This window comes from Desulfatiglans anilini DSM 4660 (assembly GCF_000422285.1).
In the GTDB taxonomy this organism is placed as follows: Bacteria; Desulfobacterota; DSM-4660; order Desulfatiglandales; family Desulfatiglandaceae; genus Desulfatiglans; species Desulfatiglans anilini.
The window spans coordinates 173,015-230,685 of record NZ_AULM01000004.1; the positions used below are offsets into that span (position 1 = coordinate 173,015).

The window sequence follows — 57,671 nt, forward strand, 5'->3', positions numbered from 1 at the left end:
CAGCAAGATCTTCGCCGATACCATCAAAAACTTTTCGGCATACGATATACGCCGCCTTGATATGGTCTTTGGCATCGGTTATGGATCCTCCATTGAAAAGGCCATCGAGGTGCTCCAAGACCTCCTCAAGAAGGATCCCCGAATCCTGGCGGAGCCCGAGCTGCAAATCGTAGTCGCGGAACTGGCCGATTCCAGCGTGAACCTCTTTGTACGTCCATGGGTCAAAAAGACCGACTATTGGGATGTGAAATTCGATTTCACCCATGCCGTCAAGAAGGCATTCGATCAAAACGACATCGAAATTCCCTTTCCTCAGCGCACCATCCACATGGTCAACCCATAGGCCGGCATCGTTCCAGGGTGCTATAATCAAAGAGCCGCGCGGTTCAAAAACCGCGCGGCTCTTCTCTGCGAGTCGAAAGCCCCGATTATTGCGGAACAGGGGCTGCCGGACTATGTTTCCGGACGGGGGATCACTGATCAGTACATGTCATCATCCGGGGGCATGGGCGGGGCCGCCGACTTTTTCTTGGCCGGTTTTTCAGCAACCATGGCCTCCGTGGTCATGAGCAATCCTGCCACTGAAGCAGCATTCTGCAGTGCAAAACGAGTCACTTTGGTGGGATCGATGACACCAGCCTCAATCAGATCCTCGTAAACGCCCGTATCGGCATTGAACCCATAGGCGCCGCTTCCTTCGAGCACCTTCTGAATCACGACCGATCCCTCGAAGCCCGCGTTGTTTGCGATCTGCCGCACCGGCTCTTCGAGCGCACGCTTGACAAGATCCAAGCCCAGCTCTTCATCGCCTTCAAAATGCGCATCTCCCAGCGATTTGATCACCCGAGCAAAGGCCACGCCGCCCCCGGGAACAATGCCTTCTTCGACCGCCGCGCGGGTGGCGTTCAAGGCGTCTTCGACACGATCCTTGCGCTCTTTCATCTCAGTCTCGGTCGCAGCCCCCACACTGATGACCGCCACGCCGCCGATCAGCTTGGCAAGGCGCTCCTGAAGCTTTTCCCGGTCATAATCGCTTGTGGTCTCCTCGATCTGAGCCCGAATCTGCTTGACCCGGCCATCCAGCGCCTCACGGCTCCCGCCGCCGTCAACGATGGTGGTATTGTCTTTGTTCACCGAGATCCGCTTGGCCGTGCCCAGATCCTGGACCGTGATGTTCTCGAGTTTGATCCCGAGGTCCTCGCTGATGACCTGACCACCGGTCAGAATCGCGATATCCTGCAGCATGGCTTTGCGCCGGTCGCCGAAGCCGGGGGCCTTTACGGCTGCGCACTGCAGCGTTCCGCGCAGCTTGTTGACCACCAGAGTCGCAAGGGCCTCACCCTCCACATCCTCCGCGAGGATCAAGAGGGGTTTGTTCATCCGGGCGATCTGCTCCAGAATCGGAACCAGATCCTTCATGCTGCTGATCTTTTTCTCGCTGAGCAGGATGAAGGGCTCCTCGAGATGGACCTCCATCTTCTCAGGGTCAGTCACAAAATAGGGGCTGACATATCCACGGTCGAACTGCATCCCCTCGACGATCTCCAGGGTGGTCTCCATGCTTTTGGCCTCTTCGACCGTAATCACCCCTTCTTTACCGACCTTCTCCATGGCCTCGGAAATGATGTTTCCGATGGTCTTGTCATTATTGGCGGAGATCGTTCCGACCTGCGCGATTTCCCTTTTCTCTTTAGTGGGTTTGGAGATCTTTTTCAACTCCGCCACCACCAGCTCCACAGCCTTGTCGATCCCGCGCTTGACCGCCATAGGGTTGGCGCCTGCCGCCACCAGTTTGGACCCTTCACGAAAAACCGCCTGGGCGAGGATCGTGGCCGTGGTCGTTCCGTCCCCGGCAACGTCCGAGGTCTTCGAAGCGACCTCCCTGACCATCTGAGCGCCCATGTTTTCGAACTTGTCTTCGAGATCGATCTCCTTTGCAACCGTCACACCGTCCTTGGTGATCTTCGGAGCGCCCCAGGACTTCTCGATCAGCACATTCCTCCCCTTCGGACCCAATGTAACCTTTACCGCATTGGCAAGGGTGTCGACGCCCTTCAGGATCTTCTCCCTGGCAGCTGCACTGTATTTGATATCTTTACCAGCCATTGCCCCATTCCTCCTCAAGCTTCCACAATCGCCAAAATGTCATCCTCACGCATGATCAAATGTTCCACACCATCGATCTTGATCTCATTGCCCGCATACTTACTGAACAAGACACGGTCGTTTTCCTTGACCTCCATCGGGATCCTTTCGGCTTTGTCATTCAGTTTCCCGACGCCAACCGCGATCACCCGGCCCTCCTGCGGCTTCTCTTTGGCCGTGTCCGGGATAATGAGGCCGCCCGGTGTCTTCTCCTCTTCTTCGATGCGAAGCACCACCACGCGATCATTCAACGGTCTGATATTCATGCGCAAAAAACCTCCTCAGGTAAAAAGTTCTGAAGGCTGAGCCGCCTTCCTGCTGGATTAAACCCCCTGCAACACCTGGGTCCTTTTAAACGGAAAAGGGATTCGCCGCCTCCTGCAAAATTCCCGCGAGAAAGCTAAGCAGTTTCCATCCGGAAATGTCTTCTTGGCCAATCCCAGCGTCAATCCGCACGCTTGCTTGTGCGGCGACCTAGAGTCCGCCTCCGCGCAAACGCTTGATCTCCTTGATCTTGGCCAAACCGGGACCCGCCCCGCAGGGGTGGGACTGAGCACCCGAAGGGTGTGAAGAAAAATCCTCTTTTCCGGATTGGAAACCGGGTTTTACCGGGAAATCATTTTCGGATGGAAGCTAAGCACCATTTATGCCTTGTCAAGCGCCGCGTTGTGCTCTGAGATGCATTTCCATCCGGAAATGGTCTTTTTGGCCAATCCCGGCCTCAATCTGCATATTTGCTTGTGCGGCACCCACCAGGTCGGCTCCGCGCAAACGATTGCTTTCCTTGATCTTGGCCGAACCGGAACCCGCCCCGCAGGGGTGGGACGAAGCACGCGAAGCGTGTGAGGCAACCCGGACCCTCCGCGAAGCGGTGGAACTGAGCACCCGAAGGGCCCATGGATGGCCCAGATTCGACCCACTCAAGCGGCGAAAACCCTGAAGATCGCCTCCAACACACCGCCGCCGACAGCCAGGGCCTTTTCGGATATGGTGAAGCAGTGTTCCACATGACCTCGAGGGTCGATGTCGCCGATCTTCATCCCGTTCTTCACAAGGACTCCATCATGGATCATCCCCCGCAAGACACCCTTGACAAGGGCGGGAACGGCTACACCACCAACCTCACCGATGCGCTCCCCCGAGTCGACCATGCGGCCGATCTCGCTTTCAGCCTTCCACACCCCGTCTTTCGGCGCCCGCAGGACCCGGTCCCGCGTCACCCCCTCGACCGCCCCCGGAACGCCTGTATCAGCCTGAGCCGCCCCGGCGATGATGACACGGCCCAGAAAATGTCCACGGTTCGTCTCGATGACGCAATGGGCATCCTTCCCTGCCTCGAATCCAGGGCCCAGGGCGATGCAGAGGGGTGCCATCGACAGGCTGCTCCCCGTGTTCTTTTTAGCCAGAATGGCATCCACCATGACATCGGGCTTCAAGCGGCCGCCGATCTCGAAAGCGGGGTCCACGTACACAGGCAGCCTGCGCTCCCGCCAAAGGCCTTGCGCCGCATCGGGGTCCTCGACCCGGACGGCCTCGATCCCTTCGACCACCGTCCTGCCGTCGTATACAGCCTCGGAAAAGGAAACCGTACGCCTGACCGTCAACGGCTGCGCAATCTCCGTCACGAAAATTTTGAAGCCGGACTGGTGAAGACGGTACGCTACGCCGGAGGCAATGTCTCCCCCTCCTCTGACACCCACGATCACCTGAGACACATCTATTCGTTTCCGCATGATTCAAACCCTCTCGACATTTGCATCCCAAAAAGGAAACACCGGCCCGCTCCGCTCAAATCGGCAGACCGGCCGAACACAAACCCCTTCGGCAGAGATTCCTCGGAAAGGTCCGGGGAAATTCCCCTCTCCCTTCGTCCGCTTCCTTTCCGCTCGAGCGCGGTTGTCGAACTCGAGCCGCAGCCAGTAAATGGCCACCCGGAACCAGGATTCCCTGCGGCCGCTCAGGGAGATTTCACATCCTTCGTCTTTTGTCAATCACATTCCCGCCAGGAAAGAATGCCGCGAAGCTCAGCAGGCCTTGCCTCAAGATGTTTTTCCCAGACCTCTGAACAGCGGCTTATTCAAGGCACTGTTCAGCGCCCCCGGGAAAAGCCGCGGCCAGGATCTTCCTTTCCAATTTCGAGACCGGCAGTTCCGCCAGCCCGGCCCCTGCCGCCCAACGCCACTCGATCCCGTCACCCGGCATTCCCTGGGACGGATCCCACATCCACCTGAAGAGGCGGACCTTCAATCTGAAATGGGTATAGGCATGGGAGACCTCCCCGATGAATTCCGCCTCCGGCACGGCCAGGCCAAGATCCGCCTTCATCCCCCGCCGGAGCGCCTCCCTGTCGGATTCGCCCGGCGCAACCTCCCCGCCCGGGAAGCGCCACAAACCACCCAACAACCCTTTTCCGGGGCGCTTCAACATCAGGAGGGCACCCTCGGCATTGCTGACCACCCCCAAGGCCATCTTGCGGACCGGGGTCCTGCGAACCCTCGCCGCAGCCGGCAGCTCCGCCTCGAGACCCTCTCGCCGTGCAAGACAATGCTCTTCGACGGGGCAGGAAGCGCATTCCGGGCGCCTGGGGATGCAGACGGCCGCGCCGAGATCCATCAGGGCCTGATTGAAGGCACCAGGGTCCTCCGTTGGCACCAAGGCAGCCGCCGCCGATTCGATGGCCTGCAGCGCCTCTCGTTGTCCCGGTGGCTGTCTGATGCACGCAAGCCGGCACAGGATGCGCCGCACATTGCCGTCGATCGCCGGAACGGGCTGCCCGAAAGCGATGCTCAGGATCGCACCGGCCGTATAGGGGCCGATGCCCGGAAGGGCCATCAGGGCCGCCCTGTCCTCAGGCAAGCTCCCGTCGTACATCCGGCAGACGCGATTCGCCGCCTCGTGCAGTGCGCGGGCGCGGGAGTAGTAGCCCAGGTTTTCCCACGCCTTGAGGACCGCATCCAGGGGGGCCTTCGCCAAGGCCCGGCAATCGGGAAACCGCTCGATGAATTGTTGGTAATAGGGGATCACGGTGTGGACCTGAGTCTGCTGCAGCATGATCTCCGAGAGCCAGATGCGGTAGGGATCCTTCGTGTGCCTCCACGGCAGGTCGCGCCCGTTGGCCCGGTACCACGCCAGCAGGCTTCGTCTCAGACCCGGCAGCCCCCCGGCAGAAGGGAACCCCGCCCCCCCTGGCGACAGGCACGGCCTCACGCCTCCTCCTTTTTCTTGAGGAGTCTTTTGAAGGAAGCGAGGCGCCGATCGATCTCCCGTTCGAACCCCCGCTGCGCCGGGGTGTAAAAGACCGCTTCCATGAGCTTGTCCGGCAGATAGGTTTGGGCGACCAGGGCACCGGGGTGGTCGTGGGGATACAGGTAGCCTTTTCCGTAGCCGAGTTCCTTCATCAGGCGGGTCGGGGCGTTGCGGATGTGCAGGGGAACCGAAAGCGCTCCATGCTGCTCGATCGCAGCACGGACCCGCTTCTCGGCCATATAGAGGGCATTGCTCTTCGGCGCGGCAGCCAGGTAGACGGCGGCCTGCATCAGCGCCAGCCGCGCCTCGGGCGGGCCGACCTTCTCCCACGCCTCGAAAGCAGCCAATGCGGCCGGCAGAGCCTGAGGGTCAGCGAGCCCGACGTCCTCCGATGCGAAACGGATCATGCGGCGGGCGATGAACAGGGCGTCCTCCCCCGCTTCAAGCATCCGGTACAGCCAATAGACCGCCGCCTGGGCATCCCCTCCCCTCAGACTCTTATGAAAAGCGGAGATCAGGTTGTAGTGCTCCTCCCCGGCCTTGTCGTATGCCAATGCCTTCCGGCTGAGGGCCTGTTCCAATTCCCCGGTCTCTAGCGGCTTTTCAGGTTCAGGACCGGCCAGGTGGTAATCGGCGGCCGCTTCGAGATCGTTCAGGGCCACACGGGCGTCGCCCTGCGAAAGACTCACCAGGAAATCCAGCGCCTCCGGGGTCAATCGCAACCCCATTTCCCCGAGACCCTTTTCTTTATCTGCCAGCGCGCGTTCCAGGAGTCTCCGGATATCCTGATCCGACAAGGGCTTCAGCGTCATCACCCGCGCCCTGGAAAGAAGCGGGGCAATCACCTCGAAGGAAGGATTCTCGGTCGTCGCCCCGACCAGGACGATCAGGCCGTTTTCCAAGTGGGGAAGAAAGGCGTCCTGCTGAGCCTTGTTCAAGCGATGGATCTCGTCCACAAAGAGAAGCGTAGCCCTGCCGCTGCGCTCCTTTTCCTTCTGAGCCGCCTCGACGACCTCACGCAGGTCCTTGACGCCGGAGGTGACCGCCGAAAAAGAACGGAACGGCAATCGGCTGTACCGCTCCATGAGTCTCGCGAGCGTCGTCTTGCCGCTGCCGGGAGGCCCCCAGAGGATGACCGAACTCATGCGCCCGGATTCCAGGGCCCTTGCCAGAGGCCTGTCCGAGCCCAGGAGATGCCCCTGCCCCACCATCTCCTCCAAAGCGGCGGGGCGCATTCTCTCAGCGAGCGGGGCACCCTTTCGATCTGCAGACATGCCGCTCAAAGCTGCTTGTCCTCCCGGCCCAGCGACGTGCTGATGGCACGCATCAGCCCATCCAGATGCAGCGGTTTGAAGGCAATCAAATCCGCTCCCAACTCCTTCATACGTGCCTGTCCCGGCTGACGGCCCTTCGTCTTGAGCACCACCAGCAACGTCCCGAGATTCTTTTTACGAAGCCTGGGCAGAAGGATCGCAGGGTCCCATTCCTTATTGTCTGCGTCCATCACCAGCATGTCGTAGCGACCCCTGCGGGGAGCCCTCAGCACCTGTTGGAGACGGGAGGCCTCCGTCACCCGGCATCCCTTGTCATTCAAAACTTCACAGAGAAGGCGTCTGATCATCGCGTCGTCCGAGCACACCAGCACCTCTTGCCCTTTCAGCCTGCTGGAGCACGCGCGGGCCCCCATCGTCCTGGGTGCGGCCACTGCGGGCAGTTGCATCACGACCTGGGTTCCCCCGCCGGGCGGGCTGACCAGTTCAATGGCCCCCCCGTGTCGATTGAACACGCAGGAGGCCAACGGGAGGCCCATACCGAGACGGCCGCCATCCCTCGTCGTAAAAAAGGGCTCGAAAACCCTCTGCCGCACCGTTTCGCTGATCCCCGGTCCGTTGTCCAGTACATAGACCCAGGCATGACCAAGATTCTCCTCCATAGACACATGAACTTCTCCACTTTTACCCACCGCTTCGAGGGCGTTTTCGATGACCGCAGCGAAGGCCTCTTTCAGATGCGCCCCATTCCCCTGCACATGGACATCCGTCCGCAGATGCGTTTGGATCTTCGGCCCCCCGTTTTCGGAGCCGGTGCGCCGGCGCCAGTCGATGCACGCCTCTTCAAGCGCCTCCTGGACCAGATTCTTCAAGGCCCGAGGATGCTTCTCTCTGCCGACCGCTGCAGCGCGACAAAGCTTCTCGACCTGTCGCAGGACCTGCACTCCCCGCCTCAGGGACTCCGGGGCCGAACCCTGTGAGCGGTCGGACTGTGCGCCGCCCCCGGAAGCTACGACTATTTCATCGAGAAGCATCTCCACGAGCGGACCCGCTTCAGACGTCACCACCCTGGCGAGATCCAGGGCCCCTCTCATCCTCTCAGCGCGCAGCAGCTCGGCTTCACTCAAGGCCCGCTCCCCGCACTCGATGACGCCCAGAAGGAAGGCGCGCCGCCCCATGTGAAGGATCTTCCGCACGAAGACCTCGCACAAGATGCGCCGGCCATTCTTGTCGACCAGATCGGCACGATAGCGGTCCGGCGCCACCTTGCCTATCGATCGCTTGTGGTGGATGGCGCTGACTTCCTTCGCGCAGTCCGGATGCACGAAGTCCATGAAGGACCGGCCCTGAAGCTGCCCAGAGTCCACGCCGAGACCCTCCTCCGCCGCCATGTTGTTTAAAACGATCTTCCCGTCTTGCACCACTGCAACGGCGACAGGGACAGCCTCCAGAAGACCGTTTGCCGCATCGAGGGATTTTCTGAGCTGCCTGATCTCGCTGTTGGCCTGAACGAGTTTTTCCTTCAAACGGACTATGTCCTTCTGAAGTCGCTCATGATGCTTCATTACATGCCCCTCTAAAATCCGGTTGTAAATAGGCATATCAGCCGACGGGCGGGCTTGCCCGGCCACCTTTGCACAAATGCCTGTCTCCTCGAACACGACCGAATCGCGGCCACACCCAAGAATGCCGCCTGAGCGGGCTCAGGCGGCCAAGGAAGCGAAGCCCGCCCTGGAATCGTAGGGACCGATCGGGTGCAGCCTGTCACGCATCCGGGGCCCGCCCGCGGGGATTCAATCGAACAAGCACCTGAGAGGAGTAAAAGCCATCCTTTCCGGAGCCGAAACCCCGGGCATCCAGGCAGCCAACCCGAGATGGACAACGAACCGGGACCGGGCATCGGCGGCACCGGAAGACACCAAAACAGGGCACGATGCGCAGCATCTGCGGACGTAGAAAGGACTGCAGGGCCCGGCGGCAGCCGGCTTCACCTGCGGAGTCGTCATTTCAAAGGAAGCGGATCGATTTGAAAAGGGCCTTGCTGAAGGCACGGCTATACCGTATCATAAAACGGCCGCGAAGACCATAAAAGCCGCTCTTGAACCCGGACCGTACGAACTTTCTGCCAAGGGGCGGAGGCCTGGACATGGCCCGCAGACCCCGCTCCCCGGCTGCCGCCGGACGGCGAAAGCGGCAGCCCCGGGCGCGGACGGATCCGCACGAACCATCGCATCGCGGTCATTGTGGCATCCAATCGGAGGAATCGTGACAGCCCCAAACCCCTTCGTCCATCTCCATGTACACACCGAATTCAGCCTCCTCGACGGGGCCATCCGGATCGGACAGATGCTGGACAAGGCTTCGACGCTCGGGATGAACGCCGTAGCGGTGACCGATCACGGGAACATGTTCGGAACCGTCCAGTTCTCACAGCAGGCAGCCAAAGCCGGCATCAAGCCCATTATCGGATGCGAAGTCTACCTCGCCCCGGGCGACCGGCGCGACCGCTCTCCGGCCCCGGATGGCAGCCCCAACGCCTATCACCTGATCCTGCTCGTTACGAACCTGGAAGGGTACCGCAACCTGTGCCGCCTGGTGACGCTCGGCCACCTGGAAGGCTTTTACTACCACCCCCGCGTGGATATGGCGCTCCTGAGGGAGCATCATCAGGGCCTCATCGCCCTGTCGGCCTGCCTCAAGGGCGTCGTTCCCCATCTGATCCAGCAGGGGAGGATAGAAGCGGCCCGTGAAAAGGCATTGGAATTGGCGGCGATCTTCGATCACGACCGGTTTTTCCTCGAGGTCCAGGCGAATCGGATGCCCGAACAGATCGCCTTGAACCGCGCCCTCAGAGAGCTCTCCGGCGATCTGTCCCTGCCTCTGGCGGCGACCAACGATTGCCACTACCTCAACCGGGCCGATGCCGAGGCCCATGACGTGCTCCTGTGCATCCAGACCGGCAAAACCCTCGAAGATGAAAAGCGCATGCGCTTCCCCTCGGACGAGTTCTACTTCAAATCCCAGGAGGAAATGGCCGCGGATCTCCCGGGGTTCGAGGACGCCCTGGCCCATACCGCCGGGATCGCCGAGCGCTGCGACTTCGAGTTGGAGATCGGCCGGTACAAGTACCCTGTCTTTCATCTGCCCGAAGGACAAAGCCTCGAAGAGCGATTGACCGAAGACGCCGAAAAGGGTCTGGGGGCCCGCTTCGAGGAGTTCGAAGCCGAAGGCCGCGCCCCTTCCGCCGACCTGATCGGAACCTACCGCGAAAGGCTTGATTATGAACTCGGCGTCATCAAGAAGATGGGCTTTTCCGGCTATTTCCTGATCGTCGCCGACTTCATCGAATATGCCCGCAGGAAGCAGATCCCGGTCGGTCCCGGCCGCGGATCGGCCGCCGGGTCTCTGGCCGCCTACTGCCTGCGGATCACGAATATCGACCCGATCCGCTACGGCCTGCTCTTCGAGCGCTTTCTCAATCCGCAGCGCATCAGCATGCCTGATATCGACATCGACTTCTGCATCAACGGCCGTGAAGAGGTCATCCAGTATGTCACCGAAAAGTACGGCCGGGACAGCGTCGGACAGATCATCACCTTCGGGACCATGAAGGCCCGCGCGGCTATCCGCGACGTCGGGCGCAGCCTCAACATCCCCCTCAAAGACGTCGACCGGATCGCCAAGCTCGTGCCCGAAGGCCCGCGCGTAACGCTCGAACAGGCCCTCGCGGAAGAGCCCGAGCTTCGCAAACTGGAGCAGAGCGACCCTGCTGTCCGCAAGCTCCTGACCATCTCCCGTTCGCTCGAAGGGCTCTCCCGCCACGCCTCGACGCATGCCTCCGGCGTCGTAATCTCCGACCGGCCCCTCGTCGAGTACCTGCCGCTTTTCAAAGGGGCACGGGACGAAATCATGACCCAGTTCACCATGGACCGGATCGAGCAGCTCGGGCTGATCAAATTCGATTTTCTGGGTCTGAAGACCTTGACCGTGATCCGGCAGGCCCTGGATCTGATCCAGCAGACCACCGGCAGAGAGCTGGATCTGGAGAAGATCCCCCTGGACGACCCGGCGACTTATCAACTCTGCTGCGAGGGGAAGACGACGGGGGTCTTCCAGCTGGAAAGCTCCGGTATGAAGGAGCTGCTGAGACGCCTCAAACCCGGCGTTTTCGAGGACATGGTGGCCCTGGTGGCCCTCTATCGCCCGGGGCCCCTGGGAAGCAACATGGTCGAGGATTTCATCAACGGGAAGCACGGCCACACCAGGATCCGATACCCGCTTCCTCAGCTCGAGCCGATCCTGAAGGAGACCTACGGGGTGATCCTGTATCAGGAACAGGTGATGAAGATCGCCCAGGTGCTCGCCGACTACAGCCTGGCCGAGGCGGACGAACTGCGCAAGGCCATCGGCAAGAAAAAGGTCGAGGTCATGGCGCAGCACCAGAACCGCTTTACCGAAGGCGCCGCCAAGAGTGGGGTGGATCCGGCCAAGGCGGAAAACCTCTTCAATCTGATCGAGAAGTTCGGCGGCTACGGCTTCAACAAATCCCATTCAGCCGCCTACGCCCTGATCGCTTACCAGACAGCCTACCTGAAGGCGCATTTTCCGGTGGAGTTTATGGCCGCCCTTCTGACCCAGGACATGGGGAACCAGGACAAGACCATCAAGAACATCGCCGAGTGCCGCGAGATGGGGATCCGGATCCTGCCCCCCGACATCAACGAAAGCCAGGCGGATTTTTCGGTGATCGACGGCAAAATCCGCTTCGGTCTCGCAGCAGTCAAGAATGTGGGCCTCAAGGCGATCGAGGTCGTCATCGAAGAAAGGGGGGACAGCGGCCCCTTCACCGATCTTTTCGACTTCTGCCGCCGCGTGGAAAGCAGCAAAGTCTCGAAGCGGGTGATCGAATGCCTGATTCAATGCGGGGCGTTCGACTTTACCGGCCAGTTCCGCTCGAGGCTCTTCGCGGGGCTCGAGGATGTCCTCAAGCGCTGCGGCAAACACAACGATCCGAACCAGCTCAGCATCTTCGCGGCCATCGAGACACAGAACGGCGGCCCGTCGCACCTCGTGGAGCTTCCCGAGATCGACGAATGGCCCGAAAAAGAGAGACTGGCCCGCGAAAAAGAAGCCCTCGGATTCTACATCACCGGCCATCCCCTGGACCGCTTTCAACAGGTGGCGGACAGGGTCGCCGACTGCACCGTGCAGGCGCTTTCAACGAAGGAAGATAAATCCCTGGTCAAAATCGCCGGCGTCGTCGGAGAGCTCAAGTTGAAACGCACCAAGAAAGGCGACAGGATGGCAGTCTTCCAGCTCGAAGACCTGACCGGCTCAATGGAGGTCGTGCTCTTCCCGGAGGCCTTCGCCCGCTGCAGCGCCCTCTTGAAAGGGGACGACCCTATCCTGGTCTGCGGACCGGTGGAGATCGGCGAAAGCTCCACAAAGATCATCGCTCAGGAGATCGAGGCCCTCAGCGCCGCCCGGCAGCGGTGCGTCAAGGCCATGGCCATCCGTCTGGCCGAAAAGGAGATCAGCCGTCCGTTGATCGAGGACCTGCGCAACATCGTTTTCCGCTACCCAGGGAGTTGCCGCCTGCTCTTCGCGGTCACCTCGCCGGAGGGCGGCGAGATACGGATCGCCGCCCACGAGCGCTTCCGGGTCCAGCCCTGTCCCGAACTCCTGGGGGAGATTCAAACGCTCGTGGGAGCCGGCCGCCACGAATTTTTTTTCGACCAACCGGCGGCCGATCAGCACCTTGCTCCCTCCGCCTGAATACGAAACACCGTGATGTGCCGATGGCAGCCGGCGCCGCCGCTCACCGTCCGCCCATTTCCTCCTCCAGATCGCGTACGTACTGCCCGATCAACACACCGAGGTAGATGCAGACGTTTCCCTCCATGCACGAATCGGCATCCTTCCGGTTCAGGAAGGCATGCCGCTGATGAGGCCCCTTCTGAAAAGTCACCACCCAGGCGTCTTTGCCCTCGTCCATTACGAGATCCATAGACAGGCCGTATTTGGCGATCTCGGGATATATCTGCGAAAGCTTTTGTTTGAGATCCTCTTTCGTGTAGCTCATGATGACCCTCCTTGGTTTGAGTGGAATTTAAGCGTCATGATAACATCAGTGTCATTGATGATAGCATAGATCCAGCTGTACTGCATCACCGAAGCTCGACAGGAGATTTCCTGGTCCGAGTGGAAAAACCCGGCCATATGGGATCACCCTTTCCGGATGGAAGCGAGCCGGATTCTCCGCCCCGGGGCTTGCAGGCCCAGGCGTCGACAGGTAATATGCCGGAGGGGATCGGCAAAAGCCCTCCGAACACCGTAAACCCGCCGGCTGACCTCCGGTATCGAGGAAGACCCATGCCCACTGTCATGATGGAAATTCGCGCTCAGACCGCGATCCTCACCTTGAACCGTCCGGACAAACGCAACGCCCTGAACGCGGAACTGCGCGCCGAACTTCGGGAGCACCTGGAGCGTGTCGAGGCTTCGCGGCATATCCGTGGAGTCATCGTCACCGGCGCCGGCGAAGCGTTTGCGGCAGGCGGCGAAACCGACGCCCTCGCCGCCTCCCTGTACGCCGATCTTTACCGATCCGAAGATCTGCACGAGGACCTGAGCGCCTTCCTCGAGAAGCGCAAACCGCAGTTCAAGGGACGGTGATCGGAAGGCCGGCGTGTCCATAAGTCGACAAGCTCCCGGCCCGCCGCTCCGCAAAGCGTCTTTCGAGCTCATGAACTCTCCGTCGGCGATCCGGATCGCCAAGGTAAAGGTACGGATCCGCCTCCATCGAGGGCGCCCGGCCGGCAGCCCACTTCTCGACCCTAAAAAGGGCCTCGATCGACTTGTCCCAGACCGGATACCCTTGGTCATCCAGGGGCACCACCCCCTCAGGGGGGCGCCTTGAGATGTTGTTGATATCCACCAGGCGGATCGCGCCTGACCTGTCGACGAGCAGATTGCCCACACCCGACAGATCGGGGAACAGGGCGGCCTCGGCGACAAGCCGCCTGGTCCTTGCGACGAATATCCGTGCCTTTTCTTTTACAGCCTCGACCTGGATGCCTTCGACCGGGACCCCATCCATCCGTTCGGTCTCACGGGCGATCAGCCCCAGAAGGGTCTGCAACCGTTGATCGGAGAGTTCGGCCCAGGGGTCGAACACCGCTCCTTCCACATACTCCTGCAGGCCGCAAAGCAGAATCTCCGGAGGTCCTTCAAAGCTGCAACTGACCAGGAATTCTTCCGAAAGGGCCAGGCACTCCGGACCCAGGAACCGGATCACCTGCCTCACGCCCGAAATCTCTTCTTCAGCCTCCCGGAGGCCGGGAAACCGGATCCTGAATATCCGCAGGATCTTCAGGGGCTTCGCCTTAGGAAAAACCCTCACGCCGTCCTGCACAAGACCCTCCCTCTCGCGCCGGACAGCCACCGGATCGAGCACCGCCAGAATATGGGAGCGCAGCCCGGCCCTGGGGTACCGTCTGAAAACGTAGACCGGCGGGTTTCGGATGAAGCCGAGCGACAGGACGTCTTCCGGATCCAGATACGGCTTGGTGCGAATGTCCTCCATGAAGCTGCCCTCAAACAGGCGCTCGTTCGCGCCCCGGTGAAAAAGCCCGCGCTATTCCCTTCCAAAACGCCGGCTTTTGTGGCAGGGTGGCTTCCAAAAGCGGCGCGGCGCAGTCCGGCCCCTTTTTCCGGCCGCCGCTTGTTTACGTGAATCGAGGAGATCGAACCCGGTCGATGCCTGCAACCCTTCGCACGCTTTTCAGCGGACGCATGCTCGTGGCCCTGATCATGGGCTTTTCGAGCGGCCTGCCCCTGCTCCTCACCATCACCGTCCTTCAGGCATGGATGAAAGAGGAAGGGGTCGATCTCTCGGTCATCGGCCTCATGGCCCTGGTCGGCATCCCTTACACGGTCAAATTCCTGTGGGCGCCGATCCTGGATCGCTTCACGCTTCCGTTTTTGGGCCGCCGGCGCGGCTGGCTCCTGATCGCGCAGTTCGCCCTGGCCGCCGCCATTGCGGGGCTCGGCTTTACCGATCCAGTTGAAATGCCCTGGATGGTCGCCTTCGCCGCATTCCTGGTGACGTTTTTCAGCGCCTCCCAGGATATCGTGATCGATGCCTACCGGCGCGAGGACCTCTCCGACGAGGAGCTCGGGCTCGGGTCTTCTCTTTACATCAACGGGTACCGGGTCGGCATGCTCCTCGCCTCCGGCGGCGGCCTGATCCTCGCGGACCACCTGTCTTTTACCGCCGTTTACCTGATCATGGCCGGATGCATGCTGCCGGGGATCCTGACGACGCTCTGCGCCCGTGAACCGCGGGTCCTGGAGGGCGCGCCGCGCACGCTGCGTGACGCGGTCGTGGAACCGCTGACAGATTACTTCAGACGCCCGCAGGCCTTGTGGATACTGGCCTTCATCCTTCTTTACAAGATCGGCGACACGATGGCCAGCGCCATGACAACCCCTTTCTACCTGGACCTGGGCTTCACCAAGACCGAGATCGGCGCCGTCGTAAAGCTTTTCGGCTTCTGGGCAACGATCGGTGGGGCCCTTCTTGGGGGCATCGCCATGCTCCGCCTCGGGATAAACCGCGCCCTTTGGGTTTTCGGGGTCCTCCAGGCCGTTTCGACCGCCGGATTTGCGGCCCTCGCGCGCATCGGCCCCAGCATTCCGGCCCTTTCAGGCGTCATCGCCTTCGAGAATCTCTCAGGCGGAATGGGAACCGCCGCCTATGCCGCCTTCATGGCCAGCATCACCAACCGCCGGTTTACAGCCACCCAATACGCCCTCCTGAGCAGCCTCATGGGCATTCCCCGCGTCATGGCATCGGCCCCCACGGGCTTTATGGCCGAGGCTTTCGGCTGGGAGAGCTTTTTCATCGTCTGCACGCTCCTTGCCATCCCCGGAATGCTGCTGCTGGTGAAATTCGCCCCGTGGGGGAAGGCGCTCTCCCATTTCGGCTGATCCGCCGGACCGGCATGCTTTACGGCGGCGCATCCTACGGATCCCGGGTGTCTGCTGACTGCCCTGGCAAAGTCAACCCGCACATCCGCCGCACAGCCCCGCATCCGTGCAACCGCTCCCGATCCCTCAAACCGGCGTTGATTTCAACACGTTCATCTGCTATGGTGGCATGATTGCGCAGCCACGGATCTGTCCGGGCTCGGAGGTCTGAATAGAAAGATGCGATTCTTTGCGATGCAATATTTTTTGCGGTTGTTGACCGCATGGATACCGGTTTTTCTCCTCTCCCAGGCTGTGTGGGCGGAGGATCCCCAAGACCCCTCGGACCCCTGTGCAGCGCTGCGGCAGGAGATCCAAACTCTTCGAAAAACCGTCGCCGTCTTGGAGGACGCCAACAACCTCTTCATGGAAAATCTGGCAAACTGCACCGAGGAAAACCAGTCTCTGACAGAGCGCCTCGAGGGCTCCCCAAACCCGGTACCCGCCGTTGAAGAAGCGGAAAAGCAGCGTCTTATCGACCTCCTGCACCAGCGGCTTTCGGTCGATGACCCCCTCATCTATCTCCATAAACTGAATCCCGGCGAATTGGAAGCCCTGATTGCAGCGGTCGAAAAAGGGTGCAACCCTGCGGCGCAGCGTGCGCCTTGAGGCCGCTTTTCGCGGCGCGGTCAAGGCTGAGAGGACTTCACCTGGACGGCCTCGCTGTGCCGCAGCATCCGGCGCCGCCTCCGTTCGGACGCTTCTCGCACCAGCCGATCGATGAAGTCCCCGTCCTGTCAAGGCGAAGAGCGGTTCTTGGATATCGGACATCCGGACCCATTTTAACGACAAGGGTTTTTCCGGTGAGATACACCACCAGCCGGCATCTCCGGAAAAACCAGGCAGGTTTGAATTTGAAAAGAAATCGAGACACGGCATGAAAAACAAGATCGTCAAGGTCGGCCGCAACGACCCTTGCCCCTGCGGCAGCGGCCTCAAGTACAAGAAATGCTGCCTACCGCGCGAACAAGCCGGGCAGCGTGGGCAAAAGGACCTCTATTGGAGGCGCCATCGCATCCGGATCAAGGAACCGATCGACATCGAGGGGATCCGGCGCGCCGGCAAGGTGGCGATCGCCACTCTGGACCTGGTGGAATCCCAGCTCAAGATCGGCATGACCACCGATGAGATCAACACCATCGTACACGAATTTACGATTGCACAGGGCGCCGTACCCGCCCCTCTCCATTACCGCGGGTTCCCGAAAAGCGTCTGCACATCGGTCAACGAGGTCATCTGCCACGGCATCCCCGGCAGTCAGGCGCTGGAGGACGGCGACATCGTCAACGTCGACGTGACGCCGATTTTGAACGGCTATTATGCGGACACCAGCAAGACCTTCTACATCGGGACCCCCGGCCCCGATGCCCGGAAGATCGTTGAAACCGCAAGACAGTGCCTGAAGCTCGGGCTGGACACGGTAGCTCCCGGAAACACGGTCGGTGACATCGGCTGGGCGATTCAGCAATATGCCGAGTCGCAGGGATGCTCCGTGGTCCGGGAATTCGTCGGGCACGGGGTGGGCTTCGAATTCCACGAACCCCCGCAAATCCCCCATTACGGACGCAAAGGCGAGGGGATCGTGTTGATCCCGGGCATGGTCTTCACCGTGGAGCCGATGATCAATCTCGGGAGGAAGGAACTCGAGGTGCTGGACGACAATTGGACTGCGGTCACACGCGACCATTCGCTCTCGGCCCAGTTCGAGCAGACGGTCGTCGTCACGGAAGACGGCTTCGAAAGCCTGACGCCCTATGATTTGTGAGGCGCAGTCTTCGAACGGACGATGGGTCGCAGGCCTGCAGCCGGACCTGCTACCTCGTCGATCCATGTCCCGCAGGTTTTTCAATACGCTGAGATCGTTTAAATCCGCATGATGCGAGAAGACTCGCCGAGCAGGAATCCACCCGACAGGGCCGTTTTCGAACGGAAAGCGAAGGAACTCGGCTTTTTGCGCGTGGGGTTCTCGCCGGCGGAAGCGCCTCCCCATCTCGATGCCTTTCTGGAGTGGATCGCTGCAGGCCGCCATGCCGGCATGCATTGGATGGCGAGCCACGCCGATCTGCGCCGTCACCCTGCTGCGCTGCTCGAAGGATGCCGGACCGTCATCTCGCTGGCCTATCCCTACTCACCCCGCAAACCGGTGACAACGGACCGGTTCGAGGCGGCTCGTTTCACCGAACCGCGCCTCCCCGATTATCATGACCGCCTCAGAAAACACGCCCGTCCCCTGTTGGATCTCCTTCGCAGCTGGGATCCTCGGAGCAGGAACAGGATCTGCGTAGATTCCGCGCCCATTCTGGAACGGAGCTTCGCTTTGCGGGCGGGCGTCGGCTTCATCGGCAAGAACAACCTCCTGATCGTCCCCGGATACGGCTCCTACGTCTTTCTGCTCGAAATCCTGACCACTATCCCTTTGAAACCGACGCTCAGCACCCCGCCGAAGGACCATTGCGGACCGTGCAACCGGTGCATAGAGGCGTGCCCATCCGGCGCCCTCTCGGGGCCCCGCCTCTTCGATGCGAGCCTCTGCCTTTCCTATCGCACCATCGAGTGCCGCGACCCCCTGGGAGCTGATGCCGCTGAGGCGGCCAGCGGCTGTTTTTTCGGCTGCGATGTGTGCCAGGAGGTCTGTCCGTTCAATCCGATCGCGGTAACCGAGGATCCGTGCCTCCCCGACGCAGCGGACATCCTGGCCATGGACGCAGAGGCCTTCGCGACCCGATTCGGGACGAGCGCCTTCGCACGCGCCGGCCTCGAAAAAATCAAAGGCAATCTCCTGGCCGTCATGCCATCGGAATCAGCCCGCCGCCGCGGGTGATCCGCCCGTCCGCTCCGCCTCGACCGCTTCGCGGCCGAACCGGAATGCGTCTTCGAGCAGCTCGGGGTGTTTTTCCAAATCCGACCGTTTTTCGAGGCCCCTGGCGAAAAAGCCCTCCCCGCAATGCATGTCCAAGGCGTCGAAGAAGTAGCGCGCCTCCATCCGGGCCCCGTCAAAAAGCGTTTTTCCTTTGGTTGCGCCTGCAGCGACCAGGTACCCCGTGCCGCCGTCGTAGCGTTTCCGCTCCTCGCGCGTCTTGAGCAGCATGCGGCGCGCCCACATCGCCTGCGAACGGTCCACCAGGGCCTTGGCCTGGGCCGTAATACCGTAGAAAAAGATCGGCGAGGCCAGAAAGATCACCGAGGCCTCGGCCAGCATCGGGTAGACCTCCTGCATGTCGTCCTTGACGACGCATTCGCCGGTCTTGTCGCACCCTCCGCACTCGATGCACCCGGACATCTTCAATTTGCGGACATAAATGCGCTTCACCTCGGCACCGGCCGCCTGCGCCCCCTCGAGGACGCTGTCCAGAAGGCGGTCGGTGTTCCCGCCCTTGCGGGGGCTGCCGTAGATACCCAATACGTTCATCGGTCATCCTTTCATTCGGGGTGTCGTGCTTGTCGGAATAACCCTCTATCGGGTCGAGGGTCCCTTCAGGGAGCGTGGATGGTCCTCTTGCGGCAGATGATCTCGGCCATTGCGCGATCAGGATCCGGTCTGATGCCCTCCCAGGAATGGATCACCTCCCAGTCCTCGAACCATCCAAGCAACTCACCGGGGTTCAGGAGGTGGTCCGGATTGCGCGGACGCCCAAGCAGCCGCTGCGCCGTGGTGAACGTGGAATAGATCAGAATCCCACCTTCCAGAAGCGATTTGCGGAGGCAGGGAATCAACGGCCTGTGCAGATAGCGGAACACGACCATCCCGCCGTAATGCTGCCCATCCAAAGGGTTTTCCCCGGCCTTCTCGAGATCGACCTCCCAGAACGCCACGTCGACCCCGGCCTCCGCAGCCGATCGGCGCGCCTTCTCGAGCATCCCCTTCGAGACGTCGCAGAGGGTCACCTGCACCCCGAGTCCTGCAAGGAAGATCCCGTTCCGTCCGTCACCGCAGGCCACATCCAGGACCCGGCCGTGGAACCGCTCGGAGGTGAAAAGGTCCGCATGCGCGATCAGAAGCGGATGCGGGCTGCCCGGATCACGCGGCATCACGGGATCCCCCGCCGCCGCCCGTGGCGGCCCAGAGGTGGCGTTCAACGAAGGCCTTGATGGCTTCGGGGTACCCCGGATCCAGGCTGGCGCTGCTGTGATCGCTGCCATGCGCCACAAAAAGCTCGGCCTTTCCCGCCGGAAAAGCGTCCCTCAGCTTCCACGCGTGCTGGAGTGGAAAATGCTGATCCTTTTCGCCGTGAATCAAGAGGACAGGGCAGTGGAGGGAAGGGGCGATCCGCACGGGGCTGACCCTATCCATGCGGAAACGGTAGAAGAGGTCCATCCATGCCACCACGGCAGGCGCAAACACGAGACCGAAGAACCAGTTGAAATTCCGGTAGAGGCGCAGCAGGGCCTCCCGCGTCCGGGCATAGCACCCTTCCAGAAAGAGAAGTCGTACCCTCTCCGAATTGCGCCCTGCCGCGATGATGGCCCCGGCGGCCCCGGCTGAGTGCCCGTACAGGAGAAGCGGCCGGCCGATCCAGCGCATGACCGTTTCGATGTCCTCAGCGAACCGGAAGGCGTTCATGAAGGGATACGGGCTGGAGCCGCCGTGATCCCGCGCGCTGTGCAGGACCGTCGTGAACCCCAGTTTGCCAAAGACTCGGGCCCGCCCGACCATCCGATCGCGATTGCGGCTCCATCCATGGGCCAGGAGGACGATCCCGCGCGAGGCCGCCGGCCCTCCCTCGGGCTCGACCCGCCAGACCTCCAGGTACCCCCCGTCGGCCGCCGGGATGCGCACATCCTCGACCTTTCCCCAGTCGGGCAGATCGCGGACTGGATGACGGGGGACGCGGTGGACCACATAGGTCAGGAGAAGACTGATGCAGAGATAGAGAACGAAAACCGTCAGGATCCCGTAGAGAACCGCCAAGGCATCCTACCTTTCAATCGCCGGCGCCGCAGGGAAGGCGCAACACCTTTCCAACCGGATGCAAATCTACTTTTTACTTGATTATTCCAGATACTTGAGTTATTATGCCTCTGTTTTGCGGTTGTTCATCCCGATCCCAAACCTCCATACAGGTGCAGGTGTTATGGATAGGGTCCTGCTGCTGAACATCACCTATGAACCTCTCAAGATCATCAACTGGCGAAAGGCGGTGACGCTGCTTTCGCTCGGGAAGGTGGAGGTCCTGGAGGAGTACGGCCGTGAGATCCGCTCGGTCAGCTTCCAGATCAAGCTCCCTGCCGTCGTGAGGCTCCTGAGGCTTGTCAGACGCCCTCCGAAACCGGTCAAATTCTCCCGCCAGAACATCTATGCCCGGGACAAATACACGTGTCAATACTGTGGTGAACCCTTTGCGCCCGAAGAGTTGACCTATGACCATGTCGTTCCGCGCTCACGGGGCGGCAGGACGGAATGGGGCAACATCGTCAGTTGCTGCGTCGAGTGCAACCGCAGAAAAGGCGGACGTACGCCGCAGGAGGCCGGCATGCGGCTGATCCAGAAACCCTCTCGCCCCAAGTGGCTCCCCGTCCTGAAGATCACTGTCGGCATCAATGACGTTCCGACCTCCTGGCGCGATTATCTCTATTGGAATATGGAACTGATGGAGTAGCCCCCGTCGGGTTCATCCGACAGCGGCCGCGATGCGCTCACTGAGCCGGCCGATGGCCCCCATGTCCCCCGTCTTGAGCTCCCAGCTCGATACCGGCAACGGTGGCTCCTGCCCCGAGCGCGGAATCAGGTGCAGGTGGTAGTGCATCACCACCTGGTTCACGCCGCGTCCGTTCAACTGCAGGCACGCGATCCCGACCGGCGCGAGCACCTTCTTCAAGGCATCGGCGATCCGCTTCCCCGCCAACTGGACCGCGGAGAAATCTTCGGGGGGGATTTCCCACAGGTTTTCAGCGTGTTTTTTCGGGATGACCAGGGTGTGTCCGGCCGTGATCGGGTTGATGTCGGCGAAAGCCAGAACCCTCTCGTCTTCAAAGATCTTGAAACAGGGAATCTCCCCGCGGACGATCTTACAGAAGATGCATTCTTCCACCTTAAACCTCCTCCTCTTCTACAGGATCCTCGTCACCTCGCAACGCCCCGATGCGGCTCAGGATATCCAGCACCTCCCGCTTCTGCACGGGGTCCGGTTGCGCCCCCCGGCGCAGGTTCAACGAGCGGAGAACATCGTAGGTTCCATCCGGGAAAACCACCGGGATCCGGCTGATGTAATCGGGATCGGCGCAGCATCCGGGGGCGAAATACCTTCCAGGGCGCTTCCCCTCCTGCAGGAAGTGCACAGCCGCACGATACCCCTCCGGACCCAAGATCCTTCCGGGCTCGCCTCGGAAAGTCGCGACCCATTCACCCGGGGCAAAGGCCCGTTTGCCAAGCATATCATCCTCCCTCGAGCGGGGGGCGGAGACACGGTTGCAACGCGGAGGAAGCAGGCCGTCCCCGCCACCTTGAACGCTCCTATCCTAATAGCGGGAGCGTGAGATGTCGAGCCCCCTTTTTGTGTCCCCCTGTCAAAACCATCCAGGCACGCGTCTCCAGGCGCTCTGCAAGGCGGCGTCCCTCGCTTTGCATTCCGGATCATGCCTTTCCAGTAAATTCCAGAACTCCCTCGAATGGTTCATGTGGATCGTATGACAGAGTTCGTGCAGCATCACATAGTCGACACACTCGCGGGGCAGAAACAGGAGCTTGCAGTTAAGGCTGATGGTCTTCCGGCAGGAGCAGCTCCCCCAGCGGGTTTTCTGGCACCTGACCGCCGCCTGCCCAAACCGGAACCCTCTCTGGCGGGCAAGCGCGTTCAGCCACTGGGGCAGAACCCCCTTGGCCTTCTGGGTGACCCATGCACGCAGCGCGGCCTGGGCGGCAGCCGTCTCGCCCGTCCCTCCGCAAACCATGAGTTCGCGCTCATCCACTTCGACGATCCGGATCCCCGCTGAACGGGAAGGCAGAAATCCGACCCTGAATTCGGCGTCGATCGCCTGCAGGACGATTCGATCCGGCACTGCAGCCGTGGCGCCCGCCGCCCCGACGGCACCCTGCCGAGCGAGGCGCGACTGAGCCCGCACGAGCCAGCCCTCCTTCTCCTCGAGGATGGCAGGAATCCCTGCCCGATCGAAGCCCCTGGGCACAACCACCACAAGCCCTTCGCGCAGGGACAGCTCGAGCCTCACGCATCTTGCCCGCGGGCTCTCCCTGACGCTGTAAGCCTTTCGGTCCGCCACAACCCGCCTCCAGGGTTTCAAATCAGGTTCATGCGGATAAAATCCAGATTCAGCTTCTTGAGGATCCTGACCATGTTGTTGAGCTGGACCTCCACCGTTCCCTCGTAGATCTCCACGATCCGGTTGTCGCGATACCTCCGCTCGACCTCCTGCTCCAGAAAATAGCCGTACCCCCCGAAAACGGTGATCGTCTCGTCGATCACCTGTTTGGCCGTCTCAGGGACGTGATGCTTCACCATCGATGTGAACAGCGGAATGGCGGCGGCGGTCTGCTCCGTTCGGTTGTCGCACAGCCAGGCCGCATAGTAGGTCATCCATTTCATGGACTGGATCTGACTCCACAATCTCCCCAGTTTGTGCCCGATCGCCTGGAAGTCGATGATGGGCTTTTCGAACTGCCGCCTTTCCCTCGCGTGCTTGAGCGCCTTCAGAAACGCGCCCTCCGCGTTGCCCAGGGCCTGGGCCCCGATCTCGATGCGGCTTTCATCCAGGAAATCGAGGATATTCAAGAGGCCGCGGCCCCTTTCCCCCAGGATGTTTTCCTTGGGGACCTTCAGGTTGTGAAAGACCACCTCGCCGCTCGAGGTCGTCCGCAGCCCCATCTTGTGGGGGATCTCGTTGATCTCCATCCGGCCCTCGAGCCATGTGGCGGGCTCGCGTTGGACGAGGATCGTCGACATCCCTTTTCCGGGAGGCGCCTCGGCGTCTTCCTGTGCCAGCACGATGAAAAAATCGGCATAGGCCGCATTGGTCGTAAAGACTTTCACACCGTTCAAGACAAACCCGTCGGCGGTTTCGGTCAGGGTGGTCTCCATGCTCCTCAAGTCGCTTCCGTGGTTCGGCTCGGTGAACGATACGGCGGACACCCACCTCCCCTCGGTCAAAGGCGTCAGGAATTTCTGCTTCTGCTGCGGCGTCCCGAAGATCCGCACGATCTTGGCCGGAAGATACGCCAGATGGATGGCCATCCCGAGACTTGAATCCGCCTTGCAGAACTCCTCGATGACGAGGACGTTTTCCATGACCCCCATTCCGCCGCCGCCCATCTCTTCGGAATAATCGATCCCGATGAAGCCGAGCCCCCCCGCCTTCTCATACAACTCCCTCGGAAAACGGTGATTGAGCTCGCACGCTTCCGCAAGCTCCGGTTTGAATTCACCTCGTGCAAACTCCGCCGCCGCCCGCTTGATATCCTTCTGTTCCCTGCTCAAAGAAAAATCCATTGCGTGGCACCTCCCTCGATCATTTTCGGACCCCGCTCCATGGAAAGGATAGGGAATCCTTCAAACACAAACAAGCTACCAGCCGCGGCCGCCCCCGAGGGTCGGGATAAAAGAGGTTCGGACGCTCAACTCCACCATTTCGCAACGAGTCCCGGTTCAGCCCGTACCAAGAAAATCCATCAGGAGCACAAAGATGCCCTGCAGGTCACCGCACAAGCAATCGCGCGGATTGACGCCAAGATCGGGCAAAAAGGCCATTTCCGGATGGAGACTATTTCAGGACCGGCGTCACAGCCCGGGGGATGCCTTTTTCATGATCTCCCGTCCGATGATCATCCTCTGGATCTGGTTGGACCCCTCGAAGATCTGGGTCAACTTGGCATCCCGGAACATCCGCTCGACGGGGTAATCCTTGATGTACCCGTATCCCCCCAGGACCTGCACCATGTCCTCGGTAATCTTCATAGCCGCGTCGCTGCAAAAATACTTGGCCATAGAAGCCAAACTCGTATTCTGCCGGCCCTCGTCGAAGTTGAGGGCCGCCTTTTCCATCAAGCCTCTTCCCGCCTCGATGAGAGTGAGGGAATCCGCAAGGATGAACTGGATCGCCTGATGCTGGATCAGGGGTTGGCCGAAGGTGAACCGTTTCGTCGCGTATTCCGTTGCAAACGCGAGGGCGCCCCGGGCCAGGCCCAGTGCGAGGGCCGCTACGGTGGGGCGCGACATGTCGAAATCGGCCATGGCGATTTTGAACCCGTCGCCTGGTTTGCCCAGGAGGTTATCCTCGGAAACCCGGACTTCCTCGAGGATCACCTCGGCCGTGTTGCTTCCCCTGAAGCCGCACTTGTCCTCGAATTTTCCAATGACGACACCCGCCGTTTCCCTTTCGACAATGAAAAACGAGAGCCCTCCAGCCCCCGTCTGTGCCAGCACGGAGTAAAGTCCGGCAACCCCGCCGTTGGTGGCGAAAGTCTTGCGCCCGGAAACCACGTAAACGCCGTCCGCCTTTTGAGCTTTCGTGGAAATGGCCGCCACATCCGAACCCGCCCCCGGCTCCGTCACCAGATATCCCATCAGCCGCCTGTCCTTCGAGATCATTGGAAAATATCGGTCTTTCTGCTCCTTGCTGCCGGCGCGGATGAGGGGAAAACTCCCAACGGCCTGAATGATCAGATTCAGGGCCGATGAAGCGCATACCTTGGCGATCTCTTCGACGCTCAGACAGAGCGTGTGGCAGGGGTTGAGGGGCCAGCCGCCGTATTCCTCGGGCAGCATGATCTGGAGCAACCCTAGATCCCAGAGCAAGGAAGCGACCTCCCGGTTGAACTCCCCCTTCCGGTCGATCTCGGCCGCCAGGGGGGCGATCTTCTCCTCCGCCATCCTCTTGACGCTCCCGACCAGGATCCTCTGTTCTTCCATGATGCGGCTCATCTCTGACTCACCTCCCTGCTCAACTCCTCGGCGCGGTGGCGTGGAAATAGGGGCAGGTGCTCCCGATCCGAGAAAAAAGCCGCACGGCCTGGGGGCTCTCATCCTGATCAAGCAGCACGAGCTCATCCTTGACGCGGCCCGAAAACTCCGCCGTTTCCCCGGTCAGATCCACGAGCTTTCTGAGATAGTGCCTCGCTTCGGAACGGAAACCCATCCGGTCCAGAAGCAGATTCCCCATATAAAGAAACTTGTAGCCCAGACGGTAGGTGTGATTCTTTGGATCGTAGAGGGCATACCCCGTATCGCGCAGGACATGCAGCAGTCGCCACAAGGAAGGTCCGGGGATCTGAGAGGTCTCTTTCAGAGACGAGAAGCTGAGGTCTCCATCCACGGCCGCCAGGACCTCGAGGATCTTCAAACCCCTTGAAAGCGCCGGGTTCCTCTCTGATTTTCCCCCATGAAACGCACTTTCGCGGCGGATGGACGTTCCTCAACGGTCCGTCGAAATTATCGGGGCATCGCGGCGGAGACTAGGATCGCACAATCCTGGTCTCCGGTGTTCTTCAGGCTGTGCGGGACGCCGTAAGGTAGCCATATTGCATCGCCCGTCTTGACCGCTCTCCCTTCGTCTCCAACCGTCATGTACCCCTCCCCTTCAAGGATATAATAGATCTCCTCATAGGGGTCCACATGGGCCTCGATCTCTTTACCCGGTTTCAGCACGGCATGCGCAAAAAAAAGCATTCCCTCGAGAACCTGGCTGGTCAGCAGCATCACGGCGCTCGCGCCTCCATGCGCCCTGTACAGGCTGCGCACGACTTCTTCGTGTTCCAGATTTCTGACGATCATAGACATAAAACCCCACTCGCATTCATTCACAAAAAACCGTTCAGAAGCAACACGTAAAAACCGGACCATACCGGCCGGGGCCCGTCATCGTAGATTCGTTTCCATCCGGAAATAATCTTTTTGGCCAATCTCGGCGTCGATCTGCACATTTGGTTATGCGGCGATCTCCAGGTCGCCTCCGCTCAAGTGCTTGATTTCCCTGATATTTGTCAAACCGGAACCAGCCCCGGCGGGGCGGTACTGCGCACCCGACGGGTATGAAGAAAGATCCTCATTGTCCGGATGGAAACCAGATTTGGTCTTAACCGGCTTCGGTGCATGCCGGTTCATCTTTATCAAAGTGTGTAGCTCCCTTCGTATTGTCCCGGCAACGATCGATCCCTGATGTACGGAGGCGGCGCACGATCTCCGATATAATCGGAAACATCCGCTTTGAAACACCAAGGACCTTTGCGCCGCCGTCATTCAGACGAGGGCTTTTTTTTCGACGGACAGCATGGTGTTTTGCATGGAATCGCGCTAGCCCGCATCCTGATCGCGCCCCGGAAGCGGCCCTTTTTTATCCCGCCCTGCGCATAACAGATGAGGAATTTTGCGGCGACGGCTACCGGTTCACCTTTCGCTCGTAAAACCCCTTTTCGAAGGCCGTGATGGTTGTCAGGCCATCGTTCACATCGATAGCAATCACCACCGGCCGACCGGTATCGTCGTCTTTACCCTCCAAATGATCGAGGTCCCCTTTAGGATCCAGAAGTGTAAAACCAGCCTCCCTCAGCAGCCTCGCCGACTGATCCTTGAGATCCCCATGGAAAACGAAGGCGTGCCCACCAAGCATCGCTTCATCTTCATAAATATAGCCGGCGCTCATCAAGGGACTTGCGCCGGTGACATGGTACAGCTCGATCTTCAGTTCCCCCATCTGCGAGATTTCATCGGGTTCCCCCAGGATGGAACACACCTCGCTTCTGGACATCGACACACTGACCCGATCGATATCCGAAATATCTACGGCGGCCTTCGCCGCCACTGAGGCAAAGAACAGGACGCCCCACAATACCATCCATGCACCCTTTTTCATCCGAAGCTCCTTTTCACCCTCTCCGCATGATGCGGATTCGCACCGCCGCAATTGATAAACCGTGTTCTATTTCCTTCTGGAGGGGGCTTGAAAAATCGCGCTCGTCTTCGATCGACCCCTGTGGAAAAGCACCGCCGAAATGCCCCCGCAGAATGGCTATTTGAACAGGGCATCGATGGCGTTGACCAGTCCAGCCGGGTTGACGCCCACACCGACCGACGTGCTCGATTCTTTCTTGACCCTGGTTCCATCTGCGGTGACATACTCCTTCGATGACGAAGAGGTCTTCACCTTTTTTTCGAGTGGATTTGCCTGGCTCAACGCCGCATCAGCACCAATTTTGACCACTTCGCGCACCATCTCATTATGGCTCATCTGGGCCGCTTCGCCGGTGCTGGCCGCCTGCTCCGCGGGGACGCCGTTTGCCGGGGAGTCAACCGCCTGTTCCAGAGGGGCCGCCCCACCCGCGCTTCCTAGAGGTGTCAAGGTCACCTTGACAGCGGACGGTGTCAATACATAGGCCTCACCTGTCTTCTCCTGCGCATCGAGGGAACTCATACTGCTCCCGACCCCCATGGCGGGATCCTTGAAAAAGAGCCCGGAATGAACGCCTGATTGAATCGCTTTCAGGTAGGCCCTGTCTTTCTGGTACAATCTCTGGATCACCACATCCTCCTGGTGGTAGTTCTCTTTTTGCAGGGTAAGGATATGGCTGCGGGTCCGCTCGAGCGAAACCGTGCCCGGGGTTGTTCCGACGTATTGCCCATCGGCATACATCTTCGCCCCCATGGGGTTGGTCGAAACCGGGATGTCCTGCTTCAGGACCGGTGTGCTGCATCCGCCTGCAAACAAGGTGATCAGTCCTATGATGATACAGAGCCGCTTACAGATCTTCATCGATATCCCGCTCCCTTTCTAAAAACCCGCCAGGCCGCCGACTGGAATCGCGGCCGCCCAAGGCTTGATGATTACAGCCTGTTGATGTGGATCGGTTTGACCGGACACCGGTTTCAAGACAGGCAGTCTAAAAAGACAGGCCTTTTATGTCAAGCCCCTCCAAACCGCTGACCGCCTTGGGCTGTGCCTTCGTCCAGCCCCGGATCATCCCCTTTTCCTTCCTGCACCTTCATTTCCTGCGCCTGTGCGACCGTGATGGCGATGACATGGACGACATTTTCCATGTCGCTGCTGCGCTGAAGGACGTTGAAGGGCTTGCTGAGCCCCATCAGCAGCGGGCCCACGGCCTTCGCGCCGCCGGCGTATTCGAGCAGCTTGAAGGCGGCGTTCCCCGCGTCCAGATTGGGAAAAATGAGCACGTTCGCCGGCCCCCCGAGCCGGCAGAAGGGGTAGAGCCGTTTGACGATCTCCTCCGAAAGGGCGGTATCCACCTGCATCTCTCCGTCTATCACCATATCCGGCTTCTTTTGCCGGCAGAGCTTCACCGCCTCTTCGGCAACCCTGGCATCTGGATGCCGGGTACTGCCGAAGTTGGAAAAGGAGACCATGGCGATCCGGGGATTGATGTCAAAGAAGGCCGCCTGCTCCGAAGCGAGCAGCGCAATCTCCGCGAGGTCCTCCGCCGAGGGGTGAAAATTCACCGTCGTATCGGCAAGAAGCAGCGTCCGCCCCTTAAGAATGAGGAGGTAGCTGCCCGAAACCTTGGATATATTCGACCGCCTCGGAATCACCTGCAGAACCGGGCGGATCGCATCCGGATAGGAGCGGCTGATGCCGTGGACCTGTCCGTCCACATATCCTTCGAGCACCATCGCCGCCCCGAAAACGAAACGGCTCCTCAACTGACGGCGGGTCTCCTCCAAGGACCACCCCTTGCGGGCCCGCTTCTCGAAAAGCACATCGACGAACCGGTCGTAAAGCGGGCTCTTGAAGTTGTCCAAGATCTCCACACCCTCCAGCGAGACCTGCAGTTCGCGGGCCAATGACCGGATCTTCTCCTCGTTCCCGAGGAGCAGCGGCCTCGCAATGCCCTCGCGGGCGACCTCGTGCGCGGCCCGCAGGATGACCGGGTTATCCCCCTCCGGAAGGACGATCCGCCGGGGGTCCTGCTGGGCCTGGACCGCCACCTTGTGGAGGATCTCCCGCTCGGCGCCCAGGCGCGATTCGAGGATCTGGACATAATCAGGCTCTGCGGGCAGGCTGATCCGGGCTGCGCCGCTTTCGACGGCGGCCTTCGCCACGGCCGGAGCCACCGTGAGAAGCACGCGCAGATCCAGGGGCTTCGGAATGAGGTAATCCGGTCCGAAGCGAATCGGGCGCCCTCCGTAAGCTCGAATGACGGAATCCGGCACGTCTTCACGGGCCAGCCCAGCCAGGGCGCGAACAGCCGCGACCTTCATCGACGCGTTGATCGTAGTCGCGCGCACATCGAGGGCGCCGCGGAACAGAAAGGGGAAACACAGCACATTGTTGACCTGATTCGGATAGTCGGACCTGCCCGTCGCGACGATCGCATCCGCACGGGCAGCCTTCGCCTCATAGTAGCCGATCTCCGGCTCCGGGTTCGCCAGGGCGAAGATGATCGGATCTTTCGCCATCCCGGCCAGGAGGTCTGCGTCGAAGGCCCCTTCCGTCGAGACCCCGACCAGGGCGTGAGCCCCTATGACGGCTTGCTGCAGGGTCCGAATCGGCGTCTCGCCTGCAAAGGCTTCTTTGTAAGGGTTCATCCCCTCCTCCCGGCCCTTGTAGATAACGCCTTTCGAATCGACCAGCAGGATATTTTCTCTCCTGGCACCGAGTTCCACATACATCCTGGCGCAGGCGATCCCCGCGGCGCCGGCGCCGTTGACGACGATCCGGCTCTCTTCCAGCGGACGCCCTGCGAGCTCGCACGCATTGAGCAAGGCCGCCCCCGAAATGATGGCCGTTCCGTGCTGGTCGTCATGGAACACCGGGATGGACATCATCTCGGTGAGCCGCTCCTCGATGTAAAAGCAATCGGGGGCCCGGATGTCTTCGAGGTTGATCCCCCCAAAGGTCGGCTCGAGGAGCTTGACGGTCCGGATGAACTCGTCGGGGTCGCGCGTGTCGAGTTCGATATCGAAGACATCGATGTCGGCAAACCGCTTGAACAGGACCGCTTTCCCTTCCATCACCGGCTTGCCGGCCAGCGGGCCGATATTCCCCAGGCCCAGAACCGCCGTCCCGTTGGTAATGACCGCCACCAGATTGCCGCGGGTGGTGTAGTTGAAAGAGGCGTCCGGGTCCTGCTCGATGCGCAGGCAGGGCGCGGCGACCCCGGGCGTATAGGCCAGGCTCAGATCCGTCTGGGTCAGACACGGTTTGCTCGGGATGACCTCGATCTTCCCCGGCCTTGGTTCCTCATGATAACGCAGTGCCTCCGCGTCGTAAGTCATATTCCCTCCAAAATGCATCGATGATTACCATATTCTTTTCTCGACAGACCTCTGCGCGAAGCTCTTAAAAAGTTTCCATCCGGCAATAGTCCTTTTTGCGAATCTCAGCGTCAATCGGCACGTTTGCTTGTGCGGCGACCACCAGGTCGCATCCGGACAAACGCTTGACTTCCTTGATATCGGCAAGAACTCCTCATTCCCGGGGTGGAAACTTGGTCGCGCAGGATGCTTTTCTCCCAATGGACACCAAATATTATATTTTACGCCTTAGCGACCAGAAAATACAGATATCCAATTTCTAACAGCAATGTCAGGTCCGTTTCTTTTCCCCGAAAAAGTATCCATCCGGTAATGATTACCCAGCACCACCAGATTTCCAATCCGAAAATGTGGATTTTTTTCACCGGCTGCATGGCGCATCCCAGTTCAGCCAATATCGAGGGAATACAATGTTTGCACAGAACCCCCCCGTAAATCCCCGCACAAGCCAACGCGCAGGTCGACGCCGAGGCTGCCCAAATAAACAAATTAAATCAACGAAATAGCATCCTTAATAAAGTTCCAGACCACCGAGAATCGTTTTTCCGATGGGACCACAGACATAATGTTCAAGTAAAACACCCCTCCGGGTCGTCAATCCCTCGCCTTCCGCAAAAACGCCATGATAGCAGGCTTGGTTACCCAAACGTACACTGGATCGTCGAAATTCATCCGGTTAGTTCCAGCATCAACAGCATTGGAAAACCCTTTATCGGCGCGCACAATTTTGAAGGGTAAATGGGTCTGTTCGGGTTTTTGCTTGACAGTTAAGACCTCCTGTGGTCTACTGCCGCAAAGGAAGTTACGCTTAAAATCCTATTCTGAACCAGAGATACCAGAGGCAGGAATTCGATAGGCTGCAAGTTGTTCTGTTTGAGGAAAAATGAGGTTTATTAACACGTTTCATAATTGAGGAGGAGGAGTGGGAATGAGATTCAGATGCGGATTTACAGGTGGAATATGGAGCAAAGCGCCCCTCATCGTGGTCGCTGCCTTAATGTTCATCTTTTCAGCCGGGGTGGCCAGTGCTGACGTCTTTATCGACACGTTTCAGACGACTCAAACGATTTCAACCGATGAACTTGGCCCGGAGCCAGATGGCGGCGGCTGGCATCCTACTTCGGGGCCGGGCATCCTTGGCGGAACCCGAGAGATGCGTCTAGATTGCACCGCAATTTCCCTTAACAATTTTACGATGAATGTTGGAAGCGGCTTTTTCACCTATAACCAGGCTTCTACTGTTCAAGGTTGGGGCGAAGTGCGATGGGCTGGAATGACATCGCTTGATTTAACGGAAGAGGGTAATGCTATAGAGATCGATCTTACCAGTGATCAGGTGTCCAGTCTGATTCTTACAATCAACGGAAGCAGCATGGCATCTATCGCATTAGCCGACACAAATGTTGTGCAGTCTTTTACCATCTTATTTTCCAGTTTCAGCGATCCTTCTGCCTTTCAGGGTGTAGACAGTATCCTGATGCGTATTCCTCAATCAAACAGTTCCTCTGAGACGGACATCACCATTCAGCGTCTCGAGATCGTTTGTATCGCTGAGGAGCCTGGAATTTCAGTAAGTGCAAATCCCAATCCCATTCCTTTTGATCAGAGCACTTCTCAACTTTGCTGGCAGGCAGACGGCGCGACTCGCGTGGAACTGAGCGGGCCGGGGCTGTACCAGGAATATACGCAGAATTTAGACCAGCAGAACTGCATCGATGTCATCCCGGGAAATTACGTCGTGACGGCTTGGAACGAGTGTGCGTCCAATGTGAGGAATATCACCATCACCAAACAAGGTGCGCCGCCGCCGGTAGATGACGATTATCCCATTGTGTCGCCAAATCCATTGAACGTGCCGACCCTGTCTCAGTGGGGCATGCTCATTTTTGCCGGTCTCATGGGCCTGAGCGGCATACGTTATATTTCCGGCCGGGGAAAACGCAGGAAAAAATAGCGGAAAGAGCACCCCAAAAAGGTAGTACCGGTAATATTGCTATACAAATGTTGATCAGTTACGCATAGATTTTCAACCGGGTATGGAAATGTTGGTGCCTACCCAGAAAATCAAGCGTTTGCGCGGAGACAACCCGCACGCTGTTGCACAAACATTTGTGAAAGTTGAGATTGGGATTGGCCAACAAAACCTTTTCCGAATGAAAATCAGCTAGTAGCAGGAAACGGGTTCAATAAAAAGGCGTGCCGACCAGATGGTTGGCGCGCCTTGAATTTTTCTTCCCTCGATAGGAGCACCTGAGACAGAGAGCTTTTTTTTCTCTTCACTTCGGCTCCGACCGCGAGTCCGGTCTTTTTGGCCCAAAGCCTCACGCGGCGCGGGTCAGTGTCTGCTGTGAACATGGCATGGAAATGGCCCACCGGAACTGCACTTCGAAAAGCTTGAGATCTTTGGCCGATTCAAACCACCGTTTCTATCCGGAAATGAGGTTTTTTTGCCCATATCAAGGAAATCCATAGCTTGCGCGGAAATGGCCTGGTAGTCGCCGCACAAACAAACGTGCAAATGGACGCCGAGATTGGCCAAAAAGACCATTTCCGGATGGAAACTGTTATATGCCGTGGCACCTGTACCTCTCCAGGCAAGATATTTGTCGGCTCGGACATTCGCCCTCGACTCTCAAGTGAACATCCTAGAGCATGCCCTGAGATCCCGGCGCAATAAGGGGTGATGGAGGATCTCGACCGACCCTTTTGGAGGCAGGAGATGAAAGTGAAACACGTGGTCTATTCTTTGTTGTTTGCCTCATTGGTCTTTCTTGTTCCGGTGGGGAATTCGCCCGCCCAGAACCCGACCCCTTTGAAGGTCGTGCTCGTGTTCGATATCGGTGGAAGAGGCGACGGCGGATTCAACGATGCCGCCCACAGAGGCCTAGAAAAAGCGGTTGCCGAACTGGGGGTCGAGGCCGTTTACGTGGATCAGGAGCGGAGGCTGGACCGCGACCATGCCGTCGATGCGGCCGCGGCTTCCGATGTGGACCTGATCATCGGCGTCGGCTTCGCCTTCTCGGAGAAGCTGAATCAGCTCGCCCTGAAATTCCCCCGCAAGACATTCGTCTGTGTGGACTACAGCATGAGGCGCGACGACAAGGGGCGCCCCATGCCGCTGCCTCCCAATCTCGCCGGGCTTGTCTTCAGGGAGGAGGAAGGATCCTATCTCGTCGGGGCTGTCGCGGCCCTCACGAGCAAGACCGGGACCATCGGTTTTATCGGCGGGATGGATAACGCGATCATCCGGAGATTCCAGGCAGGGTACCTGGCCGGCGCACGCGCCGGCCGCCCGGATATCCTCGTGCTGTCGAAATATGCCGGGATAACCGGTGCAGCCTTCAATGATCCTGACAAAGGATACCAGATCGCCCACCGCATGTACCAGGAAGGGGCGGACATCATCTACCACGCATCGGGCGGTACCGGTGCCGGACTTTTCCGGGCGGCGAAGGAGACGAACCGGCTGGCGATCGGCGTAGACGTCGACCAGAGCGCTCAGGCGCCCGGTCTGGTGTTGACCAGCATGCTCAAACACATCGATGTCGCGGTGTTCGAAAGCGTCAAGGCCCGTGCGGAGGGGCGTTTCTCCGGAGGGCTCAAGACCTTCGGACTGAAGGAGAAAGGCGTTGGATTCGTTTATGACGACCAGAACCAAAAACTGATCCCCTCCGAAGCCTATCACACCGCTCTCTCCCTGCAGCAAAGGATCGTCACGGGTGAATTGACGGTTCCCGACTCGACCGATGAAAGGCTGCTCCTGTCCCGGGAAGAGCTGCAGGAACTCCTGGTGCAGTTGCAGTCGGAGGTGACGGACGCGTTGGAAAAAATCGACGGTGATCTGATGCAGAGCGCAAAGGCGCTCGCCGGAGAGGACCTGACGGGTGATGCTGCCCGGGGCGTGCTTCGAAAGGTCTACGCCGATAACCCTTACATCATCGACTGCGAAACAGTCAGCCCTGAAGGGATCATGGTGGCCGTCGAACCCCCGGGGCACAGGGCATCCGAGGGCAGCGACATCAGCGCTCAGACCCACATGGTCAGACTGTTCAAGACGCACGAACCGGTCTTGAGCGATTCATTCCGCTCCGTCGAAGGCCCGCAGGCGGCTGTCATCCACCATCCCGTATTTGCTTTCGACCTACGGTTCATGGGTTCCGTCTCGGCGCTTTTTGCGCCGGAATACCTCTTGTCCGGCATCATCGGACCGGTCTCTTCCAACCTGCCGGTCGACATCTTCCTGATGCAGACCGACGGTCTGATCATCTACGATGTGGATGCGGCACAAATCGGACGGAACCTCTTTACGGATGCGCTGTACCAACCCTTTCCCGAACTGGTTGCACTCGGTGAAAAAATCGCTTCCACCCCTGATGGTGAGGGTGTTTACAGCTTTTATCTGAAAGAAGGGAAAATTCCCGTAAAAAAGACGGCCTTTTGGCGGACCGTCGACCTGCACGGCACCGCATGGCGCCTTGCCATCGCCTGCGCGCAAGACCATATGGAGAACCCGTAATGGCCGAGGCGTCCGAGGAAGATCCGTTTCGGCGCCCATCTGCACGTTTGTCCATGCGGAGGCGATCTGCAGATCGCCTCCGCATGGACAGTTGATTCCCTCGATAAGCGAAAGCCTTTCCTGTCCGGATTGGAAACCGGTCTCTACCCGGAAATCATTTCCCGATGGGCACGAGTGAGAAACATCTCGCCTCAAAGGCGCGGGCAGACCTACATCCCTCCGCACTTTCGAAGGATGCCCGGCTTTCACGCCTTTCGGATTCGATGAAGTCTAATTGCCGCGAGTTTGAGTCGTCGATCCTCCTCCAGTCGTACCGGTCGATCCTTGCCCCTTGCTGCCGTGATTTTGATCGCCTCCAGCGTAAACCAGGGACGAGAGACCCACCATAAGGGCCAACACCAACACCAGAATCTTTTTCATCAACTTCCTCCATTTATAAATGTCGCCCATGCCCCACTGCAGAACCGACCCAAGGCTTTCAAGGCGGAATGCAACCGGGGTCCACCATCCGGACAGACTGGCCTCATCACGCACCGCTCGACGCCCGGAAATTCAAAAACCTCGATGGCACCGGCCTCAGCGGCTTGTGCGCCGGACAATCCTGCACCCGAATGGGAAAAACCAGCCGGAAGAATACACAATTTTGTCCTTCCGGCCAGACCCGGACCGGCATCTCCCGCCTTGAGATGATGAATTTTCTTTTTTTTTAAAACTTTAGCAAGCCCTAAAATCAACCGTCGCGACCGGACACAAGCCCGTCAGGTCCGCTCGCTCTGATCGAACAACGTTCTGTGGATCACCCCACCCTCAAACCGCCGTTCGACCCGGTCCAAAGCCCCAGACCGCAGGAAAATACATGGAGAGTCGATGTCATCCATGACACCCGGCCAAGATCGTCCTTCAGCATTTGACAAATTCCAGTTCGTCGGATATGCTAGGTAAGTTAATATATTGTAAAATCAAAATGTTATAAACCAGGCAGGCAGATGGCGACCAGTTCCGACAAAAACCGCTCAAAACGCAGACAACAGCGGCAGAAAGAGCGGTTGCAGCAGTCTTTACGCAAGACACGCCGGGAAAAGATCGAGTCGTTTCTCGAAGCCGCCTGGTATTATTCGGAATTGAAGCAATACGAAAAGGCCGAGACCTTTCTGAGAAAAATCCTCAAGCAGGATCCGGAAAACCGGGAGGCTCTCTCCGATCTCGCGCGGCTGGGCAAGCTGACGAACAACGAGGCATTGATCAAAGATTCATTCCTCCAGCTCCACAGAATGGGGTTGCTCCAAAATGCGCCCCTCGAGAATGAAGCCATCCTCAACTTGTGCAAGCATCTCCTGCAAGACAACGAACCTGGGCAGGCGGCGGAAATCGCCGCGGACCTCAAGGCCCGTCAGGCCGATTTAAAGGTTCGGAAACGGAAATCCTTCGAAAAGGACCTGGACCAGATCATCGCGCTCGCCGAGATCATGCAGCGCTCCGAAGGATTCCTTCGCAACACCCAACCCGGGCGGCGCACCGGCAAAGTGAAGGCCGAACCCTACCTTTCGGCCCGTAAAACGAACGGCGCTTCCTTCTCTGATGAGCAAAGGGCGGCCGACCGGCAATCATCCCCTTCAGACCGTCCGCCGAACCCGGATCAATCCACTTCGAAGCTCATCGATCCTTCGATCGGTTGTTCCGCTTTGGACATTCCCCTGATCCTGGAGATGGAGGGAAGCGGCATCGCGGCGGCCTTCAGCGATGCATTTCCGGCATCCAGAGAGCAGTACGACCTGGTCATGGACGCGGTGCGGCTGCGCTTCAAGGAGACCTTCGACCACCTCCTGTGCCTCAGTAACCTTCAGGGCATTACTTCCCTGGCCTATCAGGAGGAGACGGCCCGCAAGATCCTGAAGACCTTCCGGGGCCGGGCTCTCCTGGCCGACGAGGTCGGCATGGGTAAGACCATCGAGGCCTGCATGGTCCTGAAGGAATACTGGATGCGCAGGATGATCCGGAATGTCCTGATACTCACGCCTACACCGCTCGTCAGCCAGTGGCAGGAAGAACTGCGGTCCAAGTTCGGCATGGACTTCGTTTCGACGGACGACCGTGACTTTCGAACCCTGGGCGATGCCTTCTGGCAGCAGCCTCATATCGTGGCCTCCGTGAACATCGCAAAGTCCAAGAAGAATTTTACCGTCGTGGCCGACCGGGACTGGGACCTGGTCATCGCCGACGAGGCCCATCATTTCAAGAACCACACGACCCAGAACTGGAAGCTCCTCAACGTCCTCAAGAAACGTTTCCTGCTGATGCTGACGGCCACCCCCGTGGAAAACAACCTCATGGAGCTTTACAACCTGATCACCCTCCTCAAGCCCGGCCAGCTCAAGACCTCCTCGGCCTTCAAGGAAGAATTCATGACGCGGGGCGATCCCACGGACCCCAAAAACCGCACCCGTTTGAAGGGCCTTCTCGACCAGGTGATGATCCGCAACACGCGAGCCGTCGCCAATATCCAGATCCCGCCACGATTTGCCGAAACCATCCGCACGGAGCCCGTTTCGTCGGAAATCGAGCTTTACGAACGGGTATCCGACCTCGTCCGCGGCCTCAACGCGTCTGAGGGCCCCCGTAACCGAATGGCCCTGAAGCACCTGCTCGCCGAGGCCGGATCCTCGCCTGCGGCGGTGGAGAAAACCCTCTCCGAATTCGCGCGGAAGCAGGAACCCCCGGCCCTGCTCATGGAGGAGATTCGGGCGATCCGGAACCTGACCCGTTCCATGGGGGACACGGGCAAGAACAAAATGGCGATCAAACTGATCCAGTCCGCCCATGACAAGATCATCGTGTTCGTCACCTATCGAGCCACCCTCGATCACCTGTCCGATGTGCTGACTTGGAACGGGATCGGCCACAGCGTGTTTCACGGACAGATGTCCAACCCGCAAAAGGAGCGGGCCATCGAACAGTTCAGGACCGAACACGATGTACTCCTCACGACCGAAATCGGCGGCGAGGGGAGGAACCTGCAGTTCTGCTGCCGGATGATCAACTATGATCTACCTTGGAACCCCATGCGCATCGAACAGCGGATCGGACGCATCCACCGTATCGGGCAGACCCGCGAGGTCATGATCTACAACCTGTGTGCCGCAGAAACGGTGGAAGAGTACATCCTGGACATCCTCGACCGGAAAATCAATATGTTCGAAATGGTGATCGGTGAGATCGACATGATCATCGGCCGCATGCGGGATGAGCAGGATTTTTCGGACATCGTCTATGATATCTGGATCAACACAACCTCGGACAACGACCGTAAAGCGGCTTTCGACAAACTCGCCGCCCGTCTGAAACGCTGCAAAACGGGATATGAACGAACCAAATCCCTGGATGAAAAGCTTTTTGGGGAAAATTATGAGATTTGAGGCCGAGACCGAACCCCTCGCATTTGCCGAGCGGTTTCTGGAACTGCACGGCGCGGCGGTGGAGAAACGCGAATCGACCCTCGAAGCGCTTCTCCCCGAAGCGCTGAGCGCCCTCCTGGATGCCCCCGAGAACATCTTCATCTCCGCAGACAGCGAATCAGGGGCGGACAGCGACCGGCGTTACTCCATCGCATACGGCACCCCTCTTTTGGACCGCATGATCGGCGGGGCATTGAGCAAGATCCCGCTGGCCGGCTGTCGTCTGGAATTCGATTACGTGAAGAGCGGCGGCTTTCACCGGCTGCTCGACGAACAGATGACCTTTTACGGTGCCGCGGCCTCCATCGAAACCGTTGCCGAGGTGTTCGCGAACTACCTTCTGCTGATTGTCCGGTATACGGCCCAGAGCGACGAACAGAAAGAGGGCCTTTTGCCCATGGTATTCAATGCGGATACGGGCAGCTTCGTCCCCGAGATGACCCAGGCGCTGGATGCCGCACAGTGTCAGGCGGTGTATGCGCCTCCGGAAAAGGATGCCCTACGGAACATCGCCCGACTGGGTGAAGCGGTCGAACAAACCGCCCGCCGGCTTATCGAGGAGGAACTCGAATCCTTTCGCCTGAGCATGGCCCGCCGCTTCAAGCGCGATCTGGCCAATCTCGTCGAATACTACACCGGCCTGGAGCAGGAGATGCTCAAGGCCTTGGAGAAACCCGGGCTTTCGGACAACGCACGCAGAGACCGGCAAAGCAAAATCGACGGACTACCCTCTGAATTGGCCAGCAAGCGAGACGATCTGCTCAAGAAATACAGCGTCAAGGTGCGCCTGAAACCGGCTGCGGCCATGCAGATACGTACCCCGGCCAGAAGGATCATCTGCCGCCTTTCCATAGGCAGGCAAACCCGGCAATTCTTCTTGACCTACAATCCCGTGACCCGCAGGATCGACCCGCCGGTCTGCAGCCGCTGCCACAGTCCGATCTTCCACATCCACTTCGAAGGCGCGCTGGAAGCCCTTTGCTTCGATTGCAGAGGGGGGACCTCCGCCCAAGGCCGGAAACGAACCTAGAAACCTGCCGGAGGTTCGACGGCCGCCCCGCGAACTTACTTCCGAGGTCAGGAACCCGACCTCGCCTGGATTGCTCAGCCCACCCTTTGATCCAGACCCCGTGATCGCTTACCAAAAATCTTCCTTCGCTCCTGCCTCCACCCTCCTGGAGAGCCGGCGGGCTCTTTCTCGAACGTATCCGGCTCCCACAGGCTTTGCTTCTTCGCGAAGCCGTTCGCCGCCCCGTGTACAGCTATGCCCCGGTACTCTCCTCGGTGCTTTTTAAACCGCTCATTTTGTCCATTTTTCGGCCGGCGTTAATCAATTGCCAAAGACCGGGACATGAAGTCCTCCGGGCTTACCCATGCCCGGTCTCTCCTGCTTAAAAACTGATCTGCAAAAAGGGTCAAAATTGCACAATCGGAATCAAATTTCGACTGTCATTTCGACCTATTACACAGGATTTCGCAGACCTTGCATCCGGCCATTTTTCCACGCCCCCTGTAAAGGACATCAAAATTTTCTTTCATACCGCGGCGGTTCTCAGCAGGAAGGTGAAGAGAACTTAGCCGGTGGTTAACCAATCTCTCATGCAGCAGGGGCTTCTCCCAAATGCACAGCGTAATGTGCACAAGCTTTTTCCCGAGCCTGGACGAGAATGAGAACGAATTTTTTGAACGTGGCTGATCGTGTTGTGATGCTTTCATAAAATCCAAATGTTACGTCATGTCCGGGCACAGCGCAGATGTCTGCCTGTCTGCAGGAACCGCCAACTGGCATTGAATTTGCCAAGAGCATAGTGTTCCAACTCAGCAGGCGGAATGGCACTGCTCGAGCCGATGCTCTGGCGACAATGGCGGTACGCTATTTTCTGACCGACCTACCACTCGGCTGATGGCCTTGCCCGGATGCTGGAGGCTCGGTCGGGGCACCTCGAAGGCAAGATGGTCTCCATCCGGAAATGGTCTTTTTGGCCAATGTCGGCGTCAATCCGCACGTTTGCTTGTGCGGCGACCTGCAGACCTGGTCCGTGCAAACGCTTGATTTCATTAATATTGGCCAAACCGGAAGCCACTGCGAAGCGGTGGGACTGAGCACCCGAAGGGTGTGAAGAAAAATCATCATTTCCGGATTGGAAACTGGATTCTACCGGGAAATCATTTCCGGATGATCTAGATAAGGATGGGATGAAGATGGCTTTGAAGATTGATGATTTCAGGCAAGCGGCGGATAAGGGCGGCAGGATAGCGATGATCTTCGATGATGATGGCCGGGCATCCGTCCGGGGGACCGGCTGGTCATGGAATACCTGGGGAGGCAGCAGAAGAGACTGCCGGGATTATATAGAACGCCAATTGATCCGGACTCCGCACCAGTGGCGGAGGGTTGCGCCCGAGCGTCAGGTCGACCTGCAGTTGCGCTTCCAATTCAAAGAAGCGCTCAGGGACGAACATGGGGACGATGTCAGCAACCTGGTGATTCGCGACCTGAGCCATCGATACCGCGGTTTCCTGACTGCGTTGGAGGTGAAAGAAGCCGACGCCCTGGCCAAGAAATACAAAGAAATAGAAGCCGAGAACCGGAAATGTATGGAACGCGAGTTGTTTGCTTCAAAGGATTTGCACAGCAGCTGCGAATGCTCTCCATTCTTCGAGCCATTTGTCGAAGACCAGTCAGTTATCCAGCCAGATAGTGATAACCGTAAAAATACTGGGTTGATGGTAATCTTGGAGAAATCCTTCCAACATTTGTCTGAGAGGCACGAAATTTCGCCGGATGATAACACTGATCCCGATACAGAAGACCCTGATCGAACGAAAACAGATCGCTTTCCGGCCATGCAGGAGAGCGCAATGACTCCGCAAACAGCCCATGATCCTGACGTGTATGAATTTTTTGAGAGCTTTGCCCGCCAATGCATTACCGAATGGACACGCCATCATTCTGAAACCATCGGTGACCAGGATATCAAAGGAAAACTCGAAAAGGCATTCACCGCCTTTCTGAAGCGAGTCCGAACGTTTTATGGGGAATACTCCGTTCAATTCATCCAGGAACTTAACTGCTTCCAACGAGCGCTGCCGGAGGGTACGACATCGCAGGACAGAAAATTCCTGATGGAGGTCATACTGCATCCCTCCATGGCGTGGTGGGCCAAAACCGATTTTGGGTTAGTGCACAAGGTCCTTGATAAAGTCGCGACATGGTACTTCAAGCATCCCGCCATGGCTTCCCCGGCGGACACCCTGTGGGCTGTGGAGGACAAAGACGGCGTCGACACGGACTATGACCGGCAGTACAGGGATCAGGGCATGGCACGGTGGGATCGGCGTCCTCCGGAAGAGATCTTGCGGAGACTGCCATCGAGGGATGGGAGCAAGACACTGCCTGATCCCATCCTGGCATGGACGAATCGGCGCCCTCCGGAAGAGATCTTCGCGAGACTGCTATCGAAGGAGTCGAGCGAGACCCAGGGTGTGCCCAATCTAGTCCAGAGGATCGAAGCCGAATCCTTGCGTGAACACTTGATGCCCACCGGATTGAACGCGAAAGAGCGAGAGGCCTACCTGCATCTAACAAGGGTGTTTCTGCCTGGATCAAAACAACCCCTGGCAGATTACCGGCAGTATGTCGAGTTCGTGGCTGACAACATTCATACCATTGCGCTTCTGAACAGAGAGGAGCGTTCCTTCTACGAGGTGGGGTCGGAAGGATATGGCTCCATCACAGGCCGGCTCACAAGGGCGATGAAGGGGCCTCATGACTTGTCGAAATACAACGCCATCATGCGCGCGGAGCTGGCAGAAACACTCCATGATGAGCAGCAGAAGGCAGCCTTCCTGCATCTGACCAACCCGGAAAAGTGGCGCGGGTTGTTCCAGGACAGCCGGGACTACAATGCGTATCTGTTTGTGATTCATGGCATCATCGGAAGGTTCGTGGATGAACGTCAAGACAATACGGAGTATGACTGGAACGATCTAAAAAGGATCTGGCAGATCGTCACAGGCAATGAGCTGCCCTCTGACGCCACCTACTCCGATTTCGTATCGGAGCTGATTCAGATAGCGGAAGCAGCACAGAGGAGTCAGGCGAGCCCTGAGATTGCCGAGAGCAGGCAACGGCCGGGTAGACCTCCCGTTGTGCCGAAAAGGGTCGTTCTGAGGATCATAAGTGACGTAAACGATCTGCAGGCATGGGGCTCCAGAGACGGAACCGAGCAGAACCAGGCACTCTCGAAAACCGAACAGGAACAGCTTTGCGATGCAGTGTACCCCTGGCTTTCCAGCCAGGACCCCGAGTTCATTCACGGGTTCATCCGCGGTCTTCTGGAACTCCATAATGCCCGGATAAGTGACCCGCAGCAGGCGGGGGAGGCCTTCAAGTCATTGATCGAGGAATTGAATGAATCTGACTTCCTGGAAGAAGTGCCAAAATTCTTTAGAACCCTGGAGGAGGAAACCGACTCGCTCTGTGGCGAACTGCCTGAAGAACTGCATGGGAAAAATCGTGAGGGATTGCTGCGCGAATACCAGGGGCGGCTCTGCGTCACCCTGCTGCCGCACATTGCCGGGAACGATGGGGAATTCTTCAGAGATTTCCTCAAGCAAACGAAGAAACCGTGGGTCGATGCGATGAGAGAGGATGGAGTGCAGCCCAACTCGGCCTGGGCATTTGCAGGGATGCTTGATGAACTGGAGGCGTTCAACGGCCTGCGGCTGGATGGGGACGGCCAATCCGAGCTGTTTCCCAGGAAAAAGAGCAACGAATCAGCAGCCGATGCGATTCGGGCGCTTCGGAAGAGAATCCTTGAAATGAGGGGACAGGAACCTAAAAGCACGGCGCGGACGCCCGATGATGCGGACCGGGAAGCCGCGGCGCTCCAGAGAGTCTTCGGTTTGAAGCGCGTTCCGTGCCAGGAGGGGAGCGATTCATTTTTCAAGGCCGTTGCGCAGCTCATAGGATTGGAAACGCAGCAGGTCGTAAGCGATCTTACTGATTCCCTGATGAAGGGGGGCGAATCTTGGAAGCCGGCTACAGACCATCCGGACGTCGCCAAGATGCTTCTCAGCTTCGGCCTTTCCGACCACAGCTTCCGAACCGACAAATTGTTCAACTTCGCTCAACATATATGCGAACTGAGGAAGGAGGCCCGATACGGAGAAATCCCCTACACCGTGCCGAACTTACAGGAAATCTTCGAACCTGGGAGGCTTAGCATGGTTCCACTCATGGCCCAGCTCTACCGGCGCCCAATCGGAGTGATCCAGATAAGAGAAGTTGACGGGCACCGCTATGGGCAGTGGGCCGTATGCAACTTAGACTGGAAAACTGGGAAGCCTCTGAGTCAGCAAGACGATAAACCGCTGGTTCTTGTTTTCGACGGGAAGCACTGGGACGCAACTCAACCTATACAGAAGAGGTCGCACCTGAGCAACGATGGCGACGACAAGAATAACAATGACTGAGGATCATCCGGCGCGCAGGACGTTCGTCCTGCGCGATGCACGAAACTCATGGGCATGGACTATTAACGGCGGTCGAAAATTAAACAGGTATGGCCAGTAGAAAAACGGCTAAAAGAAGTGAATGTATTAAACTGGTTGATTATACAGGATCGTCTGGCACCTGCATATAGCTGTATATAAAACAGTTTTTTTCCCTCTTTCAAAAAAATATTCTATAACTTCAACAAAATTTGTTTTTTTGCAGAACAGCTTTTTGAACAACTCTTTTTCGCAGCTAGTAACTTCATCATCCGGAGACGGCAGACAAGCAATTTCAATTGATCCAAATGCCAAACAAAATCAATGAATAGCGAGTAAACCTATACTTATTGTGTATATTTTTTTCCTTCTCCATACCTATTTGCCCGCGTGGTCAATACCAAGAGGCCGTTCATCCACCATACCGATTTGATTTCTCCCACTATCCTTCCGCTGAAGACCATCTAAAGCAAAAGGCTCCTCCGAGGAAGAGCCTAAATTATTGTCTTTATGGCGCGCCCAGCAGGATTCGAACCTGCGACCTACGGATTCGTAGTCCGTCACTCTATCCATCTGAGCTATGGGCGCTCGAAAAGTTTTTTATACCATCTTGAAAGGGGGATGGCAAGAGGTCGTTTCGAGGAAAATCGAGAGGGGGCTATTTTTCTTATGGGATGTGGCGACGGAGGATCTCTTCGATCAGGGAGGTAGTGGAAAAACCGGTCTGAAAGGGGATACGTTCCACGCGGCCGCCGTCGGCCCTGACGATGTCAGCGCCGACGATGGCATCCTCGGCCCAGTCACCGCCCTTGACGAGGATGTCGGGGAGCAGGGCCTGGATCAGCTGGAAGGGGGTCGGATCGTCGAAAATCACCACTTGGTCGACGGACGCGAGGGCGGCCAGGAGTTCGGCGCGGACGTCCTGGGGGAGGATTGGCCTGTCCGGGCCCTTCAGTGCGCGGACGGACTCATCGCTGTTGACGGCCACGAGGAGGTGGTCGCCCAGCCGGCGGGCCTCCGAGAGATAGCGGGTGTGGCCCGGATGGAGGAGGTCGAAGCAGCCGTTGGTGAAGACCACGCGCCGGGCATCGGCTTTGAGCCTTCGGATCGTCGCCTGCGCCGCGGGGAGCGTGACGATCTTTGTCAGGTACGGGATTTCCGGAATGTGCGGTCTTGCCATGCGGTTTCCTCTCGATCTTTACACGGCCCTGGCAAGGGTCAGGGCTTTTACGCTCCGGGCGTCGGCCTTTTTGAGGATCCGGGCGCACTCGTTCAGGGTGTTGCCGGTGGTGGCGACGTCATCCACCAGGAGGATGTCCCGGCCCTTCACGGAGGCGGGGCGTTTCAGGAAAAAGGCTTCGTGGACGTTATCGCGCCGGTCGGCGTGTCCCAGGCCCGTCTGCGTTTGGGTGTATCTTACCCTGGTGAGGGACAGGAAGTCCAGGTCCGCCTGAAGGCGCTTCGCCACCGGGCGGGCGAGCAGGAGGCTTTGATTGAAGCCTCTCTCGCGGAGGCGCCGAGGGTGAAGCGGGACAGGCATCACGAGAAGGCGGGGCGCCGCTTCGAGCCACCGGTCGGCGTAGTCGGCGAGGAGCCGCCCGAAGGGCTTCGCCAGGTGCTCCTGCCCCCGGTACTTGAAGGCATGGACGGCCTTCGTGAGGGTCTCTCCGTAGATCAACGGCGCACGGAGGGCATCGAAATGAGGAGGCTTCCGGATGCAGGCCTCGCAGAGGTGATCGTCCTGCCGAGGCCCAGCAAACGGCTGCCCGCAGCAGGTGCAAAGGGGGGATGAAAGGGGTTCCCATTGGGCGAGGCAGACCTGGCAGAAAAGCGGATAGGCGCTGTCTGCAAACGGTTCGTCATCGTCGATAAAGGCGCCGCAGACTGCGCACCTCGGCGGGTAGATCATGCGGACGAGGGCTTCGAAGGGGTTCACGCGGCCCTCGTCATCGCTTGGGCTCGAGCGGCTCGACGAGGGGCTCGGTAAAGGCCTGTGGGGCCTCGATGCGGGCCTGGGCGACAAACTCTTCATGGGTGCACTCGCGGCAGATCCCCGGGCAGGCGTCTTTGGCGAGCTCCCAGGCCTGGGGGTCCTTCACGTTGGCCGGGAAAAACGGCCAGAGGGCGCAGCGGGCCGGTTTGACCGGGTGGATGAGGCACATCTTTTCGCGGTCGAAAAAGATGCAATAGCCGTCGTCTCCGCACTTGAGGTAGGTTCGGCCATGCAGGGTCTCACAGTACCGGTCTCGAAACGCCGCCTCGGAGAGCCTCAGGAACTCTGCGATACGGCGGGCTTCTTCATCCTTCACCACGATGCCGCCTTTGCCATAGCAGCAGGTGCCGCACAGGCGGCATTCGAATGCCTTCATGGGACTTTCACTCCTTTCGTGGGTCGCCGGGGGTTCGCTTCAGAAGATCCTCGAGACGCCAGTCCACCGGCAGCCTCACCCGGCGCTGCTCCCGCTTTTCGCGGTAGACCAGGTGGCCGTGATCGAGGCCGAATTGAAAGAGGTCACGGGTCACAGCCACGTCGTTTTGACAATATTCGGTCAGTTTGTTCCACTCGCCCTGGCGAAACCACTCCACGGCCTGAAGACCGTCGGCGGTCTTGCCGGATTCGAGCGTTTCGGACGCCAGATGGCCCAGGCCCAGGCGGAACCCGATGCGGCGATGAAGGTCTTCCAGGATGTCGAAGGTCGGCAGAGCCCTGAGGTCGATGTTCGTGTAGGCACCGAGCACGGCGTAGTCGAAGCGGAGGATGTTGAACCCGACGATGAGCTCGGCCTCCTGGAGGTGCGCGATGAGCGCGTCCAACTCTTCTTCCCGGTAGGCGGCGAACCGGTCGAGGGCGGCGTCGAAAAGCACCGCCACCGCGACGCGCATGAGGTGGGTGTTCCGCCAGCCGCCGACCTCCTGGGCCGTCTTCCGGGTCTCGAGGTCAAAGTAGAGGATGCGGGGCCCGCGCCTCGGCTCCGGGGAAAGCGCGGGCTCGGCGGCCGCGGCGGGGGCGGGCGACTCTTCCGCTTCCGGGACGGCCATGTCGCTCAGGGGGATGCGCCCGATGAGGCCTTCAAGGATCAGGAGCGCGGCCGCCTTGTCGAGCGGCTTGTTGCCGCTCCCGCACTTCGGCGAATGGATGCAGGACGGGCAACCCTCCTCGCAGCCGCAGTCCCGGACGTGCTCGTAGGTCTTCTCGAGGAGGGGCATGACCATGTCGAAACCGCGCTGGGCCAGCCCCACACCGCCCGGATGGCCGTCGTAGATGAAGACGGCGCTCTTCCCCACCTGCGGGTGGTGGGGATAGCAGATGCCGCCGACATCGTTCCGGTCGCAGAGGGCGAAGAGCGGAAACATGCCGATCGACGCATGCTCGATCGCGTGGATCCCGCCCATAAAATGGAGCCCCTTCCGCTCCACGAAATCCTTGATCACCGCATCGATCTCGATCCAGAAGCCGACGGTCTCGAAGGTCGTGGGGGGCAGTTCCAGGGGGTAGACACCCATCAGGGTCTGGCCGGGCATGGCGCGCTTCTCGAAGCCCGTCACGACCTCGGTCACCTTCAATTCCCCCTGCCGGACGATGAACTGCCCGGCCGGCTTGCTCCGCTGGATGCGGAGAATCTCCGTCTCCTTTTCACTCCGGGCGCGGGTGTAATACTTGAGCTGCTCCCGGTGGGCCACGATGTCGCGCTTCGAGAGGATCAGGTCGTCCACCAGGTACTGCGAGGCCCGGTGGAGATAGACCGCCCCGGGGTGGCACTCCTTGAAGGCGCGGATCCCGTCGATGGTCCCCACGGCCTCGCCGGTCGCTGCGTCGAAGATGGTGAACGGCTCCCCCGCGGAGCGGATGTCCACCTGCAGGTGCGGGGTGCGCCGGCCCGGGAACCAGGTGGGCGGGTCGTCGGCGCTCCGCACCAGTTCCCCGGCCTGCTCCAGTTTGTCGAGGCGCAGGGGGAGGCCTTCGCCCCAGTAGGCGCGGTCTTCGAGCGTGACCGGGAGCTCGGCCGCGGCGCAGGGAAGGTGTTTCTCCACCACGTAGGTGTTGTCGGGGTCGAGGACCGCGGCCTCGAAGGAGCGTTCGAAGAAGGCCTCCGGGTGCTTCATGAAGTACTGGTCGAGGGCGTCGGGCTTGGCGAAGAGGACGATCAGGGACTCGCGGCCGGCCCGCCCCACCCTGCCGCCGCGCTGCCAGGTGTTGATCATGGTACCGGGGTAGCCGACGAGGATGCAGACGTCGAGGTTGCCGATGTCGATCCCCATCTCGAGGGCGCTCGTGGAAATCACGCCGAGGAGCTTTCCGCGTGCGAGCTGGCGTTCGATCACCCGCCGCTCTTCGGGCATGAACCCGGCCCGGTAGCTGCTCACCCGGTCCTTCAGCTCCGGGCAGAGCTGCGTAACCCAGACGTGCATGAGCTCCGTCAGAACCCGCGCCTGGGTGAATGCGATGGTGCGGCGGCCCCGTCGGATGCACTCGGCGAAGAGCTTTGCCGAGAGGAAGCTCGGACTCTCGGCGAGCGGATTGAGAAGCACGACGTGCTGCCCCGCCCGTGGGGCGCCCGCGGCCTCCACCACCGCCACGTCCTCTCCGATGAGGTCTCGGCTGAACTCCGCAGGGTTGTGCACCGTCGCCGAAAGCAGGATGAAGCGCGGGCTTGCGCCGTAACTCAGGCTCACCCGCTTCAGGCGACGGATGATCTGGTTCACATGGGACCCGAATATGCCGCGATAGGCGTGGACCTCGTCGAGGATCACGTAGCGGAGGCGGCTGAAAAGCTCCTTCCAGGACTCGTGGTAGGCCAGGATCCCCCGGTGGAGCATGTCCGGGTTCGTGAGAAGCACCTCCGGGGGCGCGGACCGGGTCTTCTTGCGTGCGTAGGCGCTGGTGTCCCCGTCATAGACCTCTGCGCGGACGGACGAGCCGAGGGCGCCCCCGAACCAGGGGGCGAGCTGTTTGATCTGATCGCGTGCGAGGGCCTTCAACGGGGAGAGGTATAGATGACGGGATTCCGGATCATCAAGGAGGCTTTTGAGCACCGCGAGGGTGTAGACCAAGGTTTTGCCGCTCGCCGTAGGGGTGGCGACGACAACGCTCCTTCCCTCATCGAGAAGGCGCAAGGCCTCGGACTGGTGGCAGTAGAGCCGCGTGATCCCCAGGCGCTCCGGCACCGCGGCCAGCTCCGGCGGAAGCGGGGGAGCCTCTCCGTAAACCGCCTCCTGGGCAGGAAGATACCGGTGATGAACGAAGGCGTCCCTGAAATCCGGGTGCTGCTTTACATACTCGATGATGAGGGAAAGGCTCAAAAGGCGATCCAGCGGAGGTCTCGGACGGGTGCCCGCCTCGGGGTCAGAGACGGAAAAAGGCCCTGGTCTTCCGGCAAGATGAGACGGGGGCGACCGGTCCTATTGCTCGTCTGCTTCGGTCTTCGCCCCGAACTTCGCGCGCAGGGCATCGGCGATTTCCTTGTCGCCGGGCCTGGGGCTTGCAGCCATGCGCCGCTCGGCCTCTTCCCAGGCAGGCTTCAGGATATCTGTCATAAAGGTGTCGTTCTCGCTGCTCCAGGCGCTCCACCCGTCGATCCCGATATATTCGTTGTAATGGGTGCGGTAATAGGGGTCATAGATCCTGGCGCCCTTTTCCGGGTCGATCTCGTACTTCACCCATTTGCCGTCGAAAAGGGCGAAATCCTCGTCTTCGAGCCCCATGCCGCGCAGCAGGGCCTTGTGTTCTTCTTTGATATCCATCATGCCTCTTCCAGCACTCCTAATTCGGCCTTCGCGGACTCGAGCTCCTCCTGCCGCGCCTCCCAGCGTTCAAGCAGATCGGCCAAGTCCCTCCTGGCCTGGTTGTATTGGGTCAGCAGCCTGACCCCTTCAATCTTATCCTTGAAAACCTCCGGATCCGCAAGCCTTTTTTCGGCATCCGCCTGGAGGGCTTCAAGCTCGGTGATACGGGTTTCAATCCTGGCAAGGTCTGTTTCGATCGGGCGAAGTTTTTCGGAGATCACCCGACGCCGTTCGGCCCGTTCACGTTTGAGATCCTTCCGATTCGGGCGGGCGCGCCCGTTGGAGGGTTCGGGGGCTTGAAGCGTCGCAGGCGCTCCATTTTGAGGCGCCGCCGCAGCGGCCGACCCCGACGTCTGCGCCGCTTTTTCGAGCCGTTCCAGGTGCTCGTAATATTCCGTCAGGTTCCCCGGATACTCCTCGACACCCTGCGGCCCCACGTCCCAGATCTTCGTGGCCAGGCGGTTCACGAAGGACTGGTTGTGCGACACGAACAGGAGGGTCCCCTGGTAGCCGGTCAACGCGTCGATCAGCTTCTCGGACGACGTGATGTCCAGGTGGTTGCTCGGCTCGTCCATCACCATCAGATTCCCGGGCTTGACCAGGAGCTTCGCCAGGGCCACCCGCGCCCGCTCGCCCCCCGAGAGGACCTCGATCGGCTTGTCCACATCCGAGCCGGAAAAGAGAAAGGCGCCGCAGACGTTCCGGACGAACGACACGGTTTCATGCGGCACGACCCTGTAGACCTCCTCCAGGACGGACTTGCGCGGGTCCAGGGTGTCGGAGTGGTGCTGGGCGAAGTAGCCCATCTCCACATTGTGGCCGAGGGCGATGCCGCCCTCGTTGGGCGGAAGTTCCCCGGCGATCATCTTGAGGAGCGTGGTCTTCCCGCAGCCGTTCGGGCCGATGACCGCGATGCGCTCGCCCCGCATCACCCTGAGGTTGACGTCCCGGTAAAGGGTCTTGGGGCCGAAGCGCTTCGAAAGCCCCTCGATCCGCAGGACCTCCCTGCCGCTCTGCGGCGGGGCGGGGAACGTGAAGTGGATGGTCTTCGTCCGTTTGTGCGTCTTGACGATCTCCATCTTTTGGACGAGCTTCAGCTTGCTCTGGGCCTGGCGCGCCTTGGAGGCCTTTGCCTGGAAGCGCTCAATGAACCGCTGGGCTTCCTTGACCTTCTGCTCCTGGTTACGGGCCTTGGCCTCGAGGGCGCGCTCCTCCTCTTCGCGGGCCTTGAGGTAAAAATCATAGTCTCCTGAATAGACGCGCATGCCCTCGGTCTCGAAGCTCATGATGCGCTTGACCTGCCGGTTCAAGAACTCCCGGTCGTGGCTCACTAGAACCATGGCGCCGGAGTAGGATTGCAGGAATTGCTCCAGCCAGTGGACCGATGGGATGTCCAGGTGGTTCGTAGGTTCGTCGAGGAGGAGAAGGTCCGGCCTCTGATAAAGAAGGCCTGCCAGCGCCGCTCGCATCTTCCAACCGCCGCTGAGGGACGCAATGGGCTGGGAAAACTCCTCCTGTTTGAAGCCGAGGCCGATCAGGATCTTCTCCGCCTCGTGCAGGGGATACGTCTGTTCGAGGTGGTCGATCCGTCCGTGGAGTTCGGCCAACCGTTCGGCCGACCGGGCTTGTTCGCCGGGCTCACCGGCATCGCGCAGGGCGGCCTCCGCCTCCTGGACGTCCGCCCGCAGCTGCCTGCGCTGAGGTACGGAGTCGATCACCGCCTGCAGCAATGAACCCGACAGGCTCTCCTGAACGTCCTGCGGAAGATATCCGAGCAGCGTCCCCCTGGCGATGCGGATCTCACCCTCATCGGGCGCCATCTCACCGGTGATGAGCCGGAGGAGGGTGGATTTGCCGGACCCGTTCGGGCCCACGAGGCCGATCCGGTCCCCGGATTCCACCGAAAAACCGACCCCTTCGAATAGGGGCCGATTGAGAAACGTCAAAGAGAGATTCATGACTGTAACAAGGCTCATGTGCTGCTCATTCCACCTCAAGGGAAAATATGACCGTTTTGCGGCAACCTTTTTTTATGACAGATGAAAGGCAAAAGGTCAAGCTGCGTGCTGAACCAAAAAGGGCCGCACCGGCGTGACACCGCCAGACACGGGATCCTCACTCCTCTTATCCACCGAAAAATCGACCGGGATATCCGGTCCAGGGCCTCCCCGACCCCGAAGAAGAGCCATGCCGCATAAACCCGACCTCATAAGGCGCCCATTAGGATGAAGGCTTTGCTCCTCCCTTCACCGCACGTTTATTCGGGGGTCTACAATCGCGGAAAAAACGCATTTTCCTTTAAAACCCAGCAGATAAAGCATGTCAAATAGTGCTTGACAAGTATTTTGAAAGGTTTTAGAAATATCTTTATGTTAAAAGGAATTTTAAAATGCCGTTCCTGGATCATAATGCTTTTGCTGGCTGCACTTTGTTTGTCGTCGTCGGCCGCTCAGTTGCATGGGGATGGCGATTGGCGCGGCGGCGCATTCGATTCAGAAAACGTTCGGCTCACCTTCCTGCCCTCCAGCACTTTTTCCATCGCCCTCTCTTCCGAAGAGCGCACGCGTCTTTCCGGACCCGATTTTCTCCTGTCCGTACTTCATGGACGCGGTCAAACCGGCTTTGCCAGTGAAACCTATCCTTTTTATTTGGATGAAACCGCTGAGTGTGCCAAAAACACAGACATCCTGGTGATTTTCGTCCGAGCCCCTCCTTGCCTTTTCTCCTGAAACAGTCTTTTTAAAATCATTCAATCATAAATTTTACAAGTGCATTGACTTTCTTTCAGTGCAACATGCAGTAGTATCGGATTTTTGCGTCACACTTGATGCAGATTTGGCTGTCTTCTGTGCGTTGTATAACAGGTGATCGAATGAACAAAAAGGATTCGAATCCATTACAGACGACCGATGACAGGTCGCGACACGCAACCATACCGGATCATTCTCCTAAGACCTATACGATAAAGGAACAAAGCATTTTTGCAGTTAAACTGTTCTTCGTTGTCGCAGCCATCATCACATTGCTGTGGCTGATCGAGAAATACACGTAAGAAATAGAAAACATTTTGTTTTCACTTTTTTTTCGCTTGGACCTGTTTTCCCATGGGCTTGATCCCATGACGCCGCCTTCTGGAACGGCCTTGCACGCTTCTTAGTGTCGATCCGGAAAAGAATTTCCGGTGTAACGCAGTTTCCCATCCGGAAGAAAACATCCGGTGTAACGCAGTTTCCCATCCGAAAAGGAGGATTTTTGGCCAATATCAAGGCAATCAAGCGTTTGTGCGGAGGCGACCTGCAGGCCGCCGCACAAGCAAACGTGCAGATTGACGCCGAGATTGGCCAAAAAGACCCTTTCCGGATGGAAACTGTTCGGGAGGTCCATCCAAGACCCCCGGCAATCCAAAACACAGATTGAAGGAGAGGGTCCTTCACCGTTGACAACAGATCTCGGACGTCTTCAGGGTCTGCATCCCTAATCCATAACGAAGCAGGCTCCGAAACCGGGGACAACCTTTGCGGCGTCAGCCGAACAGAAGAGGACAGGTGGCCATGACGGACAACACATTGCAGGAACTTATAGAAACCCTGCGAAAACAGGGGGTGGAAAGCGGGCAGGAGGCCTCCAGAAAGATCGTGGAGGATGCGGAGAAGACAGCCGCCCAAATGCTCGCACGCGCCAGATCCGATGCGGAGGGGATCCTCGCCAGGGCTGCAGAGGACGCGGAGAGGCAACGGAGACAATTGCGCGCCTCCATGGAAATCGCGGCTACCCAGCTCATCAGCGATCTCAAGCACACCATCGAAGAGAACCTTCTCGCCTTCCCGGTGCAGAAGATGCTCGCCTCCGCCCTGGACGACACCGCATTCCTCAGGGAGCTCATCGCGACCTGCGTCCGGGAGTACGTGAAGCAGCCGGGCCGCGCCGAGATCGATGTCCTGGTGTCGAAAGAGCAGCATAACAAACTTGAATCGACTGCCCTCGGGTGGATCAAGACCCTGGCGAACAAGGATGCAGATCGGCTGGCCTTGAATCTGCAAAGCGGCGCGGTCTCCTTCGGCTTCATCATCGGAAAGCACGGCGAGGCCGTCAGGCTCGACTTTACGGACCAGGCGTTTCTGGAGCTGTTCCTCCGGTATCTTTCGCCCCGGTTCCGTGAATTTTTCAGAACCATTGAGACGAAAGACCTGGGAAACCGATGAAGTATTACTTTCTCGTTTCTTATCTTCCCGAACTCCACCCGGATGACAGGAAGCTGCGGGTCCGAATCGCCGATCTCCTGGACGAGATGGACCACTTCAGCGAGGAGGATCGGCGTCAGGTCGAGCTGGTCCTGCTGGCAGGCGACGTGCTGCAGATCGAACGGCTGCTCTCCGGCAAGGACGTGGAAGTATTCCCACAGCTCTTCGGTCGGGGGTTCTGGAAAGAGCAGATCCAATCCCCGAAGGAGGTCCCCGAGGATTTCGCCGAGGTCCTGGAAATGCTGCGCTTGGAAGGGCCTTCTCCAAAAAATCTCGATCTTTTATACGAAGCCTATTATGCGTATGCCATCGAGAGGGCATCCGGGGATTTTCTGCCTGCCTATCTGCGCTTCGAAAGGGATCTGCGCAATGTCATGGCGGCTGTTCGAGCCCGCAGAAAGGGGTTTGCACCCTCCGAGCACCTTGTCGGAGAAGGGGACGTGGTCGAAGCGCTCGAACGGAGCACGGCGGAGGATTTCGGGCTGGGTGCCGAGCACCCATGGATCGAGCGCCTGATCGCGGCTAAAGATCCGCAGGAGATGCAGGGGATCATGGAGCGGATCATCTGGGAAAAACTCGAGGAAATGACGGAGTCCCGGGATTTCGATTTCGACGTCATTCTCGCCTACCTATTGAAACTCCAGATCCTGGAAAAGGGCCTCGCTCTAAGCGAGGATCAGGGGATGGAGATCGTAAAGCAACTGGAGGAATTGTAACATGTCGTTTGCTACCGGAAGGGTCGTGGCGGGATACGGAAACATGATTGCCGCCTCTTTCGACACGAGTGTTCGCCAGAACGAGGTCGCGTACGTCATCTCGCAGGACGCCAGGCTCAAGAGCGAGGTCATCCGCGTTCGTGAGGGTGTTTGCTACATGCAGGTTTTCGAAGACACCCGAGGCGTGCGAGTGGGAGATCCGATCGAATACACCCGGGACCTTCTCGTCGCAGAACTCGGCCCGGGGCTGCTCGGGCAGATTTACGACGGGCTCCAGAACCCTCTCCCCGAATTGGCCCGAGAATGCGGCCTATTTCTGAAGCGTGGGGTGTACCTGCCCAGCCTCGACAGAACCCGAACGTGGACCTTCACACCCGTCGCCAAAGTCGGAGATACGCTGGCCGCCGGCGATGTCCTCGGAACCGTCCCCGAGGGCATCTTTACGCATAAGATCTTCGTCCCCTTCAACTTCATCGGCAAAGCGGAAGTCACCTATATTTCCGGCCAGGCCGACTGCACGGTAGACAACGTGGTCGCCCGTTTGAAGGATCCCGCCGGGGCGGTGCGCGAACTCACGCTGAAGCAGGAGTGGCCGATCAAAATCGCGCTGCGGCAGTACGAGGAGAGACTGCCCCCTGTCGAGCCGCTCGTGACAGGCTGCCGGATCATCGATACGTTCTATCCCGTCGCGAAGGGCGGAACGGCCTGCATCCCCGGCCCGTTCGGCTCAGGCAAGACGGTCCTGCAGCAGATTATTTCGCGCTATGCGGATGTCGACGTCATCATTGTCGCCGCCTGTGGAGAACGCGCCGGTGAGGTCGTCGAAACGCTCCGGGAATTTCCTCACTTGCCCGACCCGTACACGGGCAAAACGCTGATGGAAAGAACCATCATCATCTGCAACACCTCTTCCATGCCCGTAGCCGCCCGCGAGGCCTCCATCTACACCGCGATGACGCTCGGCGAGTACTACCGCCAGATGGGCCTGGACGTCCTGATCCTTGCGGATTCGACCTCCCGCTGGGCCCAGGCCCTGCGCGAGATGAGCGGCCGTCTGGAGGAGATCCCGGGAGAGGAAGCCTTCCCTGCCTACCTCCAATCCCGGATCGCCGATTTCTATGAACGCGCGGCGCTCGTCCGCCTCGCCGACGGTTCCCAGGGATCGGTCAGCGTCATTGGAACGGTGTCTCCCGCAGGTGGAAACTTCGAGGAGCCCGTCACGCAAGGAACCCTCGCCGTCGTGGGCGCCTTTCTGGGCCTCACATGGGCCAGGTCCAACGCCCGCCGCTTCCCGGCGATCGATCCGCTGATCTCATGGTCCAAGTACCTGGAACAGATGCGGCTCACCCTGGACAAAATGGACCCGGCCTGGATCCCCAAGGTCAGGGAGGCCCAGGAACTCATCCACAATGGGAACGAGATCAAGAAGCGTATGGACGTTGTCGGTGAAGAAGGGACGTCCCTGGGGGACTTCATCCTGTTCCTCAAGATGGAATTCCTCGACGGTGTCTACCTGCAGCAGAATGCGTTCGACACGGTCGATGCGTTCAACACCATGGAGCGGCAGGTTTATGTCTTTACCAAGGTCAACGAGGTCCTGAAGAAGGAAATCGAAGCAAAGGACAAAGAGGATGCGAGAAACCTCTTTTTCAAGTTGACCGCCCTTTTCAGAAACTGGAACTCCTCCGAATGGGAAAGCGTAAAATTCAAAGAGTTCGAGCAGGAGATCAATGCCTTCTTGGAGAGTTGAAACGTGAGAGAAATCATTACCAGGATTCGGGAAATCACGGGGAACATCGCCACGCTGAACGCCAGCGGCGTGAGCCTCGGAGAACTGGCTGTCATCGAATCCCCCGGGAAGAAGACCCTGGGTCAGGTCATCCGGATCTCCGGTGAAGCAGCGACCTTGCAGGTCTTCGGGGGGACCAAGGGGCTTTCGACGGATGACAAGGTCCTTTTTCTGGGGCATCCCATGCAAGTCCGCTACGGCGACTCCATGCTGGGGCGGATTTTCAGCGGCGGCGGCGTTCCCATCGACGGCGGGCCCGAACCGGTCGAGGAGGAGATCCCCATCGGCGGACCTTCCTTCAACCCGGCCAACCGGATCATCCCGACCCAGATGATCCGGACGAACATCCCCATGATCGATGTATTCAACTCCCTGGTGGTGAGCCAGAAGCTGCCGATCTTCAGCATCCCCGGGGAGCCCTACAATCAGCTTCTGGCCCGGGTCGGGATGCAGGCGGAAGCCGATGTCATCATCCTGGGGGGCATGGGGCTCAAGTTCGACGATTTTACCTTCTTCAGGCGCACCTTCGAGGAGAGCGGCGTCATGAACCGTGTGATCATGTTCATCCACCTCGCCTCGGACCCCGTCGTGGAATGCCTGCTCGTGCCCGACATGGCCCTGGCCGCAGCCGAGCGGTTTGCGGAGGCGGGAAGGCGCGTCCTGGTCCTTTTGACGGACATGACGAACTTTGCGGACTCGCTCAAGGAGATCTCCATCTCGATGGAGCAGATCCCGAGCAACCGCGGCTACCCGGGCGATCTCTACTCGCAGCTGGC

At 59.1% G+C, this 57,671-nt stretch carries 46 protein-coding genes and 1 tRNA gene (2 of these 47 running past the window's edge); 19 read left to right on the forward strand and 28 right to left on the reverse strand.

Annotation, left to right across the window (positions count from 1 at the left end):
• On the forward strand, positions 1–343 hold the end of the coding sequence (locus tag H567_RS0106360; protein WP_244155432.1) for a mechanosensitive ion channel family protein. It extends 440 nt beyond the left edge of the window; 343 of the gene's 783 nt are visible here — the last part of the coding sequence; the start codon falls outside the window, past its left edge; the stop codon is at positions 341–343.
• Positions 344–480: 137 nt separating this feature from the next.
• Here H567_RS0106360 and groL read toward each other — a convergent pair whose 3' ends face one another.
• The 6 genes from groL to H567_RS0106400 form a co-directional block, all read right to left on the reverse strand.
• Positions 481–2,106 carry a chaperonin GroEL gene (gene groL, locus H567_RS0106365; protein ID WP_028320770.1) on the reverse strand — a complete coding sequence of 542 codons (1,626 nt, stop codon included), beginning with the start codon at positions 2,104–2,106 and terminating at the stop codon, positions 481–483.
• A 14-nt stretch (positions 2,107–2,120) separates the two neighbouring features.
• A complete protein-coding gene (gene groES / locus H567_RS0106370; protein WP_028320771.1) occupies positions 2,121–2,411 on the reverse strand; it encodes a co-chaperone GroES in 291 nt (96 codons plus the stop codon).
• Between the two features lie 654 nt (positions 2,412–3,065).
• Complete coding sequence (yqeB, locus tag H567_RS23375; RefSeq protein ID WP_051184535.1) at positions 3,066–3,878, reverse strand: selenium-dependent molybdenum cofactor biosynthesis protein YqeB; 813 nt, start codon at positions 3,876–3,878, stop codon at positions 3,066–3,068.
• A gap of 340 nt (positions 3,879–4,218) precedes the next feature.
• Positions 4,219–5,352, reverse strand: coding sequence for an A/G-specific adenine glycosylase (mutY, locus tag H567_RS23380; RefSeq protein ID WP_051184536.1), 1,134 nt, complete (start codon positions 5,350–5,352; stop codon positions 4,219–4,221).
• A complete protein-coding gene (locus H567_RS0106395) occupies positions 5,349–6,665 on the reverse strand; it encodes a replication-associated recombination protein A (RefSeq protein ID WP_028320774.1) in 1,317 nt (438 codons plus the stop codon). Before H567_RS0106395 ends, mutY begins: the two co-directional genes overlap by 4 nt.
• A 5-nt stretch (positions 6,666–6,670) precedes the next feature.
• A complete protein-coding gene (locus H567_RS0106400; RefSeq protein WP_028320775.1) occupies positions 6,671–8,227 on the reverse strand; it encodes an ATP-binding protein in 1,557 nt (518 codons plus the stop codon).
• A gap of 700 nt (positions 8,228–8,927) precedes the next feature.
• On the opposite strand from H567_RS0106400, the gene H567_RS23385 reads away from it, so the two are divergent.
• Positions 8,928–12,437 carry a DNA polymerase III subunit alpha gene (locus H567_RS23385; RefSeq protein WP_051184537.1) on the forward strand — a complete coding sequence of 1,170 codons (3,510 nt, stop codon included), beginning with the start codon at positions 8,928–8,930 and terminating at the stop codon, positions 12,435–12,437.
• Between the two features lie 43 nt (positions 12,438–12,480).
• On the opposite strand, the gene H567_RS0106410 is transcribed toward H567_RS23385, so the two are convergent.
• Complete coding sequence (locus H567_RS0106410) at positions 12,481–12,744, reverse strand: hypothetical protein (RefSeq protein ID WP_035253536.1); 264 nt, start codon at positions 12,742–12,744, stop codon at positions 12,481–12,483.
• Between the two features lie 290 nt (positions 12,745–13,034).
• On the opposite strand from H567_RS0106410, the gene H567_RS26985 reads away from it, so the two are divergent.
• A complete protein-coding gene (locus H567_RS26985) occupies positions 13,035–13,337 on the forward strand; it encodes an enoyl-CoA hydratase-related protein (RefSeq protein ID WP_161626571.1) in 303 nt (100 codons plus the stop codon).
• Here the strand turns inward: H567_RS26985 and H567_RS0106425 are convergent.
• A complete protein-coding gene (locus H567_RS0106425; protein ID WP_028320778.1) occupies positions 13,324–14,247 on the reverse strand; it encodes a hypothetical protein in 924 nt (307 codons plus the stop codon). The two genes, H567_RS26985 and H567_RS0106425, sit on opposite strands and share 14 nt — an antisense overlap.
• Positions 14,248–14,420: 173 nt before the next feature.
• Between H567_RS0106425 and H567_RS0106430 the strand changes: the two genes are divergently transcribed.
• From H567_RS0106430 to queG, 4 genes are all read left to right on the forward strand, one after another.
• Entirely contained in the window at positions 14,421–15,653 is a 1,233-nt protein-coding gene (locus tag H567_RS0106430; RefSeq protein ID WP_028320779.1) for an AmpG family muropeptide MFS transporter, read from the forward strand.
• Positions 15,654–15,887: 234 nt separating this feature from the next.
• Entirely contained in the window at positions 15,888–16,301 is a 414-nt protein-coding gene (locus H567_RS0106435; RefSeq protein ID WP_035253537.1) for a hypothetical protein, read from the forward strand.
• Between the two features lie 268 nt (positions 16,302–16,569).
• On the forward strand, positions 16,570–17,457 hold the full coding sequence (map, locus tag H567_RS0106440) for a type I methionyl aminopeptidase (protein WP_028320781.1): 888 nt from the start codon (positions 16,570–16,572) through the stop codon (positions 17,455–17,457).
• A gap of 108 nt (positions 17,458–17,565) precedes the next feature.
• Entirely contained in the window at positions 17,566–18,513 is a 948-nt protein-coding gene (gene queG, locus H567_RS23395) for a tRNA epoxyqueuosine(34) reductase QueG (protein WP_051184538.1), read from the forward strand.
• Here queG and H567_RS0106450 read toward each other — a convergent pair.
• The 3 genes from H567_RS0106450 to H567_RS23400 form a co-directional block, all read right to left on the reverse strand.
• Positions 18,493–19,101: a flavodoxin family protein gene (locus H567_RS0106450; protein WP_028320782.1), complete on the reverse strand. Its 609-nt coding sequence runs from the start codon at positions 19,099–19,101 to the stop codon at positions 18,493–18,495. The two genes, queG and H567_RS0106450, sit on opposite strands and share 21 nt — an antisense overlap.
• A gap of 65 nt (positions 19,102–19,166) precedes the next feature.
• A complete protein-coding gene (locus H567_RS0106455; RefSeq protein ID WP_035253539.1) occupies positions 19,167–19,721 on the reverse strand; it encodes a class I SAM-dependent methyltransferase in 555 nt (184 codons plus the stop codon).
• Positions 19,711–20,601: an alpha/beta hydrolase gene (locus tag H567_RS23400; protein WP_051184539.1), complete on the reverse strand. Its 891-nt coding sequence runs from the start codon at positions 20,599–20,601 to the stop codon at positions 19,711–19,713. Before H567_RS23400 ends, H567_RS0106455 begins: the two co-directional genes overlap by 11 nt.
• A gap of 163 nt (positions 20,602–20,764) precedes the next feature.
• On the opposite strand from H567_RS23400, the gene H567_RS0106465 reads away from it, so the two are divergent.
• Positions 20,765–21,289 carry an HNH endonuclease gene (locus tag H567_RS0106465; protein ID WP_028320784.1) on the forward strand — a complete coding sequence of 175 codons (525 nt, stop codon included), beginning with the start codon at positions 20,765–20,767 and terminating at the stop codon, positions 21,287–21,289.
• A 12-nt stretch (positions 21,290–21,301) separates the two neighbouring features.
• Here the strand turns inward: H567_RS0106465 and H567_RS0106470 are convergent, their stop codons facing one another.
• The 10 genes from H567_RS0106470 to H567_RS29805 form a co-directional block, all read right to left on the reverse strand.
• Positions 21,302–21,721, reverse strand: coding sequence for an HIT family protein (locus H567_RS0106470; RefSeq protein WP_028320785.1), 420 nt, complete (start codon positions 21,719–21,721; stop codon positions 21,302–21,304).
• A gap of 1 nt (position 21,722) precedes the next feature.
• Complete coding sequence (locus H567_RS0106475) at positions 21,723–22,064, reverse strand: hypothetical protein (RefSeq protein ID WP_028320786.1); 342 nt, start codon at positions 22,062–22,064, stop codon at positions 21,723–21,725.
• Between the two features lie 132 nt (positions 22,065–22,196).
• On the reverse strand, positions 22,197–22,907 hold the full coding sequence (locus H567_RS0106480) for a M48 family metallopeptidase (RefSeq protein WP_028320787.1): 711 nt from the start codon (positions 22,905–22,907) through the stop codon (positions 22,197–22,199).
• Positions 22,908–22,924: 17 nt separating this feature from the next.
• Positions 22,925–24,130 (reverse strand): acyl-CoA dehydrogenase family protein, encoded by a 1,206-nt coding sequence (locus H567_RS0106485; protein ID WP_028320788.1) that lies wholly within the window; start codon positions 24,128–24,130, stop codon positions 22,925–22,927.
• Between the two features lie 288 nt (positions 24,131–24,418).
• The gene (locus tag H567_RS0106495) at positions 24,419–25,561 is read right to left on the reverse strand and encodes a cyclohexane-1-carbonyl-CoA dehydrogenase (protein WP_028320789.1); all 1,143 of its coding nucleotides are present in this window, start codon (positions 25,559–25,561) and stop codon (positions 24,419–24,421) included.
• 19 nt (positions 25,562–25,580) lie between these two features.
• The gene (locus H567_RS0106500) at positions 25,581–26,042 is read right to left on the reverse strand and encodes an IclR family transcriptional regulator (protein WP_084516949.1); all 462 of its coding nucleotides are present in this window, start codon (positions 26,040–26,042) and stop codon (positions 25,581–25,583) included.
• Positions 26,043–26,068: 26 nt separating this feature from the next.
• The gene (locus tag H567_RS0106505) at positions 26,069–26,410 is read right to left on the reverse strand and encodes a cupin domain-containing protein (protein ID WP_035253542.1); all 342 of its coding nucleotides are present in this window, start codon (positions 26,408–26,410) and stop codon (positions 26,069–26,071) included.
• 604 nt (positions 26,411–27,014) lie between these two features.
• On the reverse strand, positions 27,015–27,488 hold the full coding sequence (locus H567_RS0106510) for a hypothetical protein (RefSeq protein ID WP_028320792.1): 474 nt from the start codon (positions 27,486–27,488) through the stop codon (positions 27,015–27,017).
• A 156-nt stretch (positions 27,489–27,644) separates the two neighbouring features.
• Positions 27,645–28,385, reverse strand: a complete 741-nt coding sequence (locus H567_RS26990; RefSeq protein WP_051184541.1) for a PEGA domain-containing protein — start codon at positions 28,383–28,385, stop codon at positions 27,645–27,647.
• Between the two features lie 149 nt (positions 28,386–28,534).
• On the reverse strand, positions 28,535–30,862 hold the full coding sequence (locus tag H567_RS29805) for an NADP-dependent malic enzyme (RefSeq protein ID WP_084516951.1): 2,328 nt from the start codon (positions 30,860–30,862) through the stop codon (positions 28,535–28,537).
• Positions 30,863–31,829: 967 nt separating this feature from the next.
• Between H567_RS29805 and H567_RS0106530 the strand changes: the two genes are divergently transcribed.
• The 5 genes from H567_RS0106530 (at position 31,830) to H567_RS0106555 (ending at position 44,347) form a co-directional block, all read left to right on the forward strand.
• The gene (locus tag H567_RS0106530; RefSeq protein ID WP_028320793.1) at positions 31,830–32,855 is read left to right on the forward strand and encodes an IPTL-CTERM sorting domain-containing protein; all 1,026 of its coding nucleotides are present in this window, start codon (positions 31,830–31,832) and stop codon (positions 32,853–32,855) included.
• Between the two features lie 765 nt (positions 32,856–33,620).
• Complete coding sequence (locus H567_RS26995) at positions 33,621–35,417, forward strand: BMP family lipoprotein (protein WP_161626572.1); 1,797 nt, start codon at positions 33,621–33,623, stop codon at positions 35,415–35,417.
• A gap of 1,046 nt (positions 35,418–36,463) precedes the next feature.
• On the forward strand, positions 36,464–38,830 hold the full coding sequence (locus H567_RS0106545; RefSeq protein WP_051184543.1) for an SNF2-related protein: 2,367 nt from the start codon (positions 36,464–36,466) through the stop codon (positions 38,828–38,830).
• Positions 38,820–39,899, forward strand: coding sequence for a hypothetical protein (locus H567_RS23425; protein WP_051184544.1), 1,080 nt, complete (start codon positions 38,820–38,822; stop codon positions 39,897–39,899). The genes H567_RS0106545 and H567_RS23425 overlap by 11 nt, the downstream gene beginning before the upstream one ends.
• Before the next feature lie 1,394 nt (positions 39,900–41,293).
• The gene (locus H567_RS0106555) at positions 41,294–44,347 is read left to right on the forward strand and encodes a hypothetical protein (RefSeq protein ID WP_161626573.1); all 3,054 of its coding nucleotides are present in this window, start codon (positions 41,294–41,296) and stop codon (positions 44,345–44,347) included.
• Between the two features lie 529 nt (positions 44,348–44,876).
• Here H567_RS0106555 and H567_RS0106560 read toward each other — a convergent pair.
• The 7 genes from H567_RS0106560 to H567_RS0106590 all read right to left on the reverse strand — a co-directional run bounded on the left by H567_RS0106560 (position 44,877) and on the right by H567_RS0106590 (position 52,125).
• Positions 44,877–44,953, reverse strand: a tRNA-Arg gene (locus H567_RS0106560).
• 79 nt (positions 44,954–45,032) lie between these two features.
• Positions 45,033–45,545: a D-glycero-beta-D-manno-heptose 1-phosphate adenylyltransferase gene (rfaE2, locus tag H567_RS0106565; protein WP_051184545.1), complete on the reverse strand. Its 513-nt coding sequence runs from the start codon at positions 45,543–45,545 to the stop codon at positions 45,033–45,035.
• An 18-nt stretch (positions 45,546–45,563) separates the two neighbouring features.
• Positions 45,564–46,301 (reverse strand): ComFC family protein, encoded by a 738-nt coding sequence (locus H567_RS0106570; protein WP_028320798.1) that lies wholly within the window; start codon positions 46,299–46,301, stop codon positions 45,564–45,566.
• A gap of 10 nt (positions 46,302–46,311) precedes the next feature.
• Complete coding sequence (locus H567_RS23430; protein ID WP_051184546.1) at positions 46,312–46,734, reverse strand: YkgJ family cysteine cluster protein; 423 nt, start codon at positions 46,732–46,734, stop codon at positions 46,312–46,314.
• Between the two features lie 7 nt (positions 46,735–46,741).
• Positions 46,742–49,666 carry a DEAD/DEAH box helicase gene (locus H567_RS0106580; RefSeq protein WP_028320799.1) on the reverse strand — a complete coding sequence of 975 codons (2,925 nt, stop codon included), beginning with the start codon at positions 49,664–49,666 and terminating at the stop codon, positions 46,742–46,744.
• A 99-nt stretch (positions 49,667–49,765) separates the two neighbouring features.
• Positions 49,766–50,110, reverse strand: a complete 345-nt coding sequence (locus H567_RS0106585) for a hypothetical protein (protein WP_153306073.1) — start codon at positions 50,108–50,110, stop codon at positions 49,766–49,768.
• The gene (locus tag H567_RS0106590) at positions 50,107–52,125 is read right to left on the reverse strand and encodes an ABC-F family ATP-binding cassette domain-containing protein (protein WP_028320801.1); all 2,019 of its coding nucleotides are present in this window, start codon (positions 52,123–52,125) and stop codon (positions 50,107–50,109) included. Before H567_RS0106590 ends, H567_RS0106585 begins: the two co-directional genes overlap by 4 nt.
• 357 nt (positions 52,126–52,482) lie before the next feature.
• Between H567_RS0106590 and H567_RS0106595 the strand changes: the two genes are divergently transcribed.
• The 6 genes from H567_RS0106595 to H567_RS0106625 all read left to right on the forward strand — a co-directional run.
• Positions 52,483–52,878: a hypothetical protein gene (locus tag H567_RS0106595; RefSeq protein WP_153306074.1), complete on the forward strand. Its 396-nt coding sequence runs from the start codon at positions 52,483–52,485 to the stop codon at positions 52,876–52,878.
• A gap of 523 nt (positions 52,879–53,401) precedes the next feature.
• On the forward strand, positions 53,402–53,566 hold the full coding sequence (locus H567_RS28410) for a hypothetical protein (RefSeq protein WP_153306075.1): 165 nt from the start codon (positions 53,402–53,404) through the stop codon (positions 53,564–53,566).
• A 134-nt stretch (positions 53,567–53,700) separates the two neighbouring features.
• Positions 53,701–54,351, forward strand: coding sequence for a hypothetical protein (locus H567_RS0106610; protein ID WP_028320805.1), 651 nt, complete (start codon positions 53,701–53,703; stop codon positions 54,349–54,351).
• On the forward strand, positions 54,348–55,106 hold the full coding sequence (locus H567_RS27000) for a DUF2764 family protein (protein ID WP_051184547.1): 759 nt from the start codon (positions 54,348–54,350) through the stop codon (positions 55,104–55,106). Before H567_RS0106610 ends, H567_RS27000 begins: the two co-directional genes overlap by 4 nt.
• A gap of 1 nt (position 55,107) precedes the next feature.
• Positions 55,108–56,856, forward strand: coding sequence for a V-type ATP synthase subunit A (locus H567_RS0106620; protein ID WP_028320806.1), 1,749 nt, complete (start codon positions 55,108–55,110; stop codon positions 56,854–56,856).
• A gap of 3 nt (positions 56,857–56,859) precedes the next feature.
• Positions 56,860–57,671, forward strand: the 5' portion of a protein-coding gene (locus tag H567_RS0106625) for a V-type ATP synthase subunit B (protein WP_028320807.1). It continues 508 nt past the right edge of the window; the window shows 812 of its 1,320 coding nt (coding positions 1–812); its start codon is at positions 56,860–56,862; the stop codon falls past the right edge of the window.

Coding starts and splice junctions, on each gene's coding strand:
- H567_RS0106585 (WP_153306073.1), bottom strand. CDS start 50,110: ATGATGGATATCAAAGAAGAACACAAGGCCCTGCTGCGCGGCATGGGG.
- H567_RS0106455 (WP_035253539.1), bottom strand. CDS start 19,721: ATGCCGCGTGATCCGGGCAGCCCGCATCCGCTTCTGATCGCGCATGCG.
- H567_RS0106465 (WP_028320784.1), top strand. CDS start 20,765: ATGGATAGGGTCCTGCTGCTGAACATCACCTATGAACCTCTCAAGATC.
- H567_RS23425 (WP_051184544.1), top strand. CDS start 38,820: ATGAGATTTGAGGCCGAGACCGAACCCCTCGCATTTGCCGAGCGGTTT.
- H567_RS0106475 (WP_028320786.1), bottom strand. CDS start 22,064: ATGCTTGGCAAACGGGCCTTTGCCCCGGGTGAATGGGTCGCGACTTTC.
- H567_RS0106425 (WP_028320778.1), bottom strand. CDS start 14,247: ATGGAGGACATTCGCACCAAGCCGTATCTGGATCCGGAAGACGTCCTG.
- H567_RS27000 (WP_051184547.1), top strand. CDS start 54,348: ATGAAGTATTACTTTCTCGTTTCTTATCTTCCCGAACTCCACCCGGAT.
- H567_RS29805 (WP_084516951.1), bottom strand. CDS start 30,862: ATGACTTACGACGCGGAGGCACTGCGTTATCATGAGGAACCAAGGCCG.
- H567_RS26995 (WP_161626572.1), top strand. CDS start 33,621: ATGAAAGTGAAACACGTGGTCTATTCTTTGTTGTTTGCCTCATTGGTC.
- H567_RS0106435 (WP_035253537.1), top strand. CDS start 15,888: ATGCAATATTTTTTGCGGTTGTTGACCGCATGGATACCGGTTTTTCTC.
- yqeB (WP_051184535.1), bottom strand. CDS start 3,878: ATGCGGAAACGAATAGATGTGTCTCAGGTGATCGTGGGTGTCAGAGGA.
- H567_RS0106620 (WP_028320806.1), top strand. CDS start 55,108: ATGTCGTTTGCTACCGGAAGGGTCGTGGCGGGATACGGAAACATGATT.
- queG (WP_051184538.1), top strand. CDS start 17,566: ATGATGCGAGAAGACTCGCCGAGCAGGAATCCACCCGACAGGGCCGTT.
- H567_RS0106530 (WP_028320793.1), top strand. CDS start 31,830: ATGAGATTCAGATGCGGATTTACAGGTGGAATATGGAGCAAAGCGCCC.
- rfaE2 (WP_051184545.1), bottom strand. CDS start 45,545: ATGGCAAGACCGCACATTCCGGAAATCCCGTACCTGACAAAGATCGTC.
- H567_RS0106410 (WP_035253536.1), bottom strand. CDS start 12,744: ATGAGCTACACGAAAGAGGATCTCAAACAAAAGCTTTCGCAGATATAT.
- H567_RS0106485 (WP_028320788.1), bottom strand. CDS start 24,130: ATGGATTTTTCTTTGAGCAGGGAACAGAAGGATATCAAGCGGGCGGCG.
- H567_RS0106505 (WP_035253542.1), bottom strand. CDS start 26,410: ATGATCGTCAGAAATCTGGAACACGAAGAAGTCGTGCGCAGCCTGTAC.
- groES (WP_028320771.1), bottom strand. CDS start 2,411: ATGAATATCAGACCGTTGAATGATCGCGTGGTGGTGCTTCGCATCGAA.
- groL (WP_028320770.1), bottom strand. CDS start 2,106: ATGGCTGGTAAAGATATCAAATACAGTGCAGCTGCCAGGGAGAAGATC.
- H567_RS26990 (WP_051184541.1), bottom strand. CDS start 28,385: ATGAAGATCTGTAAGCGGCTCTGTATCATCATAGGACTGATCACCTTG.
- H567_RS0106590 (WP_028320801.1), bottom strand. CDS start 52,125: ATGAGCCTTGTTACAGTCATGAATCTCTCTTTGACGTTTCTCAATCGG.
- H567_RS0106400 (WP_028320775.1), bottom strand. CDS start 8,227: ATGAAGCATCATGAGCGACTTCAGAAGGACATAGTCCGTTTGAAGGAA.
- H567_RS0106510 (WP_028320792.1), bottom strand. CDS start 27,488: ATGAAAAAGGGTGCATGGATGGTATTGTGGGGCGTCCTGTTCTTTGCC.
- H567_RS23430 (WP_051184546.1), bottom strand. CDS start 46,734: ATGAAGGCATTCGAATGCCGCCTGTGCGGCACCTGCTGCTATGGCAAA.
- H567_RS0106610 (WP_028320805.1), top strand. CDS start 53,701: ATGACGGACAACACATTGCAGGAACTTATAGAAACCCTGCGAAAACAG.
- H567_RS0106495 (WP_028320789.1), bottom strand. CDS start 25,561: ATGAGCCGCATCATGGAAGAACAGAGGATCCTGGTCGGGAGCGTCAAG.
- H567_RS0106430 (WP_028320779.1), top strand. CDS start 14,421: ATGCCTGCAACCCTTCGCACGCTTTTCAGCGGACGCATGCTCGTGGCC.
- H567_RS0106395 (WP_028320774.1), bottom strand. CDS start 6,665: ATGTCTGCAGATCGAAAGGGTGCCCCGCTCGCTGAGAGAATGCGCCCC.
- H567_RS0106450 (WP_028320782.1), bottom strand. CDS start 19,101: ATGAACGTATTGGGTATCTACGGCAGCCCCCGCAAGGGCGGGAACACC.
- map (WP_028320781.1), top strand. CDS start 16,570: ATGAAAAACAAGATCGTCAAGGTCGGCCGCAACGACCCTTGCCCCTGC.
- H567_RS26985 (WP_161626571.1), top strand. CDS start 13,035: ATGCCCACTGTCATGATGGAAATTCGCGCTCAGACCGCGATCCTCACC.